Raw genomic sequence first — 44,389 nt, 5'->3', positions numbered from 1 at the left:
GAGAGGGAGCAAGTGGTCAGGCGAAGACGCTGTCTTGAATTTTAATAATCATGTTTCAAGGCCGAGCGGTAGCGCGACGGCGAGTTCCCGGTCCAGCGTTTGAAGGCTCGAGTAAAGTGCGCTTGATCGCTGTAACCCACCATGTAGGCAATTTCGGTCGCGGTGTATTTACCGCTGGCTATGAGTTGAAGTGCTGCGCTGCGCCGCGTCTCGTCGCGTAGATCTTCGAAGTCGATGCCGCAATACTTGAGACGGCGCTGCAGCGTTCGAGAAGACAGTCCGATGTTTCTTGAGATAGCGGTAAGTTTGGATTGATCCTGATCCGATATCCGCTCCATAAGTACGCCCGCTGCTTGCGCTGTCGACCTTAAGGCTTCGGTGACTTTCCAGGCGTCATCCCGAACAGGTTGCAGGGGTGTGTCGAGCAGCTCACGGTCGAATTCGATCATGTTGTACTGCGCGTTCATTTCGAGATTCGGCCCCAGGTATTCTTCAAGCGCCTCATCGCCTCTTTCCCTCGGGTTTTGCAGATGCACGCGTATGGCGCCAGGCTCACCGGACATGAGCGGCACTTTTCTCAGCAGCGCCAGAGTGCCGAGAATGACCTGCTTCGGATCAGCCCCGTGCTGCCCGGTAAATTGGTGGATCAGTTTCGTTGTACGGCCTTCGGTGACGATTTCTACCTCTCCTCCTTGATGCAGCAAGTCGGTATAGACCGCCGCCGTTGCGCAAGCCTGAGCGAGATTGGTCGAGCCCAATATCAACTCGCCCCAGGCACCGAGTGAGCGTACTTCGATCAGATGCCCCACACAGGCACCGCCGAAGGGGTCCTGTGCGATAGCCGCCATTTCGTTGGCTATATGAAAACAGGCCGCTCGCGGCACCCAGGCATCAGGGTTTTGAAAAACATGAGGGGAAATGCCGTAACGCCGAAAGAACTCCAGCGGCGACACCCCACGCATGCTCAGGTAGGGGGCTATTTGCCGAAGAGTGCTGAGTTTGATGGATGGCGTGGCATTCGTCATAAGCGTTCGCACCTGTTTTTAAAGGCAATGCACGGGAAAACCGTCTTGGCCCGCAGGGAAACACTAGCGTAAAACTTTTGCCAAAGTCGCGTTATTGACAGCACAGAACAGCTCGATTCAGCGACAGGATCATCGCTTTTGCAGAACCCCAAAACGAAAAAACCCGCCAGAAGGCGGGTTTTTCGGGGGTTCCAGAGATTTTGAAAGCCTTCTCTGCAACCTTGTATGGTGCCGGCACCAGACGAACGGTATGTTTCGGCGAGAGTAGGTTTTTCGGGCATCTGGAGTTCGCTGGAAAATTCGGCGTACCCCAACTAGTAACTATAAACAAATCAGCTAGTTATGGCGTTCTGTGGAATCGAACTCGGGATTTTTTAGATGTCAGCACGTTGTCGGTCTGCAAGTAATTCAGAGCCGCATACGGAATGGTAAACCTCCCGAATTCGAACATTGTTGATCATCCCCTCCGTCGAGAATAGGTAGGAATCCGCCAAAAGCTGCCGTGGCGACAGGCAGCAGACGGCCAGAAGCGGACAGTTACGCAGGGTTAGCAGCCCTTCCTTGAAGCTTGAAGACGTCTACAAAAGCAGGGGGGAGATTCAGGCTCAATTTTTTGCAGCATGTGATCGATCTGCCTCCAGAAGCCAGCACTGCTGGCATTGCGCCTATCTGAGCATTTGTGACAGCATCGCCCGATTAACCTCAAGAGCTTCCTACCGTCATGGGACAGTCAATCTCCCATAGGCGCGGGCGAAGGCTTGCCAGTGGCCCGGGGCTGAGATGAGGCTGTAGCGAGGCTACCATTACACAAGGATAGTTTTGGTCATGTCGTACATTAACTTGCCCAGTGATCAGCAAGCTGCGATCAGTGACGTCGATGAGACGTTGCTTCGGTCAGCAATACGCAAGTGCTTGGAGGAAGAGCGCGTAGGGCCGATTCACGGCCTTGGTCTGAGTGATTGTGGGCCTTATGTGGCTACCAAGCTCAACGGGTTCCAACAAGCGATCGCTGAGTACAGCAAGGCCAAGGCCCATACCAAGCGCGAACGCACTCGGCAGGATGCGCTACATGCCGGCAGTGACCTCATTCACGCTGTGCAGCAAATGAAAGGGCGGCTCGAAACAGAGCGCCAAGAGGGGGAGCTGTTCTTCATTGATGATCAGATCAGGCCACCTTTCCATCTCAGCAAGCGGCTATCGGTGCGAGTGCCGTTCCGCTGGCGGGCGTCCCAGGCTGCAGATTGGAAGCACGGGGAGCTGACTTTCGTCTACGATTTTTCCCCTCAGCCCAGCTATACCCTGCCGCTGCCCAAGCGTAAACCCAGCGCGGCCCAGGTAGCGAGGGATCTCGAAGATAGTCTGTTCCGAGAATGGGAGCGCTTGAAGGCTCAGGCGCTCTTCTCTATGAAGGAATTCTTCCGCGATGGTGGCGACGGTGATGCGGTGCCTGAGGTGTTCGCGGTGAGGCCAAGTCCCTACGGCGGAGGCCTAAATAACTTCAGCTGCAATTTTTGGCAGCCCGAGAGGCCGGCCCCATAAATTCGGCAAGCCATCAGCCTCGGTGCCTATGGCTGTTGTGAACGATCGTCCGCGCACCAAGTCTGCGCGGACGTCCCGCAGCATCGTGAACCGCAGACCATCACGATGACGTCGAGCCTTTGTTGACTAAGGCCAAGGCGTTGGTCGTAGCCGGGCGATGCAATTGATCATTTCAGGAGTGGATGATGGAAAAGGAACAATCGGCTACCAAGATCGCTGGCCCTAAGCCGCAAGACTTCCTGCGAGCGAGGCGTCCGGAGCAGTTCTCAGATTCTGTGAAGCTACAAGAATCAACCATCGACCGCTCCATGCTGGAGTATCACTTCGAGACTCTGAACAATCGAAGCCAAGAGCTTGAGTTCGAGACATTCGTACGGAAGATTTGCGAGCGAGAAATCTGCCCCAACCTGGTTCCCCAGACCGGGCCTACAGCAGGTGGCGACGGTAAAACTGACACCGAGACGTATCCTGTCTCCAGCCAAATTGCCTTTTTCTGGGGTCTAAATGAGGCCCCCGAGTCCGAACGATGGGCGTTTGGGGTCAGCACCCAAAAAGACTGGAAGACGAAATGCACGAAGGATGTCGAGAGTATCATGTCGACCGGGCGTGGGTACGTCCGGATCTTCTGTGTCTCCAGCCGCTTCATCAAGAACAGCTTGAGGGCGCAGCTTCAGGACGACCTTTCGAAAAAGCATGGCGTCAAAGTGACCATCTACGATCGAACCTGGTTGCTTGATAAAACGCTACAGCCTAAGAATCAGCACCTTGCCATCGATCACCTAGGTCTTACAGGCAGTATTGAAAGCAAGATTCAGATCGGCCCATTCGACGCTGACAAGCAAATTCAGCTCACAGAGATCGAACGTCAGATCGAACAGATTGAAGATCCGGGCCGTCTGACGCTCTCCCAGGTCGACCTCTACACCAAGCGGGCCATCATTTACAAAGAGCTGGAACGGGATGCCGTTGCTGTGGAGCATCAGTTCAATATCGCTGTGCGGACAGCGAAAAAGTTTGGTACCCACAGGCAGCATTTCGATGCCCTTTACCAGCTGACATGGGCCGCGTACTGGTGGCTGGAAAATGCCGAACTCTTTGAGGAAACCTTTGAGAAAGCGCTCGGCGTGGCCCAAGAGACCGACAACGTTGAGGTGTGGGAGAAAGTCGTAACGTTGTTCAATCTAGTGGTCACCACTCATCGAGACGGTAAGTGCACCCTTGATGTGGATTCCCTAGAAGCCACTATTCGAGAGAGATTGAACTCGATAGCCGACGACGCGGATATGATAAGCGGCGCATTACAAGCCAAGACCTCTTTGGCGCTTCTAGATCTGCTGGTTGCCGAAAATGAGGAGCAAGCCAATAACACCTTCCGGTCTTTGAGCGAAATCGCTGATAGTGCTCATAAGCTGATTGGCTACCCTATGGCTCGTCTCGTCAACTTGCTCGAAGCACTCGATGTGGCCTTTGGAGATCTCAAGGCCTACGAAGATCTCATGGATAAGCTCATTGATGATGCCGGTGCACGGGAAAATAGCCGGATTAAGGCAGATAAGTACCTGAGGCGAGGAGCGCTGAGCAGCGATAAAAAGGACTACTACAGGGCGATCAAGTGCTTCGGGTTATCCCTGTATGGGCTGTATAGCAGTGAAAGCAAGACGGAAGTCTTCGCTGCCCTTTATATGTTGTCCCATGCATACGATAAGCAGGGCCTGCTCTGGGCTGCGCGAGGAGCAGCGCTGATGGCAGCTTATGTGGTCACCGCTGACGCACTGAAGGAACAGCGAAGCAGTGCTAAGCAAGCTGCTATTTACCAACGACTCATGTGGATTGAAGGTCAACTAGGTCGCGTGGGTCAGTCTTTGACTTGGTATCACTTAGCTCAACTGATCTCTCAAACGGTGGATGAAAAGCCGTGGACAGAAAATCAGAAAATGAATTATGAGGTTCTGATTGGTAAGCTATTTCTCAATGCCAATTTTTCGGACGTTGAAAGAATAGCCTGGCTGCCGGACAAGCTGAATCAGTTGGATCTAGGGCTCAGTGCAGATGCGCTATTGGTATGCTTAGGCCATGAAGATAAAGCGGGGCCTGAGGGTGAGCCAATTGACCTTCACCTTATGAACATGTGGCGCAGTATTGATATGGGCGCTCCGGTGGCCCCGCTCGACCTCTATCTGGATCGCTGGACGACCATAAGCTCCTATATCCTGGGTTGTAAGGTGTCTGTGTCCTTCCCGGTGAAATCTCCATGCATTGAGTTAGCGCAGCAATTGCTGGCTGTACTGGAGAGCTTCTGCGCACCGATGATGGCAGATCATGCAGCGGCTACAGTGCCCGCCGTGAATATTGATATCTTATTGGACGATGAGGATGACTTCATACTGCAGCACAGCTTCGACACCGCTGCGCAGGTAACCTCTGCTGAGATCCTCTGCTCGCCGTTCAGCATTGCCAATTTGACCGATGAACAACGAGATACGATCAGGCAATTTTACAGTGAATTCTGCCTTCACTTTGTGTCCATTATTTGCCCTCAAATTGGCTGGTCGAAAATCGAAGAGATGCTTCGAGACGACAAAGCCCTGGAGCGAGCAGTTGTCTTCAACTGTAATATTGGATTGGACAGCTATTTCATGGGACGTGATGCTGTCCCAGGCATCGGGTCTCATCAGGATGCTACCTTCGAATTGCACAAGCCAACTCGGCGCGTAACTTGGTTTGAGCACCACAATATAGAGCCTATGGATTGGCGCCCTAAATCTAATGTGCCTGAGGAACGTCCAAAACATCCGTTTCAGTTTTCAACAATGAAGCATAGAGAGCTTAAAGTAGTTTCTCTCATCCAGGAGAACCTGTGGAATCAAGCCGGTTGGAGGGGTTTAGGCTTTCAAACATGCGAAGGCGAAACTCCAGTGCTGATGTTTGGCTTCGAGAATGCCGCTATTGGGCATAAGATATTCGAGAACATCGCAAAAACTATCGGAGACAAAGATCCCAATAATGTGTTGCGCATCGCATTGATACGAGGTATTAACAAGCAGAATCCTGCGCATTATCGCGTGGCTGTTACAAGTAATCTTGATCGATCTGATGATGGCTCTTCGAAAGTCCAAACGGCACTTTCTAGAATTCACACCATGACACCAAGCTCTTCTGTAAATATAGACAGATTTTTGAAAAATTACGAAGTGCACAAGAAGTGTCATGTTGCTACGGTGAATGCCGAAGGAAAGCTTGTTAACCATGTGTTAACTTCTGGGGTTGTTGTCATGCATGCCTGGGAGATTGATGAAAACGACCAGGAGATTTCGGCTATCCAGCCTGACGACGATGTCCTTATTCCGGTAAGCATGGAAAATCCTCCAATCAACCGTGCGTTGGCGAAAATTCGTTCATTTGAAGCCAGATAAGGGTTAGTCAACTGCCCCAGATGTCCCATCCACTGCGCCGTGGGGGCTTTCTTGCTTTGCGACGAACGACGCATGACGCATTCGGCTGAAGTCAGATTGGTTCGAGCATCCGCTCCTGGCCGAATGCTGCCTGCCACGAAGGGCCGCAGTCGGCCTTAGCGGTCGTTCGCGAACTGCTGCTTTGGAGTTCAATCTGAGTCGAACCCACCGACCAAGCAGACTACTATGATTTGTTGGATGCTGGAGTTTAGCCCTGTGACTTCGAGCATTGGCCAGAAATGCGAAGAAAAATAAATTCTTGCGACGCATTGCTTACGCCAAAAACCGGTAACCAAACCTTAACAGCTATCATCTGTTGCTAACCTGAGAAAACTGGACGTTCTTATTGGCGTGAGCTATTAGTGAATACAACTCACGGCAAGGATGCTAATTATGGTCAGGTGTATACCGCTAACGTTGGCCTTGGTAGCTCTCGCCGCATCCGCTGGTGATGTCGGCCAGTACAGCAATCAGCAAGAACTGAAGATCAAAGCCTTGAATGGGCTTCAATCGAAATCTCTCAGGGCACACGGGGAGAGCCAACTCTATGTCTATGGCAACGCTCTTCGCGAAGGCAGGGATATCACAGACAGAATAGTGACTGAGCGACTTGACCGTGACCCCGACATGGTTTTAAGAATTCGAGGATCGAATTATGGAGTAATGTCAGAGAGCGGAAACGCTGGTAGTCCATTCAGGGGGGGGAACGGGGTCACTGACCAGACCATTCGCGGTGAAACTGGGGCAGTGGAAGCCGAAAAGTTAGGAGTAGTTATCCCCCCAGAAATTAAGGAGGAAAGACTAAAACAGTCGGGTGAATGTAAAGGCGAGCTTAACGATGGATTGCAAAAACTTCTAATTGCCAAGTGCTTTACATCTCTATCCAACGCGGCCCTCAAAATAACACCATACGCAAGCATTGATAGAACATACACCAGGGGACTTTCCAGTCTCTCCTCACTCGTAACCACATTGGATATTCATCGCTGTGATGTATCTGTTGTACGAAGCGGTCTTTGGGTTACGGCAAAGCACTGCCTAGATGACGTTGACTGGAATCTAGATATATTGCGCATTGTCGTTGAAAACAAGAAAGTGAAAATCACTAAAGCTGTCGCTGCCAAATGCGAGCATGAACCCTGCGATATAGCGTATCTGTACGCCGAAACGCCGCCATCTGCTGAGTTTCCAACAATACTTCCTAAAGGGGTAGAAATCAAATGGGATAATCCAATTTTCATCCCGGGCATTCCATATGGCGCAAAGCTTGCCAGCATATTTGAACCAGAGTCGCCGTACTCGAACGAACCTGTTTCCGCGGATCACGCAAAGCTCAGATATAACGACCTGGTAATGTGGAGCCCATATAACCAAGGTTTCTGTATGAGTCTGGTGAAAGATAACGCCAACTGCATCATTCACACATGCAGTACTGTGAGGGGGTTCTCCGGGGCGCCGATATACAGATACGATCAAAAAAAAGACAAAATTGTTCTTATAGGAATTCACTCTGGAGCCAACGGCGAACCTAATAAGTGCGAAGTTACGAGTAAGAATGTCAATTACGCAAAGCTTATAACTGCCGAGGACTTGCCAAAATGAAAAAATGGATAATAGCAGTTACTGCTTTAATTTCTGGATGCTCTGGAGCACCGACCTCTGATGTTTTTTATACTGGGCCGGCAAATTACGACGAGATCGACAAAGACCCAGCAATGGCCAAAACAAAAGTATTCGTCAAGCGCGGGTACTCTTGTAACTACAAGGCAAAAACAGCTGAATCAGGAGCTTTAGTTGCTCTTCTCCTTCCTACGCTTGTCGAAAAAACCATTGATTACGGATTTGACAAGGTAAAAGAATACAATGCGTATCTCAAGGCTGATGTTACAGTGAAAGGTTCGGCACTTCTAGCCTACAATACTCTGCCTGCTGCATGGCCGCCCAAGGAAGATGGCGATTTGAAGGCCTTGAAAAAACAACAATTCGTTGATAGCGAGATCACAAAGCTAACGAGTTGGTACCTCAAGCAAGATCGCAAACATACAAATAAGGATGAAAGCCTAGAAAAACTGATAGATGACAAAAAAAAGAGATTTGGGGAGCAATTTGATAAGGAAAACATAGCAATTCTCCAAGCATCTGAGAATGATCTTTGTGTTCTTTTGATCTCCGGCAACTACAAAAATGATGCTGACACCAAGGCCCTTGACGACTTTGTGAGCGAGGTAGGCGCAAGTAGAGAAAACCTGCTTGCCTACCAGTCAAAAGTTCCAACAATTGAAAGTAAAGATAAGGATATGCCATTTAAAGGCCTTGTTGGCGCCCCATCTCTTGTATACGAGATGCACATAGTTGTGACTCCAGACTCTGAAGTAAACACTTTTGCTGCCGTGCCTCAAAATCTCTTCTACCCCAACTCCCTCCACAAATGGACAACCAATAAGCCAGAGAGAAAGCTAACTATTATTACAACACTTGGAAGTCATATACAGCCTATCGAAATCCAGCACATAAAAGCTGGAGGCTACTATGATATCAATAAACTCTATGACTACTGGGCAATGTTTACAGCACCTAAAGATGAAGCATTTCAGCAAATTAGCCTCTCTATCTCTGAAGGCCCTGACAAGATGATCACATCAGACTTGTTAGATGCTATAGAAACTCAAAGAGACCCGATCAAGAAAAAAGCTAAAGATTATGCAGACAAAAGGGTTGGCAACACAAAGGACGAGGACAAGTAACCTTTATCCTTTGAAGTACAGCCCTCCCCCGGAGGGCTCGTCTCGAGCTTCCGCAATGGGTCGATAACTGCCATTCATCGGGTAGACGTGACATTTAATTATGACGGCATCACGGGGTACTCGATGGCCTGACGGTCAAACCTAAAACCATCATAGGCTGACTCCTCGGATGTATGCCTGTGCGGATTAGCTGGCGTTTTTGGTCTGAGGGTTTTAAAGGGTTTCAGGGGGTAATCAGCCCCCTAAATCCCCCTGAAAAACGCTGGATTGGTACAAAAAGTGGTACGACAAGAGTGATGCGGGTGCAGCACAGTAGACTGAGGCGCCCAACCTGAATAACCTGCACCACCAATCTACTGCGACGGTGTAGGAAATGGCTTTTCCGGAAAATATCTTTGTACCCATTGGCGTTGTCTCAGCAGCCTTGATCGCAGGAGCTATTGCCTATGCTGGATTCATTTCAACAAAGGAATCAAAAGTTTCAGAGTTTAGACAAAATTGGATCAATAGCCTCAGAGATGAAATTTCAAAATATATTTCTTGCATAGACTCATTAATCGAACACATAACAAAAGACAACGCAGGGATGATGTATGCTCCGACAAAGTTCATGGAGAAAAAACTGGATCACAGTGAGCTTTATACCGAGATGCTCCAAGCCAGGATAAGCATCCTCCTTAGAATTAATAACAAGGAAAAAAAGCCAGAAGATTTTGAAAGAAACGAAAAATTCCTTACTCTCATCGAAAATATATATATCAAGTTTGAAAGCAGGAAATTTGCCGACGTTTATGAGGATATTAAGCTCTTGACTTCTGCCTCGAGAGATCTGCTTAAGCACGAGTGGAATCGCGCTCGCGATGGAGAGAAAAAATTTCAAGAAGCCAAAGCAGTCTCCGAATGGACAATGGGAGCAGCGGGGGCATTTTTAATGGCACTTTTTATGACCATTGGGTACGAAGCCCTTACTACCGCGCTTGCCAGTTCGTCAGCAAGCCCTGAAACTAAAGCAGTCACGACGCTCAAGGCCCCCTAGTTACAGCTCATTGCTGTACATCACAGGTACTCAGCGTTCATTACGGCTGGCATGGATTGATGTGGCCCGGCGACACCAGCACAATGACAGCATCGAGTTCCACAAGGAGACGGATTGATGTTCAACCTTTTGGTCAAATCATCCCCATGGTCTGCGAATCGCGACATTTTCTGGGCGAGTCGTGTGTTCGAATACACGGAACCTCAAATTCAACAACTATTTACCAGCAATCAGTCAGTCGATTTCGACAAGCTGCTACGACTACCTACATTGTTCGCAGAAGAAACCGATCGTACTGAGCTACAAATGGCAAGGGTGGGGCGAATAGTAGAGGTGCGAAAAATCGGAGGCGATGAAATATCCCTTGAGTATTTCTTCGATCCTGCAATTCCCCCCATCCCCCAAGCAGAGCTTATTCGGCTGGCGCCATCGCTTGGCGTTCAAGCAACACGTTACGGTCCACCGTCATTTTCTAGAACCCACTGGGCCGTAAAAGACATCGACCTATTCCACCTGCTGCTTACTCAACGTAACCAACAGACGCGCACACCCAGCGTTTTCAGCTTGGAGCAGTCGCAAACCGTTGATAACGACCTGCTCTCTGCAATGATGCCTTTCGCGGGTTTCGATGGCACCTGGAACACAATTCAACGTGTCGCTATAGCGAATGGGATGCGATCTGGTAGAGCAGATAATTTCTGGGAGCACCATGCAATTATTCAAGACATTGTGTCACTCATTGATCGATCTGCCATCGTCATTTGTGATTGTTCATCAAGAAACGCCAATGTTTTTTACGAGATGGGAATTGCACACAGCTTCGGAAAAGAAGTAATTCTAATTACCCAAAATCCTGCTGACATTCCCTTCGATATCGCTCATCACCGGTATATACGATATCTGAATAATGGAGAAGGCCATCTACAGCTAGAAAGGGAGCTTTCTGCTCGTGTAGCCACCTTGCAGGCTCAACGTGCTAACTCACGCACATAAGCTTGACAGCTTGAAAATGGGCACCAAGGTTCGGGGTTTATTGCCTCTTCCGTTGACGCTTGCTTCAAACGGTGCCTATCGGAGCCAGACCGCGAAAAGTCCCCACACATTTTCGGGCCATCTCCGGCGTCCTGCCGAACGATCACACCTTCTCTTACTGCTCCGTTTCTTCCTATCGACGGAGGAATGCCATGCCGCACTCTGACCTGCTCCCTTCCCTGCTCTACAAGATCAATGAACACCAGCTCGCCCTCGAGGCCGCCATCCTGGAATTATCAAATTAAGTTGAGCAGCGCGGCTCTGCCGAGATGGCCGACAACATCAGGGGTGCCCTGGTCGCAATCGACCGCAACGAGGAGTTCATCAAGATGACACTCGCAGTGATGATGACGCCTGAGTGACCGCTATCAACAAAAGCTGCCGTTCCCGGCGGGCAGCTCTCGGCCAAAGGCAGTCAGTAAGCACATTTTTTTGACTGACCGCTTTAGGCAGGCTTCAAACATTCGACACGAGCATTGCTAATGACAGGTGACTCGTGTCAGCCGTCTGCTTGACTGTCGATACGCGTCCGTTGCTATAGGCAACTGGTCTAATTTTGCTTAATGCCATCGCTATCTAATTTCATGCTCTCGACTGCCTCTGCGAAAGCGTTTGCCGATTGAGTGACCTGATTGCAAAGAGAAATGAACTCGTCGCCATAGTTTGCGTCACTAGAACTTGTAGTCAAAATTTTATGATCGGCATCTACACGGTGCTTGGCCACTGCTTTAATGGCAACTGAAAGCCTGATGGAAAGTTTTAGCTCCACCTCGGCAAGTTCGAGGAGCTGCAACGCACTAAGAGGTCTTGTACTGGCATGAATAAAATCTGGCTCGTGCTTTCCAAGCGCGGATTGCAACAAGGTTTTGATGGGGTTAGCCTTCAGTGAGTCAGGCCCGACAATTTTATATAGCTCACTGCAGCTATCAGCAAGTGCCTTATTGGTATTTTCAACAGGCATTCGCAAGTGCTCGTTATCAACACGCCCGAAAAGTTCATCAGGACTAAAAATAGTATTTAACCTAATAATAGCACCTTGAAGCTTTTGAATTGGCTTGGGGAACTCTACCCAGGCGCCATCATATGTCCGAGCTGCAAACAGTTTAAAATTTTCATCGCTGGGATCGAGTGTCGGGCGGGCAATTTCATGTGCGTGCCAGTGGCGCTGCTCGGCATCTGACAAGGCGTACAAGTCCTTGTAGATAGCTGTGACAAAGGTTTTTCCATCTTCTGATTTACCCTTTCCAAACCGTACGTCGATATATCTTTCATCGGGAGAACTCGATTTGGTCCATATGTGTCCTCCTGCCGACGAGTCATCAACTTCGTACCAGTCTAGATGGCTGAAGTATCGTCCAAGCACTTCTTCCGAAAAAAAGCACAACGCTAGTTGATGCTCTCCACACATGAGACGCTTTTTGTATTCGGAAGGATTAGAACGAGCGTGCTCACTACTGTAAAAATATTCCGTCAATTCTTTCCGGCTGGGAAAAAATATATGAGTTATGACAGGAGTAAATGTGAGCTCTCCACCAGAGTTTGGAGTCGGGAGGCTAACTAAGCTAAGCTCTACATTTGCATTCATGGTTCCTCTGCCAGCATCAACCCATGATTCGATCAACTGCATAACCATTTGGTGCGAGACACGCAACCGCTGGGCCAGATCTATTCCACTTACGCCACCGAACGTGGCATTCTAACTGCGGATAGCTTCAGCAAAAAGTTTTTCTTGAGTAACTTGTTTTAAAGCCACAGCCCACCCCTAATTTATTATCCGCCAGTAATGATTCGCTTGTTGCGTTTACCGATCCCCTTTCGGAGTAAGTCAGATATGGCAATGGCCGTGCTCATAATTGGAGCTAAAACGATGCCTAAGGTAGCCTATCTGCTCTTATACGCACGATGGTAGCAGCAGCTGTAGGAAAGTTGGCAAACGGCTGCTATGACCGAAATCCGCCATTCATGACTGCCCGCTTCTGGCCGACTGCTGCCTGTGAGTGAAGGCGAATTCGTAAAGTCGCCGAATGGCAGGCTTCATGGACCATGAGAAATGTCGCCTGGTACAGCTGCAACTCACGCCCTGCATTTAGTAATGGAGGTAGGAAGCGTTATCTAGCGCGTTGCCGCCTTGTCGGATTCAAGACGTTCTTTTTTGAGCTCTATCGCCAATTCAGTGAGCGCGATCATACGATCATATTGCACAAGCATCATTTGCACGTAGCCACACATGAAGAAGAAAAAGACGTTCGCCACTGCTACGGCAAATACCCAATCCATACGTGCGCTGATGCCTGCGCCGTCGAGAGTTTTAATGAGTGTCGAAATACCGATAAATAGGGCAAGGAAGCCAGGAAAAACCCCAACTTTTTCCAACGCACCGACTACCATGTAGGTGCGCTTTTCGAATCCGCTGCGCTCGCTTTTGAGTTCGAGCGCGCCAAGTTTGAGAGTCTCACGAGAAAGTGCTGCGAGTTCGGGCAAATACTGTGCGTCGATTTGCATTACCGTTTTAACGTTCCACTCCAAAAGGCTGGCAAACGGAGCAGAAATCACTTTTTTTAACGAATGGCGGTACAGCAACACACCCACAAAAGGATAGAGGAACAAGGCCAGATAAGACATGGCAATCAGCACCCAACTTACGTTGAACAGCCAGTGGGCGACGATGGATTTGCCAAGTATGGCCAGTAATACCGCCACAACTGACGGGCTTATCATAGCGAACCAAAAATATTGGGTTTCAAGACGGTAGTTTCTATTGGTCTTGCGTTGGTTGCGACTGATTCGCACGGTTTGCTTGTAGGCTTGCTCGATCTGAGCCTTGATTCGGATATATTTGTCGCTTTCGGTTGTCATGAGATTCCTTCGGAATACGATGATGCAAAGGCAAGGATCGCAGGAATAACCGGTCGATTGAAAGGGCTGTGCCCAGAGGGGATGAGCTGGTGAGCGTCCGCATTTGGCCGTTTTCTGACCTTCGTTTAGATGTTGAACTGCCAGGATTTTCCTAAGCGATGAGTGAGTAATTGCATGGTCAGCAAATAGTAATAGCGCGTCGATTGAGTGTGCTGGTTTAGATGGTGGTTCAAAAACCACGCAAGGTGTTTTCTCTGCCAAGTCCATGGATTGTCGCGTTGCCAGCGCTCAGCGATCGCTGTTTGGATGGCCTTCGCCTGGCGCAGGTGGCGTTGGCGCGTGGTATGAGACCCGGTCAGGACGCCCGTCAGGAACAGATCCATATCGAATACCGTGCTCATGCGAGACCACCAATGTAAGCGGCCACCACGACGATACGGTTGTGCCCCAGCTCATAGCTGATTTGTACTCGGGCTTCCTGATCGAGACGTCGGTCGAGTTGATAGCAATGGCCACCGTTGATGGGGGCAGGATGGTGGGTGATTTGCTCATAGCGTTCGCACGCATAGGCTGCCCGCAATTCGTGGAAGCCTTTGAGGTTGTACTGATGGAGGATGTCCCGTGCAGGACGGACGATTCCCCGTTGGAAATCGAGGTAGGTTTCGTTCGGTGCAAGTAGGTTGCGGCTACCATCGGGTGAGACCTGTTCGGCGAATCTCAGCGCCTCGCGAATATGATCATCCGCCCTGATCCAGCGAGGTGCCGAGGCACCTGAGCGGCCCCCCTTGGTGCCATCCTGGATGTTGATCTTGCCGTATTGTTCGGCCTCACGTTTTAAGCGCGGAAGGTCGGCCAAAATGGCCTCACGTAAGCGCATGCCGGTGGCTCGCGCTAACTGAGCGATGGCCGCGGCACGCGGCTGCTGGTGTGCGCAAAGCACCTCTACGACCCTCTTCACATGTTCGCGGTCTTGGCCTTGCGGCACCGAACGACGAACACTGGTGCGCCGCATTCCTAGCGCCTTGCTCGGACTCGGTACTTTCACATACTGATCACCGCGAAGCGCTGCAAGGGTCCGATTGACGCTGGACAATCGGTTTTGCGCAGTGGTGATGGCGAGATCGCTGCGCTCAACCAGGTGACGCAGATGCTCCGCGTAATCCAGCAGGGTCTGCCGATCAATCTGCCGTGCGTCATTAATTCCCGGGCCATCCTCCGACCGACACCAGCGTACAAACGCCAGCCAACGATCACTGTGTGCTTTGACCGTCCCGTAATGCCCGCCGCCAAACAGATCGCGTAGCGCCTGTGGCCCGGCATAACTCAGTTGCCGGCCATAGCCAAAATTGCGCCCGTCACGTTTACCTACCAGTGCCATGATCAAACTCCTGTCGAAGCCAAATCTTTGAAGCTTTCCCCACGTCATCCCGCCAAGAATGTTGAGTGTTATCAGGGATCAAGGCCCCTGCGACCTGTGAGGGTTGTCCACTAACGCGGGACTGGCGGCTCTTTACGACCGGGAGCTTGGGCATCTCATGATCTGGCCTCCTGAGCACTTCCGAGGAAGTGGGCGGGTGGAGGCTGCACTGGTTGACGAGACCAGCACCGCGAGATCCTGAGTCGGGTGAAGGCAGTGATGCGATGACCGGGGCATGCCTGACTGTCAGTCAGGTGCGGTCCATTCCGTGGGCTGCGGCACCATCATCTGCATCGCTGTTGCCGGTGACTTCGGTGTTTGTCACGCCGATTGTCACGAGGGGGAATGCCGCAAAGCCTTGTACGAGTTGGGCTGCAGCAGCGGTAGGAGCGCCCGTCTCTTTCCGGAAGAAAGAGACGGGCGCAGGTTGGCGCAATGAAATGGCCAAGCGGATAGGTTGCTGCAGGGCAGCTATAAAGGGGGATGAGTTGCCGCAGTGGCACTCTGGTAGAAGTAGGCATCCATCACATCGCTGTGACCGTGCGAGCCGCCAGACGCTAATCGCACTTTGGGAGAACCACCACGTGGCGTAGCCTTAAAGGTTCTGGCTACCTGGGTTGCTGTCAACGACAGCGCTTTGCCCGATCTTTTCTACGCCTGTGGATAATTTGGGTCAAGGCTCGAATTTTCGGGAACTCTGCGGCTGTGGATGAAATTATCCACCGGTGGAAATCTATGGTTTTCCACAGATAATTTGCGTGGGCTTTAGATTTTTTACATGAGGTCCATCCAAGCAGGGCGGCTTTGCAGCCCCGCTTGGATGGACCCGCGTGGAAGGCGGACTGCGGTGATCTTATTGGCTTACCCACGTTTGGATGCGCCACGGTTATTTTGTAGGGCGGTAATGTTGTCGCCGACCGGGTGAGCGAATTCGTGGGGCGTCACATGCCCATGGCGGTTGGCGTCGATGTAGTTACTCCACCACGCCATGATCAGCCTGCGCTGTTCGAGGAATTCGGCCTTGTGGATATACGCGGCGCGCACGCGGTTGCGTTCCTTGTGGCTCATTTGTCTTTCGATGGCTGCGTCGGTCCATAACCCGGACTCCAGTAGGGCGCTACAGGCCATGGTCCTGAAGCCGTGGCCGCACACGTCCTTGCTGGTGTCATAGCCGACGTTGCGGAGCATGGTGTTCACCGTGTTCTCGGACATGGGCTTCCAGTACTTGTGGTCGCCCGGTAGCACTAACTCTGAAAAGCGACTGAGGCTGCGCAGGCGCTCCAGTATTTCGATGACCTGCGGCGATAGCGGAACCATTTGAATGTCGCCGTTCATCTTGGTCCCGCGTGTGGAGTTGCGTACCCCTTCAATCGGTGCGCGCGTATCGGGGATTTCCCACATGGCGCGTTGGAAGTCGAACTCACTCCATCGAGCGAAGCGCAGTTCGCTGGAGCGGACGAATACATGTAGCGTGAGCAGGACGGCAAGGCGCGTCAGCTCGCGGCCGTTGTAGTTGTCGATACGGTGTAGCAGTTCGGGTAGGCGGTTGAGGGAAAGGGCCGGGCGATGGACTGTGCGCGGCGCGTGAATCGAGCCTGCCAGATCCAGTGCAGGATTCATGGTGATCTGCCGAGCCCTTTTGGCCCCGCGCATGATGGTGGATAAGTAGTTCTGTACCCTTAACGCCACATCCATGGTGCCGCGTTCCTTAATGCGCTGGGTGATCTCTAGCAGGTCGTGGGTATCGAGTTCAGCGATGGGTCGTTGGCCGATTAGCGGGAAGACGTGGGTGCGCAGTCGGCTCATTACGGTTTTCGCGTGGCCTTCGGTCCAGCGGCGGGACATATCAGCGTGCCACTCCAGGGCGACGGTTTCGAAAAGCAGTGCCGCCCGCTGGGCTACGATCTTGGCCTTCTTCTTTTCTTCCATTGGGTCGAGGTTGTCGAGCAGCAACGCCTTGGCTTCGTCTCGCTTACGTCGTGCGACGGAAAGGGTAACGATGGGGTAATTGCCGATGATGAGCGTCCCTTCCTTGCCGCTGGGTTTGGTGTACTTCAAGCGCCAGGTCTTCACGCCATTGGGTTTGACGAAAAGGTACATGCCGCCGCCGTCGAACAGTTTGTAGGCGCGTTCGCGGGTTTTGGCTGTGCGGCATTGCAGGTCGCTGAGGGGGATCGCTAGACGTGGCATAGGGGTACGCGCTCCTGACCGGAAAATCGCAGTACCCCTAACATACCCTCGGGGAAGGGGGATTTTGTTGGATCCCGACAGAGGGTCCTGGAACGAAAAAACCCGCCAAATGGCGGGTTTTCGGGGCTTCCAGAGCATTCGGTGGAATGCAATGGAGCCTAATGTGGTGCCGGCACCAGGAGTCGAACCCGGGACCTACTGATTACAAGTCAGTTGCTCTACCAACTGAGCTATACCGGCGTGTGGGCGACGATTATAGCGATTGGCGAGGTTCTGTAAACCCCTGAAATCTGACTATTTTTGCTTTGTGCCGGGCTCTAGCCGCGCACCAGCACTTTCTTGAGTTTTTCGAGGGCGCGCCACGAGCGGCTGTTGCGCAGGGCGTGGAGTGCAGCTTCGGCGCGGTCGGCGCGTTGGCGTTCGGCGATCAGGGCCTGTTCCAGGTCGGTGGCGGGGGCGACGAAGCGGTGGCCGGGGTTGAACTGGAATTCGTCGAGGTTGCACGGCGGGATGTCGAAGGCGCCCTTGAGGTTCAGGTGTTCTTCGGCCAGGTAGAAGGTGTTGATGCCGTCGAACACCACCGGGTGGTAGCCCGCGCCGGTAACCAGGGTTTCCCAGGCCTGGTCGCGGTTCCATGGGGTTTCGATCAGCAGGATCCACGGTCGCCAGCGGTTGAAGTCCATGCTGCGCAGCACGGTTTCTTCGTGGCCTTCGACGTCGATCTTGAGGAAATGGATGGGGCCGCCGACATGGGCCTCGCAGATGTCGCTCAGGGTGCGTGAGCTGACGATCTGGGTCTGCACCGGCATGCCGGCGTCCTTGTGTTGCTGGGCGATGGCGGGGTCGAGGGTGGACAGGCCGGTATCGGCGATGCCGTAGAAGGTCAGGGCCTCGGCATTGTCGCCGGCGGCGCATTGCAGGTTGGTGTCCCTGGGCCGCTCCTGGCACAGGGCGTGGTAATAGCTCGGCACCGGTTCGACGTTGATGCCGCGCCAGCCGCGATCGTAGAAGGCGCGGGTCACCGAGTCGGCAGTGGGGTGGTTGGCGCCGACGTCGATGTAGAAGCCGTTTTCAACGTGTTTGAGCGCGCGCCACAGGCGGATGTCTTCGAAATTTTGTGCATAAGAAATGAACGTCACTGTCTTTTCCCGTCAATCACAAAGGTTCTGGATCGGACGCGCCCGCGAGCGCCTGCGTCTGTATAACAAGCGTCGCCGACCGGCGCAATTTGCCGCGCCTGTGGTGCCGGTTTTCGGCTGTTATGTCCTTTGGCATTGACGCTTATGCACAATCGATGGCTGTCGCGCGGCTGTTTTCGCTGATTTTGTGGATCCGTTCTCAACTCGCCGCAACTGGCTGTTTTTTCGCTGATTTATTTTTATGAACAAAAAATGACCAGCTCTGTATTGAGGCTGTAGCAGGCGATTTCAGCGGCTTTGGCGGGATTTCATCAACAGAGTTATCCACAGGCTGGATAGGATGATGGATCCAACTTATCCACGTTCCGCCAGCAGCATCAGATTGCGTGGGGTGAGCGGTGCCGGGCAGAACAGGCCCAGTTGTACGCGGTAACCCTGTTCCTGCAAAAACAGCCCGCGATCGAGCACCAGCCACAGCTCCAAGGGCCGGCGAAACAGGCCGCGCAGCAGCTCCAGGTTGCGGACCTGGGCCAGGCGCTGCCAGCCGGCGGCTTCCAGCGCCGGCCAGTCCTGCGAACCGACTGTGGGTAAGTCCTTGAGGGCCGCCAGGTCGCGGCAGTAGTCGGCGAAGGGTTTGTCCAGCCAGCTAGCGGGCAGCGACGGGGTGGGCAGGTATTCGTCGACCCCGCGCAGCCGGCGTTGCAGCAGGTCGAAGGCCAGGCGGCGGGCCATGGAGCTGTCGCGTTGGCGGCGCACCCGGGCGCCGGCGGTGACGGTCTCGCTCAGGGGCAGGCCCAGGTCGTCGAGGGACAGTTGCAGCGCCGAGCCCTTGGCCGGGCCGGAGAGCGGCTGGTACTCGGCATGGCTGATGCGGTTGTAGCAGCAGGGCGCGATAGCCAGCTGGCGGCAGCCGCGTTCGCTGGCCAGTTGCATCAGGCGTACATGCAGGTCGCCACAGGCGTGCAGGGCCACCGGGGTGTGTTCGGCGCTCAGGCGGGCAGCAGCGTCGGCGGCGAGTACGTCCTGCTGCAGGTGGCTGGCCGGCAGCCGATGGTGTTCGCTCAATTGCCGGCCGCTGGCGACCAGCGCCGGGTCGTATTCCAGGCAGGTCAGCCGTTGCCCGGGTTGCAGCAGGCGGCGGCCGAGATGGCCCTTGCCCGAGCACCAGTCCAGCCAGTGGCCGGGCGCCCGGGTGAACCCCAGGCAGGCGGCGAAGGCTTCGATCTGCTGCCATTTGCGCCCGGGCACATCGACGTTGAGGCGCTGGCGGGCGGCTGGCACCTCATGCATCGGCAGCTCGGCCACGGCACCGAGCGCGGCGGCGGTCCGCGCCAGATCGGGGAAGGGCGCGGGAGCATCGAGCCGTTCTGGGTGGTTATGGCTGACCTCGGCATCGTCCAGGCTGCGCTGGCGCAGCCACTGGGCGAGTTCGCGGTGTCGGGCTTCCCAGGGCAGCTGCGGCTCGGTGAAGGGGCGTGGGCGCCAGAGCGGTTGATGGTCCAGCAGGAAGCGGTCCAGGGCCTGGAAGCGGCTGAGGAGTTCGGGGCCTTGGAGGGTGGAGGGCATGCTGGGCTCGGCGGTGTCTGGGGAGGGTGATCGCGAGCAAGGCTCGCTCCTACAGGTTAGCGGGGCGCCGGTAGGAGCGAACGGTTCAGCGGCCTTGGCACTGCTCGACGCGCAGCCAGCGTTCCAGCAGCTTGAAGCCTTGCACCAGCACATAGGACATCAGCAGGTAGAACACCCCGGCGGCGAAGAAAATCTCCACCGGCAGGTAGGTGCGGGCAATGATGGTGCGGGCCATGCCGGTCAGTTCCAGCAGGGTCACGGTGCTGGCCAGGGCGCTGGCCTTGAGCATCAGGATCACTTCGTTGCTGTAGGCCGGCAGGCCGATGCGCGCCGCCCGGGGCAGGATGATGTAGAACAGCGCCTTGGGCTTGGACATGCCCAGCGCCCGCGCCGCTTCGATCTCGCCCGGCGGGATGGCCTGGATCGCCCCGCGCAGGATCTCGGCGATATAGGCCGCGGTGTGCAGGGTCATGGTGGCGGTGGCGCACCAGAACGGATCGCGCAGGTACGGCCACATCGCGCTGTTACGCACTGCGTCGAACTGCGCCAGGCCGTAGTAGACCAGGAACAGCTGCACCAGCAGCGGCGTGCCGCGGAAGAAGAAAATGTAGGCATAGGGCAGGGCGCGCACGTACCACAGGCGCGACGAGCGGGCGATGCCCAGCGGAATGGCCAGCAGCAGGCCGGCGATGACCGCGATGGCCACCAGCTCCAGGGTCAGCGTGGCGCCCTGGGCCAGCTTGGGCAGCCACTTGATGATCACTTCCCAGTTCATTGGGCGCTCCTCGCGAAGCCGCGAGCGGCGCGTTTTTCCAGGAAGTGCATGCCGGTCATGGCCAGCACGGTCAGGCCCAGGTACATGAAGGCCGCCACCATATAGAAGGTGAAAGGTTGCTTGGACACGGTCACGGCGATCTGCGAGTGACGCATGATTTCTTCCAGGCCGATCACCGACACCAGCGCGGTGTCCTTCATCAGGATCATGAACAGGTTGCCCAGGCCCGGCAGGGCGATGCGCCACATCTGCGGCATGATCAGCCTGGTGAAGATCCGCCATTTCGACAGGCCCAGGGCCACGCCGGCCTCACGATGGCCCTTGGGAATGGCGAGGATCGCGCCACGGAACACTTCGGTGGCATAGGCGCCGAAGCACAGGCCGAGGGCGATGACCCCGGCGGCGAAGGCATTGAGTTCCAGCTCCGGGTTGCCGAAGAACTCACCCAGGGCGCGCATCAGGTTGACGGTGCCGAAGTAGATCAGCAGCACCCAGAGCAGTTCGGGAACGCCGCGCACCAGGGTCGAATAGGTGCCGCCAAGCCATTGCAGCGGCTTGTACGGGGAAGTCTTGGCCAAGGCGCCGAGCAGGCCGAGCACCAGCCCCAGGCACAGCGCCGAAAGAGCCAGCTTGACGGTCATCAGCGCGCCAGCGGCAAGCGCCGGGCCGAATCCGTAGAGATCGATATTCATGGATGGTTATTCAAGTCGCGGCAGGCTTTGCTAAGGACCGGCGCCCTCGGGGAAGGGCGCCGGGCAGGCCAGTCAGTATCAGTAGATGCTGAACGGGAAGTACTTGTCGTTGATCTTCTTGTAGGTGCCGTCGGCCACGATTTCCTTCAGGGCGGCGTTGAGCTTCTCGCGGATCGGATCGTTCTTGCGCACGGCGATGCCGATCTTGTCGCTTTCTTCAACCGGGTCGCCCTTGAACTCGTAAGGCTTGCCCGCTTCGCTTTTGAGCCACTCGTAGTTGACGTACTTGTCGGCCAGGATCGCGTCCAGGCGGCCGGACGTCAGGTCGAGGAAGGCGTTTTCCTGGGTGTCGTAGAGCTTGATGGTGATGTCGTCGCCCAGGTTGTCTTCCAGCCAGGTGCCGGCCAGGGTGGCGCGCTGCGCACCGATGATCTTGCCCTTGAGGGAAGCCTTGTCGGTCTTGAAGTCGGTCTTGTCTTTAGGCGCGATGAACTGCAGCTTGTTGGAGTAGTACGGGTCGGTGAAGTCCACCGCCTGCTTGCGCTCGTCGGTGATCGACATCGAGGAGATCAGGAAGTCGAACTTCTTGGCGTTCAGGGCCGGGATGATGCCGTCCCAGTCGGAGGTGACCACTTCGCACTCGACTTTCATCTTGGCGCACAGGGCATCGCCGACGTCTTTGTCGAAACCGACGACCTGGCCGCTGGCATCCTTGTTGTTGAACGGCGGGTAGGCCGCTTCGATGCCCATCTTCAGTTTGTCGGCGGCCATCGCATTGGCCGAGAACACCAGAGTGGCGGCAGCGGCCAGGAGGAATTTCTTATAGCTCTGCATGCGTGTTGCTCCGTTAGCGGTTGCTGGACATGAATTGTTTGCAGCGTGCCGAAAGCGGGTTCTCGAACACCTGCTGTGGCGATCCTTGCTCTTCCACCAGGCCCTGGTGCAGGAACACCACTTCACTGGAGACCTGACGGGCAAAGCCCATTTCGTGGGTGACCAGCAGCATGGTCCGGCCTTCTTCGGCCAGGGCGCGGATCACGTTGAGCACTTCCTGGACCATTTCCGGGTCCAGTGCCGAGGTCGGCTCGTCGAACAGGATGACTTTGGGCTGCATCGCCAGGGTGCGGGCGATGGCGGCGCGTTGCTGCTGGCCGCCGGAGAGCTGGGCCGGGTAGGCGTGGCGCTTGTCGGCGATGCCGACCTTGGCCAGCAGCGCTTCGGCCACTTCGATGGCTTCGGCCTTGCTCTGGCCGAGCACCCGGCGCGGCGCCTCGATGATGTTGTCGAGCACGCTCATGTGCGGCCAGAGGTTGAAGTTCTGGAACACGAAGCCGATTTCGCTGCGCAGGCGGTTGATCTGCTTGCCGTCGGCGGCAACCAGTTCGCCGTTCTTGGCGGCCTTGAGCTTGAGTTCTTCACCGGCTACCAGGATCTGGCCCTGGTGCGGGTTTTCCAGGAGGTTGATGCAACGCAGGAAGGTGGACTTGCCGGAACCGGAGGAACCCAGGATCGAGATCACATCGCCGTCGCGTGCGGTCAGCGAGACACCCTTGAGTACCTCCAGCGAGCCGTACCGTTTGTGCAAGTTGCGGATTTCAAGCGCGGGCGTGGCCTCAGCCATGTGCGGTCCTCATGAGTTCATTGCGCTCCTGCTGGTAGCGGCTTTTCTGGCGAGGCGCCAACCTAGCATAGCGTTCGAATGACAGCCAACAGCGCTTCAGGGTGTAAGCAGACGGCGTGTGACAGGTTGTCGCATCGGCACAGCAGACTGTCGCCCCGTCAACAACCGAACGCCCGTTTGAACCCTGTTCCCAGCGGGTGTCGCGTAAAAAAAGGCGCGATGGTGCCAGCTTTGGCCAGGTGTTGGAAGGGTAAAACGGCCAAAGGTTGCGTATCCGCCCTCTATTTGTGCGTCGCACACTTTTTGTGTGTGTTTCTGGTGCGCTGCTTCGTTCTGCAAATGGGTGGTGCGGTAACGTTCTGGCGCAAGGCCATTAATCTCAAGGACTTGCGCTCATCCGCCGGTCGCCTTCGCAGGCCGCGCCGGCTGGGAGCCTGTAACATTTTGGCGCAAATCTTGCGTAAGAAATAAAGAACGCCCTGTTGGATTCTTTTTACGAGAAAGAATATCCAGACCGGGTGGACGCTTTCGCTTTCTTCGCAAAGGTAGTTTCAATGAGCAGTACGCAGACCTCCAATGACCTCGAACAGGGGCTCAAACCGCGGCATGTCACCATGCTGTCGATCGCCGGGGTAATCGGCGCCGGGCTGTTCGTCGGTTCCGGCCACGCCATCGCCGAAGCCGGCCCTGCCGTGCTGCTGGCCTATGCGGCCGCGGGCACCCTGGTGGTGCTGGTGATGCGCATGCTGGCCGAAATGGCCGTCGCCTCGCCGGACACGGGTTCCTTCTCGACTTATGCCGACCGCGCCATCGGCCACTGGGCCGGTTTCACCATCGGCTGGCTGTACTGGTGGTTCTGGGTGCTGGTGATTCCGCTGGAGGCCAACGCCGCCGCGACCATCCTGCATGCCTGGTTCCCTGATATAGCGATCTGGGCCTTTACCCTGGTCATTACCTTGCTGCTGACCGCGACCAACCTGTTCAGCGTGAAGAACTACGGTGAGTTCGAGTTCTGGTTCGCCCTGATCAAGGTCGTGGCGATCATCGGTTTCGTGGTGCTCGGCCTGCTGGCGATCTTCGGCTTGCTGCCGACCAGCAATGTCAGCGGTGTCTCGCACCTGTTCGATACCCAGGGCTTTTTGCCCAACGGCATGGGCGCGGTACTCGCCGCCATGCTGACCACCATGTTCTCGTTCATGGGCACCGAGATCGTCACCATCGCCGCCGCCGAATCGAAGAACCCGGGCCAGCAGATCAGCAAGGCCACCAACTCGGTGATCTGGCGGATCGGCCTGTTCTACCTGGTGTCGATCTTTATCGTCGTGGCCCTGGTGCCATGGAATGACCCGAGCCTGGCCCAGGTCGGTTCCTACCAGACCGTGCTCGACCGCATGGGTATCCCCAACGCCAAGCTGATCGTCGATCTGGTGGTGCTGGTGGCGGTGACCAGTTGCCTGAACTCGGCGCTCTACACCGCCTCGCGCATGCTGTTCTCCCTGGGCAAGCGCGGCGACGCCCCGGCCGCGGCCAAGCGCACCAACACTAGCGGCACGCCTTACTGGGCGGTGATCCTGTCCACCGCAGCCGCCTTCCTCGCGGTATTCGCCAACTACGTGGCACCCGCCGCGGTGTTCAATTTCCTGTTGGCCAGTTCCGGCGCCATTGCCTTGCTGGTGTACCTGGTGATCGCGGTATCGCAGCTGCGCATGCGCCAGAAACGCACGGCGGCCGGCGAGAAGATCGCCTTCCGCATGTGGCTGTTCCCGGGCCTGACCTACGCGGTGATTGTGTTCATCGTCGGGGTGCTGACCATCATGCTGTTCCAGGAAGGGCACCGCATGGAGATCGTCGCCACCGGCCTGCTGAGCATCGTCGTGATCGCGGCGGGCCTGCTGGTTGCGCGTCGGCGCAAGCTGGAGAAGCAGGCGGCCGGTGTATTGAGCCGCGCCTGAGTTTTTCCCGGTAACGAAAAAGGCCGCTGTCAGTGCAGACAGCGGCCTTTTTTAGGGCCTGTACCGACGTTTTCGCGGGCAAGCCTCGCTCCTACAGAAGAAGGTGATCCTTGCTCGCGATGGCGATTGAATATTCAACACGGCAGTGAGGGCCATGCATGACGCGCTGTAGCCGCTGCCGAAGGCTGCGATCGGCCGGGCACCGGCCGCAACCCCGGCAAACGGGTAATGGCTGACCCACCGCAGACGGCCGCTTCGTCGGAGCGCCACCCAAGCTGATCGCAGGCTGCGCCAGCGGCTACAGATTGTGTTGAAGCTTATTTCTGCATCAGGGCTTCCGACGCGGCCAGGTAGGCGGCCTGGAACTCCGGGCTTTCGATCCAGGCCAGGGCGCCGGCCTCGTCGGTCTCGGTGGACCACTGGCGGTACTCGATCAGGGCGGCGAGGATGAAGTCCATGGCGCCTTCCTCGCCTTCCTGCTCGTAGACGATCTCCAGCAGCGGGTCTTCCAGGAACGCCGCGCACATCGCCTGCTGGCTGGTCTTCTCGGCGTCGATCATCTTCTTGAACAGCTCGGTCAGGTCCACCGATTCGAAGTCGATGCGGTCGTCGTTCGGGTCCAGCTCCACCGGCGCGGCGTTGCGCTGGGTGCGGTTCTGCTTGGCCTTGGTTTTCGCCCGCTGGGCTCTTTTGTGTTGCTTGTTCGCAGATGCCATGGGCGTCGTACCTTTTGCGCAAAGAGGGGGCCAGGGATGGATACAGTGTCCGGCCTGGCTTTCAGGCGGCAGAGGATGCCAGTAAATGCGCTGCCTGGCACGCTCAACGGCTACCGCTGATCAGGCGTCCCGGGGTGTCGCTGGGCAACGCGGCGTGTTGCAGCCAGGCCAGGGCGATCGGCCACAGGCGGTCCTGGTAATGGCTGCGGAAAAACGCGAAGTGCCCGACTTCCCGCTCGCCGATGTCCTCGGGTTCGATGCGCCAATGGCTGCGCTGGCTGGCGGTGAAGTAGCCCAGCAGGCGCTCGATGGCCGGCACGGTGCCGTAAGGGTCGTCGCTGATGCTGATGGCCAGCAGCTGCGCCTTGACCCGGGCGAAGGGCAGCGCCGGGTCCCGGCGCGCCAGGTGGCGCCCGCTGGGCCGCCGTTGATAGTGCGCGGTGGGCGTGGCCCAGTCGCGCACCACGCCGGCGGGGGTGTCCTCCAGCCAGCCCATGCGCTTGCCGGGGAAGTAGCCGTAAATCGCCGTCAGCAGCGGCATCACAACATGCCACTTGCCCAGCATGCGCCAACGGCTCGCCGGGGCGTAGTCGCGCCAGTAGGCGAACTGCGCGCCTACGGTCACCACGCGGCGGATCAACTGCCCGGATGCGCCCAGCCCCGCGGCGCAGCCGCCGAAGCTGTGTCCGACCACATCGATGGGCTGGCCGGGGCATTCCCGCTGCGCGCGTTGCAGCATGGCTTCGAAGTCCAGGCTGCCCCAGTCCGACCAGGACGCCTTCAGCTTGCGCATCGAGGCCGGCCGCGACTCGCCGATGCCGCGGTAGTCGTAGGTGATGATGTCGAAGCCATGGCTGAACAGGTAATCGGCGAACCGCGAATAGTGCCGGCAACGCACGGAGGTGGCGGCATTGATGATCACTACTGGGCGTGCGGGGTCCGGTTCGGCATGGCGCCAGGTGAAACCGCCGAGGATAAAGCCATCGGCGGCGGGTTCGCGGAAGGCCGTGCCGGGGCTGCTGGTCACGGTGCTGGCCGGGTGCAGGGGCGAGGGCGGGGATTGCACGGTCATCGGCGCGTATTCCTTTGCGGGCGAAAAGGCGTGTCGGCTCTTTTTAAGTGCAAGCATTAATAACCGCCTTGTCCGCGCCGTGGCAACCGTCGGGATTGGCGCCGCTGCTAGGTACTTTTGGTTAAAAGTCTCACACCGAATCGATCTAAACGGCCTGGCATCGGGGCGTACACTGAATATCAGGGCCTGGGGGCGATCACGGATGCATGACGCTCACGGGCTGTTCATTCGAGCATCGTTTGCCTGAGGCGTAGCTGGGCTATTCAAGATGAAAAGGGGAGACCCGGACGCCGCCGTTCTGGGGCTGGGCTCTTGGCGGTGGCGTTCCCATTCAGTGGTTCGAGACGAACCCGGGAGTGCTCATCATGAAGTCCTTTTACTTGTGTGTCGTAACAGGCGTTCTCGCGGCGTTCCTGTCACTCGCGCCGTTCAGCGTACAGTCCGCCACCCCCAGCAACGAACCCATCGACCCGGCGGGCGTGCAGCTGGAACCTCAACAGCAGAACGGCATTACCTATCTGTCCGGCGGTATCGGCCTGGACGAATCGCGGGCGCTCTTGCAGACCAAGGGGTACAACCTGCACATGACCTTTTCCGTCGGCCCGGAAAACAAATACACCTCGGATGTCGACCTGGCGATCCAGAACCCGCAAGGGCAGCCGGTCCTGACCCTGAATCAGGTGGGCCCCATCGTCTTTGTGCAACTGCCGGCCGGCAAGTACCAGGTTATCGCCACCCGTGGCGGACATACCGAGCGCAACACGGTGGATATGAAAGTGGCGGGCATTCGCGACCTCAACCTGCACTGGAATGACAGTTATTGAGTGAAGGTTGCGATGCTAAAGCAGGCACATCAAATCGCAGGCAATAAAAAACCCCTGAATCTTGCGATTCAGGGGTTTCGGTATTAGTGGTGCCCAGAGACGGAATCGAACCGCCGACACGGGGATTTTCAATCCCCTGCTCTACCGACTGAGCTATCTGGGCAACGGGGCGCATTAAACGGGTTTTTCGGGGGGGCGTCAAGCAAGTTTTGAAAAAAAGTTTAATTATTACCGCCGCTTACGTTCCCGCCCCGATTTGAGCGCAATTACTCGGACGGCGGCACGTAGCCGTCGGCCTTGGCGTATTCCTCGCCGGAGAAGAACTTGTCCATCTCGCCCTGCAAGTATTTGCGGTCTTCGGCGTTCATCATGTTCAGGCGTTTTTCGTTGATCAGCAGGGTCTGGTGTTTCTGCCAGTCGGCCCAGGCCTTGGCGGACACGTGCTCGAAAATCTCCTGGCCCTTGGCACCCGGGTACGGAGGACGCTCCAGGCCCGGCAATTGTTCTTTGTACTTGCGGCACATTACGGTGCGGGTCATTGCAACTCTCCTGCGTTCAATACGTCGGCCGCGCGTTTGAGCAGCTTTTTCACCGGGGCGGCAAGGCCCAGGCGCGGCGGGGTGGCGAGGTTATACCAGAGCCAGTCGGCCTCGGCCACGTGATGGGTGGATGCCTGGACCTGCACCAGCCAGGGCTCGATGGCCAGCTGGAAGTGACTGAAGGTGTGCACCAGCCCGGGCATTTCCTGTTGCTTGCCCAGCTCCAGCGAGTGCTGCGAAGCCAGGTGTTCCAGGTCCGCCAGGTCGTCCAGCTCCGGCAGGCTCCACAAACCGCCCCACAGGCCGCTGGAGGGCCGGCGGTACAGCAGGATGGCGCCTTCGTGGTTGGCCAGCATCGGCATCAGCGTGCGTTTCTGCGGGACCGTCTTGCGTGGCTTGGGAATCGGGTAGCGGGTTTCCAGGCCCAGCATGTGCGCTTCGCAGCCTCTTTCCAGGGGGCACAGCAGGCAGCTGGGTTTGCTCCGGGTACAGAGGGTGGCACCCAGGTCCATCATCGCCTGGGTGTAATGGTTCACCCGGGTCTGCGGGGTGAAGCGCTCGGCCGCGGCCCACAGCTGCTTGGCCACCTTGGGTTCGCCTGGGTAGCCCTCCTGCGCGGTAAAGCGCGCCAGCACCCGCTTGACGTTACCGTCGAGGATCGGCGCGCGCAGGCCCATGCTGATGCTGGCGATGGCGCCGGCGGTGGACAGGCCGATGCCCGGCAACTCGGTGAGTTTTTCCACGTCGCGGGGAAACTCGCCGCCATGCTCGGCGACCACGATCTTCGCGGTCTTTTGCAGGTTGCGTGCGCGGGTGTAGTAACCCAGGCCGGTCCACAGGTGCAGCACTTCGTCTTCCGGCGCGGCGGCCAGGGCCTGGACCGTCGGCAGCGAGGCCATGAACCGGTCGAAGTAGTTGAGCACGGTACTGACCTGGGTCTGCTGCAACATGATTTCCGAGACCCATACCCGATACGGGTTGATCTCTTGCTGCCAGGGCAGGTCATGGCGGCCATGGCGGTCGTACCAGTCCAGTACCGCCGGTGCGAACTGCTCGGCCCTCATCGTTTGAACAGCCCTTTGAGCGCGTTTTTCAGTTCCGGGCTGACCTTGTCGCCCAGCTTCTCATCGAGTTTTTCGCTGAGGCGATCGCCGGCCAGCTTGGCCGCGACCTGGCCCAGGCCGTCGCGGTCCAGGCGGCAGGCCTTGGCGCCCAGTTCCAGCGGGCCGCGGCAGCGCAGCGGCAGTTCGATGCCGACAAAACGCTCGCCGACCTGGCAGGCCGGGTCCGGCATGTCGCTCTTGTCGCCTTCGACGACGATGCCGACGCGGTAATCCATGCCCAGTACGCGCAGGTCGATGTCGCCATTGCCTTTGACGCTCATGCCCGGGATGCGCACTTTCAGGTCCGGGTTGCTGGCCACGCCGTTGCGCAGGGTCAGGTTGCCCTTGAGTTCCTGGAAGGGTGTGTCCTTGCCCCGCGGCTCGCTGCTCAAGGTCTTGCGGTTCAGCGTGGCGATGCCCTGGCACACTTGCTGTTCGAGGTTGGCATTGAGCAGCACGCCGTTGTTGACGACGAAGCTGGCGTTGCCGTTGAGGCCGTCGACCAGCGCCTTCTGGCTGTTGCCGCTGCTGGTCAGGTTGCTGTCGAGGGTCACCAGGCCCTTGACCGGCGGGTTCTGCCCCTGGCTTTCCAGGATGCGTTCCACCGGTACCCGGTTGATCCTGGTCTGCAGGCTCAACTGTGGCGTTGGCTGGCGCACGTCGAGGTTGCCGTTGGCTTCGAAGCTGCCGTTGTACAGCTCGCCGCGCAGGCCTTCGAGTTTCAGCAGGCCGCCCTGGCCGTTGGCCTTGAGCGTGGCGTTCTGGATCGGCAGCTTGTCCAGGGTCAACTGGCCGAAGCTCAGGTCGGCGTCCACATCCAGCTTGCTCAGGCGTTCCACCGGCAGCAGGCGCTCGGTGCTCCAGGCGCCCTTGGTCGGCGCGTCCGGCAGCGGCGAGTTGCCGGCCCCGGCGACGGCGCTGGCTTCGCTGCTCTGCACTTCGGCCTTGCGTGCCACCGCGGCGCTGTTGGCTTCGGCGGATTTCGGCGGCAGGTAGCGGTCGACGTCGAAGGTGTCGGCCTTGAGCTGGGCGCGCAGCGATTGCTTGGCCAGGTCTTCGACCGCCAGGCGGCCGCTGAAGCTGCTGTCGTCGAGTTTCAGGTTGATGTTTTCCAGGGCGATGCTGTTCGGCGTGGCGGACAGGCGGCTGACCAGCTCGACTTTGCTCAGGCTGCCTTCGGCCATGGCCGGCAGGGTCTGGCCGATGCTGTCGACGAACTTGGCCAGGTCGAACTGGGCGATGGAAATGCCGCCGTTGAGCTGCGGGGTCTTGTCCAGGTCGTTGACCTTGAGCTCGCCGATGGCGCGCAGCTGGTTGAGCGAGAGCTTCAGGCTGTTCCATTCGGCGACGTTGGCGGCCTTGTCCAGCAGCAGCTGGCCCTGGGCGGCGAAGGTCAGGGTCTTGCCTTGCAGCGGATCGCCGGCGGCTTCGCCGGACAGTTTCATGTCTTCGAACTGGTAGCGCTTGAGGGCGCGGTCGAAGCGCAGCTCGCCCTTCAACTCGGTGCGCACGCGCACGGCCGGCTGGGTGCTGGCGAGGAAGGCAGTGAGCTTGACCGGGGTATTGGTCGCTTCGTGGATCGGGCCGGTGCTCAGTTGGATGCTTTCGGCGGTGAACTGCTTGCCGCTCTGCTCGTCGTTGTATTCCACCCGGGCGTTGTTCACGGTCAGGCTGTCGATATCCAGGCGGATAGGCTGCGCCGGTTTTTCCGTGGTGGCCGGGGTCGTGGTCGTGGTTTCGCCGGTGCTGGTGGCCGGGGTTGCGGCCTGCTTGTCGGCGGGGGCGACCTTGCCGATGTCTTCCCAGTTGCCGTGGCCATCCTTGTTGCGAGTCAGGCGCAGGTTCAGGCCTTCGACACGCACATCGCTCATCTGCACTTCGCGGCGCAGCAGCGGCAGCACGCGGACCGACAAGCCGAGCATCTGCAAATCGGCGAACGGCTGGGTCGGGTTGGCCAGGGTGGCGACCCCGGCTTCATGCAGTTCGAGGCCGAGCCAGGGGAACAGGCTCCAGCCGATATCGCCATTGAGCGTCAGCTCGATGTGGGCCTTGTCGCGGGCTATCTGGCGAATTTCTTCTTTGTAGTCGTTGGGATCAAACAGGTGAGTCAGGGCGAAGCCGAGAGCCACGATGATCAGCAACAGCCCGAGAAGTACCAGACCCAGGATTTTGCCGAACGCTTTCATGGGCGAGTCCTTGTAGTGTCGAATTCGAATTTAGCCGGGGAGTATAACGCCCCGGACCTGGCCACTGGTCACTGATCGCTTTGCAGCACATCCAGCGGTATCTGCAGCTTGGCCGCCAGCGCCTGGGCTTCGAGGTGCCCGGCGGGGGCCAGCAGGCGCAAGGTGGCTCCGTGCCGGGCGGCCATTGTCCGGGCTTCGCTCACCAGTCGCTCGGCCACGCCGCGACGCCGGGTGATCTTGCGCACACACAATTGGGACAGGTGCCAGACGTCTTGGTGCCGTTGCAGGCGGGCGGCGCCCAGCAGGCGGTCGTTGAAGCGCCCGGCGATCAGGCTGCCGTCGCCCAGGGCGGCCTCGATCAGTTCCATATCGTCGCGCTGCGGGGCGAACAGCCAGGGCGGAGCGTCGCGGTAGATCTTCTGCAGGTCCTGCTGATCCTGATAGCTGATTTCTTTCAGCGACTCGACAACGATGGGCATGGGGAATCCTGTGCAGAGCGAAGGAATGGCTGGCCATTATCGACAGCAGCGCATGGGCTGGCGAGGGGCAGGCTTCTGTAGGAGCGAGGCTTGCCCGCGAAGCGTTCTGCCTGACACACCGCATAACACCCATCGCCGGCAAGCCTGGCTCCTACAGAAGCGTTATTGCCGTCTTGCGGAGCAGATGACGCTGAAAAGGTGATGGCAGTTTGCTTTTTCTGTCACGAGCAAATGGTAATCTCTCGCAGTTCATCTGCCCTTCCGCGACCAAAAGTCGCACTCTATGGAGCTTCACTCGATAAAACGGCCACGTCTGCGTGCAAAGGTCGTGAGTGGAGAGTGGCCGGCGAATAATTCCAATAATTGGGGGAAACACTCATGAGCACTAGCACCGAGGCGGGCGCGATTGCCGCCCAGCCGGCGTTCTTGTCCAAAGAACGCATCATCGCCAAGCCCGGTTTCAACCGTTGGCTGGTTCCACCGGCCGCCCTGGCCATCCACCTGTGCATCGGCATGGCCTACGGCTTCTCGGTGTTCTGGTTGCCGCTGTCCAAGGCCCTGGGCGTGACCGCCCCGGTGGCCTGCGCCCCGGACATGAGCTTTATCGCGCAGGTCTTTTCGTCCCAGTGCGACTGGCCGATCTCGATGCTCGGCTGGATCTACACCCTGTTCTTCATCTTCCTCGGCTGCTCCGCGGCGATCTGGGGCGGCTGGCTGGAACACGCCGGCCCGCGCAAGGCCGGTGTGGTATCGGCGCTGTGCTGGTGCGGCGGCCTGCTGATTTCGGCGCTGGGTATCTATACCCACCAGATCTGGCTGATGTGGCTCGGCTCCGGCGTGATCGGCGGTATCGGCCTGGGCCTGGGTTACATTTCGCCGGTGTCGACCCTGATCAAATGGTTCCCGGACAAGCGCGGCATGGCCACCGGCATGGCGATCATGGGCTTCGGCGGTGGTGCGATGGTCGGTGCGCCATTGGCGGCGGCACTGATGAGCCACTTCGCTTCGCCAACCGGCGTCGGCGTCTGGCAGAGCTTCCTGGTGATGGCGGCGATCTACTTCGTGTTCATGATCGGTGGCGCGCTGTCGTACCGCGTGCCGCCGACCGGCTGGAAGCCTGAGGGCTGGACCCCACCGGCGAAAAAAGCCGCGAACGCGATGATCACCCACCGTCACGTGCATGTGAACGTGGCCTGGAAAACCCCGCAGTTCCGCCTGGTATGGCTGGTGCTGTGCCTGAACGTTTCCGCGGGTATCGGCATCCTCGGCATGGCTTCGCCGCTGTTGCAGGAAGTCTTCGCCGGCAAGCTGCTGGGCAATGAACTGGCCTTCGGTCAGCTGGATGCCTCGCAACTGGCGTCGATCGCCGCGATCGCCGCCGGCTTCACCGGCCTGCTGAGCCTGTTCAACATCGGTGGCCGCTTCTTCTGGGCGTCGTTCTCCGACTACCTGGGGCGCAAGAACACCTACTTCGTGTTCTTCGCCCTGGGTTTTGCCCTGTATGCGCTGATCCCGAACCTCGGGCACCTGGGCAACGTCGCGCTGTTCGTGGCGGCGTTCTGCATCATCCTGTCGATGTACGGCGGCGGTTTCGCCACGGTTCCGGCCTACCTGGCGGACCTGTTCGGCACCCAGATGGTGGGCGCGATCCACGGTCGCCTGCTGACCGCCTGGGCGGCGGCGGGCGTGCTTGGCCCGGTACTGGTGAACTACCTGCGTGAATATCAGCTGAGCATCGGCGTCGAGCGCGCCGCGGCCTACGACATTACCTTGTACATCCTCGCCGGCCTGCTGGTGCTGGGCTTCCTGTGCAACCTGCTGGTGCGTCCGGTGGCCGACAAGTACTTCATGACCGACGCCGAGCTGGCCGCCGAACAGGCGCTGGGCCATGACAAGGGCGCAGACAGCACCACCGTGCTGGAGTGGAAGGCCTCGTCCGGCAGCGTGCCGCTGGCGGTCGCCGCCTGGCTGGTGGTGGGTATTCCGCTGGCGTGGGGCGTGTGGGTCACCCTGCAGAAGACCGCGGTGTTGTTCCACTAAGTGATTGCGCCTGGTATTGCTGCCAGGCGCATCGACTTTTTTCTGTAGGAGCGAGGCTTGCCCGCGAACAGGATCGCGCGGTGCATCAGGTATACCCCGCTATCGTTCGCTCATCGCGGGCAAGCCTCGCTCCTACAGAAGATTTGCGATCGGTCGTGGGCTTTCGGGAGGCTTCGGTAGCGGCCATCGATTTCATATTGCTTGTCATGACAGGTACAGCCCCGGCTTTATTGGCTTCAGCCCGTCAGGATCTTGTCCTGCGTGTTCCTGTTTAGCCGCCGTCCGGCCTATAATGTTCGCCTTTTTCGCCCAATGATTTTGCGGAGCTGGTGATGGCCGAACGTAAGGCGTCCGTCGAGCGCGACACTCTGGAAACCCAGATCAAAGCCTCGATCAACCTGGATGGCACCGGAAAGGCCCGATTCGATATCGGGGTTCCCTTCCTTGAGCACATGCTGGACCAGATCGCCCGTCACGGGCTGATCGACCTGGATATCGAAAGCAAAGGCGACTTGCATATCGACGACCACCACACCGTGGAGGATGTCGGTATCACCCTGGGCCAGGCCTTCACCAAAGCCATCGGCGACAAGAAGGGCATCCGTCGCTACGGCCACGCCTACGTGCCGCTCGATGAAGCGCTGTCGCGCGTGGTGATCGACTTCTCCGGCCGCCCTGGCCTGCAGATGCACGTGCCTTACACCCGCGCCACCGTGGGCGGCTTCGATGTCGACCTGTTCCAGGAATTCTTCCAGGGCTTCGTCAACCACGCCAACGTCACCCTGCACATCGACAACCTGCGTGGGCACAACACCCACCACCAGATCGAAACCGTGTTCAAGGCTTTCGGCCGCGCGCTGCGCATGGCCGTGGAGTTGGATGACCGCATGGCCGGGCAGATGCCTTCGACCAAGGGCGTGCTGTAATGCAGACGGTCGCGGTTATCGATTACGGCATGGGCAACCTGCACTCGGTGGCCAAGGCCCTCGAGCACGTTGGCGCCGGCAAGGTGCTGATCACCAGCGATGCCGATGTGATTCGCGAAGCCGACCGGGTGGTATTCCCCGGCGTCGGCGCGATTCGCGACTGCATGGCGGAGATCCGTCGCCTGGGCTTCGACACGCTGGTGCGTGAAGTCAGCCAGGACCGTCCGTTCCTCGGCATCTGCGTGGGCATGCAGGCCTTGCTCGACCGCAGCGAAGAGAACGACGGCGTCGACTGCATCGGCCTGTTCCCCGGCCAGGTGAAGTTCTTCGGCAAGGGCCTGTATGAGGACGGCGAGCACCTGAAAGTCCCGCACATGGGCTGGAACGAAGTGAAACAGGCGGTGAGCCATCCGCTGTGGCACAACATCCCGGACCTGGCGCGCTTCTACTTCGTGCACAGCTACTACATCGCCGCCGGCAACGCGCGGCAGGTGGTCGGTAGCGGCCACTACGGCGTCGATTTCGCCGCGGCACTGGCCGAGGGCTCGCGCTTCGCCGTGCAGTTCCACCCGGAGAAAAGCCATACCCATGGCCTGCAATTGCTGCAGAACTTCGCGGCGTGGGACGGTCGCTGGTAAATGGCGGTCAAGAAGAAGGCGCCGATCCTGACCCTCACGCCCGAGCAGGAGAGTGAGGCCAATCACAAGATCCAGCGCTTTATGGAAGATCGTTTCGAGCTCGACCTGGGTTCGTTCGAGGCGGCCGAGATTCTTGAACTGTTTACCCGCGAAATTGCTCCGCACTATTACAACAGGGCGATTTTCGATGTGCAGGCCCAGCTCAAAGAGCGGTTCGAAAGCATCGAAAGCGACCTGTGGGCGCTCGAAAAAAATTAGGAGCAGCTGCAAGCCGCAAGCTTCAAGCTGCAAGAATTGGTACACCGCATGCTTGCAGCTTGTCGCTTGCAGCTTGCCGCTCTTTTGACGAAGGAAAAAGCATGCTGATTATCCCCGCTATCGATCTCAAAGACGGTGCCTGTGTACGTCTGCGCCAGGGCCGCATGGAAGATTCCACGGTGTTCTCCGATGACCCGGTGAGCATGGCTGCCAAGTGGGTGGAGGGCGGCTGCCGCCGTCTGCATCTGGTCGACCTGAACGGCGCCTTCGAAGGCCAGCCGGTCAACGGCGAAGTGGTCACCGCCATCGCCAAGCGCTACCCGAACCTGCCGATCCAGATCGGTGGCGGCATCCGCTCGCTGGAAACCATCGAGCACTACGTCAAGGCTGGCGTGAGCTACGTGATCATCGGCACCAAGGCGGTGAAAGAGCCGGAATTCGTCGCCGAAGCTTGCCGCGCCTTCCCGGGCAAAGTGATCGTCGGCCTGGACGCCAAGGACGGCTTCGTCGCCACCGACGGCTGGGCCGAGGTCAGTAGCGTGCAGGTCATCGACCTGGCCAAGCGCTTCGAAGCCGACGGCGTGTCCGCCATCGTTTATACCGACATCGCCAAAGACGGCATGATGCAGGGCTGCAACGTACCCTTCACCGCCGCCCTGGCCGCTGCCACCAAGATCCCGGTGATCGCTTCCGGCGGTATCCACAACCTGGGCGACATCAAGGCCCTGCTGGATGCCAAGGCTCCGGGGATCATTGGCGCCATTACCGGCCGCGCGATCTACGAAGGCACCCTCGACGTCGCCGAGGCGCAAGCCTTCTGCGATTCGTACCAAGGCTGAGGACTCACCATGGCGCTGGCTAAACGCATCATCCCTTGCCTGGACGTGGACAACGGCCGGGTGGTCAAGGGCGTCAAGTTCGAGAACATCCGCGATGCCGGCGACCCGGTGGAAATCGCCCGTCGCTACGACGAGCAGGGCGCGGACGAGATTACCTTTCTCGACATCACCGCCAGCGTCGATGGCCGCGACACCACGCTGCATACCGTCGAGCGCATGGCCAGCCAGGTGTTCATCCCGCTGACCGTGGGCGGTGGCGTGCGCACCGTGCAGGACATCCGCAACCTGCTCAACGCCGGGGCGGACAAGGTCTCGATCAACACCGCGGCGGTGTTCAACCCCGAGTTCGTCGGCGAAGCGGCGCAGCATTTCGGCTCGCAGTGCATCGTCGTCGCCATCGATGCGAAGAAGGTGTCCGGGCCGGGCGAAACCCCGCGCTGGGAGATCTTCACCCACGGCGGGCGCAAACCCACCGGGCTGGACGCGGTGGAGTGGGCGAAGAAGATGGAAGGCCTGGGCGCCGGCGAAATCCTGCTGACCAGCATGGACCAGGACGGCATGAAGAACGGCTTCGACCTGGGTGTGACCCGCGCCATCAGCGATGCCCTGGGCATTCCGGTGATCGCCTCGGGCGGGGTCGGTAACCTGCAGCACCTGGCCGACGGCATCCTCGAAGGCCACGCCAGCGCGGTACTGGCGGCGAGCATCTTCCACTTCGGCGAGTACACGGTTCCGGAAGCCAAGGCTTATATGGCGCACCGCGGCATCGTCGTGCGGTAGCCACTGGACAGCATGGCGGGCTCGCGGCACTCTTGGGCACGCCATGGATTCCGGTAGCCCGTCATGTTCAAACGTCTTCTTCTTGTTCTTGCCAGCGCTTCGGTCCTCTTCGCCGCAGGCGCTCGCGCAGCACAAACGCCAGGCACCTCCCTGGTGCTGCTGACGGAAAACTTCCCCCCCTACAACATGGCCAAGAACGGCAAGAACTTCGCCCAGGGCGAGAATATCAACGGTATCGCCGTGGATATCGTCCGCGAAATGTTCAAGCGTGCCGGGATCAATTACAGCCTGACTCTGCGTTTTCCCTGGGAGCGCATCTACAAGCTCGCCCTGGAGCAGCCGGGGTATGGCGTGTTTGTCATGGCGCGGCTGCCGGACCGGGAGCCGCTGTTCAAATGGGTCGGCCCCATCGGCCCGGATGACTGGATCATGCTGGCCCGGGACGACAGCAAGATCGCCCTGCAATCCCTGGAGCAGGCGCGCAAATACCGGATTGGCGCCTACAAGGGCGACGCCATTGCCGAGACCCTGGCCAAGCAAGGACTCAAGCCGCTGGTGGTGCTGAGGGACCAGGACAATGCCAGGAAGCTGGTTGGCGGCCAGATCGACCTATGGGCCACTGGCGACCCCGCCGGGCGCTATCTGGCCAGGCAGGAAGGCGTGACCGGGCTCAAGACCGTGCTGCGCTTCCACAGCGCCCAGCTGTACCTGGCGCTGAACAAAGAAGTCTCGGACGAGACCGTCGCCCGGCTGCAGGCGGCACTGGATCAACTGCGCGAGGAAGGCGTGGTGGAAGAAATCATGGGGCGTTATCTGTAGAAGGGCAGCCGCAAGCTGCAAGCTTGGAGCTGCAAGTGACTTGAAGCTTGCAGCTTGAGGCTTGCAGCTGCTTCACCGATAGACCCCATCCTTGCCGTGCCCGACCATGGCCTTGTTACTGCGCACGCTGATCATCAACTTGATATCGATCCAGTCGATGCCCTGGGCCTTGAGCCTGGGCAGTTCGCGTTCGAGCACGGCCAGGGTCTGCGGGTAGGGATGGCCGATCACCACCGCCGAACCCTGCTTGCGCGCGAGGTTGATCGCGGTCTGCAACTGGGTGCCGATCGCCGCTTCGGTGCGTTCGTCGTCGAGGAACACATCGCGGGACACGCTGGCCAGGCCGATCTTCTGCGCCTCGGCGGCGGCCACGGTCTTGGCGCTGGTGCGGCTGTCGACAAAGAACTTGTGGCGGCGCTGCAACTCGCCCATCAGCCAGGCCATGGCCTGGGGCTGGGAGGTCATGCGGCTGCCCATGTGGTTGTTGATGCCGCTGGTGTAGGGCACGGCCTTGAAGGCGGCGTTGAGGCGCTTTTCCAGCTCTTCGATGGGCAGCTCGGGGTGCCAGGCGAAGGGCCCGGTGGCCGGGTCCATGGGCATGTGCAGGATGACGATCTTGCCGGCGCGATGGGCTTCGCGGGCGAACTCGGCGGCGTGGGGCGTGTCGGGCATGATCGCCGTGGTCACCGGGCCGGGCAGGGCGAGTACGCGGCGATCGCGGGGCAGGTTCTGCCCGAGGTCGTCGATGATCAGGCTCAGGTAGGCCTTGCGCGGGGCGGGCTCGGCGGCCTGGGTCGAGGTGAAGGCGAGGAGGCACAGAAGCCCGATCATGAGCCTCCACGGCAACCGTGGGAGGGGTTGGCGTTGGTTGATCATGGGGATTTGAAGCATAGGGTTCGGGTAAAGCCTTGGCGGGGTGTGGCGGTCATCAGGGCGCTATCGCGAGCAAGCTTCGCTCCTGCAGAGGAGGCGGCGGGCTTGCTCGCGATGGCTTCCATCACTTGCTGCGGGTGATGCTCAAGCCCTTGAGCAGGCTGAGGGCCTGGGCCAACTGGTAGTCGTCGTCCTGTGGCATCGGCTTGGGCTTGCTGCCGGAAGCGGTCGGCTTGTCGGCGCCGCCGTTGCCATTGCCCAGGTGACCTTGCAGGTCGGCTTCCTTGAAGTACTCGTTGTCCTGCGCTTCGCTGGTGATCTTGGCGCGGCGCACCTCGATGTCCGGCACGATGCCCTGGGCCTGGATCGAACGGCCGTTCGGCGTGAAGTACAGCGCGGTGGTGATCTTCAGCGCACGGTCGTTGTTCAGCGGCAGCACGGTTTGCACCGAGCCCTTGCCGAAGCTGGTGGTGCCCATCAGCACCGCGCGTTTCTGGTCCTGCAGGGCGCCGGCGACGATCTCCGAAGCCGAGGCGCTGCCACCGTTGATCAGTACCACCATCGGCACCGCTTCGCTTTCGTCCTTGCCGGTGGCGGAGAAGCGCAGCTCGGAGTTGGCGATGCGGCCCTTGGTGTAGACGATCAGGCCCTTGGTGATGAAGTGGTCGACCACTTCCACCGCCGATTGCAGCACGCCGCCCGGGTTGTTGCGCAAATCGAGGATGATGCCGTTGAGTTTCTTGCCATTGTCCTTGCGCAGCTTGGCCAGGGCCTTGGAGACTTCCTCGCCGGTCTTGACCTGGAACTGGGTGATGCGGATGTAGCCGTAGCCCGACTCCAGCAGCTGGCTCTTCACGCTCTTCACCTGGATGGTGGCGCGGGCCAGGGTCACGTCGAACGGCGCACCGCCGTCGCGTACCAGGGTCAGGGTGATCTTCTGGCCGATCTTGCCGCGCATCTTGTCCACGGCTTCGGTCATGCTCTGGCCGCGGGTCGGCTGGCCGTTGATCTTGACGATCAGGTCGCCGGCCTGGATGCCGGCCTTGGACGCCGGAGTGTCGTCGATCGGCGACACCACCTTGATGATGCCGTCCTCGGCGCCGACTTCGATGCCCAGGCCGCCGAACTCGCCGCTGGTGCTTTCCTGCAGCTCGGCGAAGTCTTCAGGGCCGAGGTAGGCCGAATGCGGGTCGAGGTTGCTGAGCATGCCCTTGATGGCGTTTTCCAGCAGGGTCTTGTCGTCGACGGGTTCGACATAGGCGGCCTTGATCCGGTCCATGACCTCGGCGAAGGTGCGCAGCTCTTCGAGCGGCAATGGCGCCTTGGTGGTCGTGGCGGCTGCCGACTGAGCGGTTTCGGCGGCGAACGCCAGGGGCGCACCGATCACCAGAGCGATCGTCAGGGCCAGCGAGGTGAGGCGGGACAAATGCAGCATGTCGAACGAACTCCTGAATGAGATGGCGCGCTTATCCTTGCGCGCGGCACCATTGTGCCGGGTCGCTTGGGCGACCCTGCTGGCGAATAGCGAAGTACAGTGCAGGCGCGCCCTGTCCGCCACTGCTACCGACAGTGGAGATGGACTCGCCGGCCTTGACGATATCGCCCGCTTCTTTAAGCAGCGTCTGGTTGTGTCCGTAGAGGCTCAAGTAGCCGTTGCCATGGTCGAGGATCACCAGCAGGCCGGCGCCGCGCAACCAGTCGGCGAACACTACACGGCCGCCATGGACGGCATGCACCTGGCTGCCGGCCGAGGCGCTGATCATCACCCCGTCCCACTTGGTCCGGGCATCGTCGCCGCGGCTTTCGCCGAAGCGCGCCAGCAGTCGACCATCAACCGGCCATGGAAGTTTTCCCCGGGATGAAGCAAAAGGGCCTCCATAGGAGGCGCCTGCGCTGGAAACCAAGGGGCCGGGCGTCGCTCGGGGCGGCTTGCTCGGGCTCTCGTCGGCACTGGCCTGGGCCTCACGCAAACGCTTTTTTTCGGCTTCCTGCTGGGCGATCAGCGCTTTCTGTCGCGCTTCCTCTGCCTCGCGGGCCTGGCGGGCCAGGGTTTCCTCGATGGTTTTCAGGACCTTGCCCAGATCGGCCTGGTCCTGTTCGCGGGCCTTGAGCTTGTCACCACGGGCCTTCACGTCGTCATTGAGCTTGGCCAGGGCCATCTGGCGTTCCTTGCGGACCTTGTCGAGTTCTTCGCGCTGGGTGTCGAGGCTGCTTTTCTGCACCAGCAGCTGGGCTTGCTGCAGGGAGATTTCCTTTTCGACATTGGCCAGCTGGCGCAGGGTCTCGTTGAAATTCTTCAGCTGCTCCAGGCGGGCCTGGCTCAGATAGTCGTAATAGGTGAGTGTGCGGGCGAATTTTTCCGGGTTCTGCTGGTTGAGCAGCAGCTTGAGGTACTCCTGACGGCCGTTCTGGTAGGCCGCGCGGGCCTGGATGGCGATCAGTCGTTGCTGTTCAACGCGCGCGCTCTGGAGTTTTTTTTTCTCCTCATCGAGTCGCTGCAGCTCGGATTCGCTTTTCTTCAGCTCTTTCTGCAGGGCATCGACCTGCTTTTCCAGCTTGCCCATCTCGGTTTCGGTGCCGCGCAGGTCTTTCTGCACGCCGGATTTTTCTTCCTGCAGCTTGCCCAGCAGCTTTTTCAGCTCGGCAATATCCTGACGCGTGGCGTCCAACTGCTGTTGGGTTTGCGCGCGCTCGTCGGCGAAGGCCGGTTGGAGCAGGCAGATCAGAGCAAGGGTAATCAGGGCGCGAAGCATAGAGGCGGGCGACACCAGGGAAAGGGACGGCCTAGTATGCCCGCCCCTCGCTGCAAAAAAAACGCCTCAAAGCCAACTGCTTTGAGGCGTTCGTCATAAAAAGCCGTTTGCGGCCCATTATTCGGTCTTTTTGATATCAGACCAGTATCGAAGTGCCAGTCATTTCCGCGGGCTGCGGCAGGCCCAGCAGTTTCAGCATGGTCGGCGCCACGTCGGCCAGGACTCCGCCTTCACGGACTTTCAGGTCACGCTTGCCCACATAGATGAAGGGTACCGGCTCGCTGGTGTGGGCGGTGTGGGCCTGGCCGGTGGAAGCGTCGGACATCTGCTCGACGTTGCCGTGGTCGGCGGTGATCAGGGCTTCGCCGCCGACCTTTTCCAGGGCATCGACGATGCGGCCGACGCACAGGTCCAGGCATTCGACGGCCTTGACTGCCGCGTCGAACACGCCGCTGTGGCCGACCATGTCGCCGTTGGCGTAGTTGACCACGATCACGTCGTAGCGCTGGTTTTCGATGGCGTCGACGATCCGGTCGGTGACTTCCGGCGCGCTCATCTCCGGCTGCAGGTCGTAGGTGGCGACTTTCGGCGACGGGATCAGGATGCGTTCTTCGCCCGGGAACGGCTCTTCGCGGCCGCCGGAGAAGAAGAAGGTCACGTGGGCGTATTTTTCGGTTTCGGCGATGCGCAGCTGGGTCTTGCCGTTTTTCGCCAGGTAATCGCCCAGCACGTTTTCCAGGCTGCCCGGGGCAAAGGCCGAAGGGGCCGGAATGCTTGCCGCGTACTGGGTCAGCATGACGAAACCGGCCAGTTTCGGCTGGCGGGCGCGCTCGAATTCCTTGAAACCGTCCTCGACGAATACCCGGCTCAGCTCGCGGGCGCGGTCGGCGCGGAAGTTCATGAACACCACGGCGTCGCCGTCTTCGACTTTCACCGGCTCGCCGAGGGTAGTGGCCTTGACGAATTCGTCGCTCTCGCCACGCTCGTAGGCGGCTTGCAGGCCTTCCTGGGCGGTGGCGGCGTTGAATTCGCCCTTGCCGTCGACGATCAGGTTGTAGGCCTGGGCCACGCGGTCCCAGCGGTTGTCGCGGTCCATGGCGAAGTAGCGGCCGACCAGGCTGGCGATGCGGCCCTTGCCCAGGGTCTTGAAGGTTTCATCCAGCAGTTCGATCGACGAAGTGGCGCTTTTCGGCGGGGTGTCGCGGCCGTCGAGGAAGGCGTGCAGGTAGATCTTCTCGGCGCCACGCTTGAAGGCCAGTTCGGCCATGGCCACCAGATGGTCCTGGTGGCTGTGCACGCCGCCATCGGATAGCAGGCCGAGGATATGCACGGCCTTGCCGGCGGCCACGGCTTTATCCACGGCGGCGCAAATGGTCGGATTCTCGAAGAACTCGCCATCGCGGATGGCTTTGGTGACACGGGTGAAATCCTGGTACACCACGCGGCCGGCGCCGAGGTTCATGTGGCCGACTTCGGAGTTGCCCATCTGGCCGTCCGGCAGGCCGACATCCATGCCCGAACCCGAGATCAGGCCGTTCGGCACGCTGGCGCACAGGCGGTCGAGGACCGGCTTCTTGGCTGCATAGATAGCGTTGGATTCGTGGCTCTCGCTGTGACCGAAGCCATCCAGAATCATCAGGACCAAAGGTTTAGGCGTGGTAGTCATAGATTCCACTCGTGGCTGGATTGGGAGAATGTTGGAAAAAGGGAGTGGCAGTTTAAAGCGAAGTTCCGGTGGCGTCACCGCCGGGCGGGGTTTGGCCGACCCGGAGGGCTGTGTATACTGGCCGACATTTTAACGCCCTGGAACCTCCTTGATGGTTGCTCACCTGATTCAATTCGCCACTGAACACTACTTGCTCGTCGGCGCCTTCGTCATCTTGCTGGCTCTGTTGATCGCTCACGAGTTGAGCCGCGGCGGCCGCAGCCTCAGCACCCGTGAACTGACCGCGCTGGTGAACAGCGAGCAGGGCGTGGTGATCGATATCCGTCCGACCAAGGACTTCGCCGCGGGCCATATCGTCGGCGCGTTGAACATCCCTCAAGACAAACTGGCCGCCCGCGTGGGCGAGTTGGAAAAGCACAAGGCCAAGACCATCATTCTGGTCGACGCCCTGGGTCAGCACGCCGGCACCCACGCTCGCGAGCTGATGAAGTCCGGCTTCACCGCCGCCAAGCTGTCCGGCGGCGTTGGCAGCTGGAAAGCCGACAACCTGCCGCTGGTGAAGTGATATGGCTGCCGTCGTCGTCTATTCCAGCGATTACTGCCCCTACTGCTCGCGGGCCAAGTACCTGCTCGAGAACAAAGGCGTAGCCTTCGAAGAGATCAAGGTCGACGGCAAGCCGCAGGTTCGCGCCGAAATGGCCCAGAAGGCCGGGCGCACGTCCGTGCCGCAGATCTGGATCGGCAGCACCCATGTGGGCGGTTGTGACGATCTGTTCGCCCTGGAGCGCGCCGGCAAGCTCGACGCGCTGCTCGCGGCCTGACTGACCACCCAAGTTCAGCAA

General features: G+C 58.6%; 39 protein-coding genes, 2 tRNA genes and 1 pseudogene. 18 read left to right on the top strand and 24 right to left on the bottom strand.

The window, feature by feature from the left end; translation table 11 throughout:
* Nucleotides 1–41: 41 nt before the first annotated feature.
* Nucleotides 42–1,025 carry a helix-turn-helix domain-containing protein gene (locus AC07Y9_RS07860; RefSeq protein WP_102680706.1) on the bottom strand — a complete coding sequence of 328 codons (984 nt, stop codon included), beginning with the start codon at nt 1,023–1,025 and terminating at the stop codon, nt 42–44.
* Between the two features lie 825 nt (nt 1,026–1,850).
* On the opposite strand from AC07Y9_RS07860, the gene AC07Y9_RS07855 reads away from it, so the two are divergent.
* The 7 genes and pseudogenes from AC07Y9_RS07855 to AC07Y9_RS07825 all read left to right on the top strand — a co-directional run bounded on the left by AC07Y9_RS07855 (nt 1,851) and on the right by AC07Y9_RS07825 (nt 11,190).
* Nucleotides 1,851–2,564, top strand: coding sequence for a hypothetical protein (locus tag AC07Y9_RS07855; RefSeq protein ID WP_102680704.1), 714 nt, complete (start codon nt 1,851–1,853; stop codon nt 2,562–2,564).
* Nucleotides 2,565–2,749: 185 nt separating this feature from the next.
* Nucleotides 2,750–5,977 (top strand): hypothetical protein, encoded by a 3,228-nt coding sequence (locus AC07Y9_RS07850; RefSeq protein WP_102680703.1) that lies wholly within the window; start codon nt 2,750–2,752, stop codon nt 5,975–5,977.
* 432 nt (nt 5,978–6,409) lie between these two features.
* Complete coding sequence (locus AC07Y9_RS07845) at nt 6,410–7,618, top strand: S1 family serine peptidase (protein ID WP_146021797.1); 1,209 nt, start codon at nt 6,410–6,412, stop codon at nt 7,616–7,618.
* The gene (locus AC07Y9_RS07840; protein ID WP_146021796.1) at nt 7,615–8,760 is read left to right on the top strand and encodes a hypothetical protein; all 1,146 of its coding nucleotides are present in this window, start codon (nt 7,615–7,617) and stop codon (nt 8,758–8,760) included. Before AC07Y9_RS07845 ends, AC07Y9_RS07840 begins: the two co-directional genes overlap by 4 nt.
* Nucleotides 8,761–9,133: 373 nt before the next feature.
* Nucleotides 9,134–9,796, top strand: a complete 663-nt coding sequence (locus AC07Y9_RS07835; RefSeq protein ID WP_146021867.1) for a hypothetical protein — start codon at nt 9,134–9,136, stop codon at nt 9,794–9,796.
* Nucleotides 9,797–9,913: 117 nt separating this feature from the next.
* Nucleotides 9,914–10,789, top strand: coding sequence for a hypothetical protein (locus AC07Y9_RS07830; RefSeq protein WP_178085542.1), 876 nt, complete (start codon nt 9,914–9,916; stop codon nt 10,787–10,789).
* A gap of 191 nt (nt 10,790–10,980) precedes the next feature.
* A pseudogene (locus AC07Y9_RS07825) lies at nt 10,981–11,190 on the top strand (hypothetical protein).
* 188 nt (nt 11,191–11,378) lie between these two features.
* Here AC07Y9_RS07825 and AC07Y9_RS07820 read toward each other — a convergent pair.
* The 12 genes from AC07Y9_RS07820 to AC07Y9_RS07765 all read right to left on the bottom strand — a co-directional run bounded on the left by AC07Y9_RS07820 (nt 11,379) and on the right by AC07Y9_RS07765 (nt 23,084).
* Nucleotides 11,379–12,413, bottom strand: coding sequence for a hypothetical protein (locus AC07Y9_RS07820; protein WP_146021794.1), 1,035 nt, complete (start codon nt 12,411–12,413; stop codon nt 11,379–11,381).
* Between the two features lie 527 nt (nt 12,414–12,940).
* The gene (locus AC07Y9_RS07815; protein WP_102680699.1) at nt 12,941–13,684 is read right to left on the bottom strand and encodes a hypothetical protein; all 744 of its coding nucleotides are present in this window, start codon (nt 13,682–13,684) and stop codon (nt 12,941–12,943) included.
* 125 nt (nt 13,685–13,809) lie between these two features.
* Complete coding sequence (locus AC07Y9_RS07810; protein ID WP_102680698.1) at nt 13,810–14,085, bottom strand: hypothetical protein; 276 nt, start codon at nt 14,083–14,085, stop codon at nt 13,810–13,812.
* The gene (locus AC07Y9_RS07805) at nt 14,082–15,062 is read right to left on the bottom strand and encodes an integrase domain-containing protein (RefSeq protein WP_102680697.1); all 981 of its coding nucleotides are present in this window, start codon (nt 15,060–15,062) and stop codon (nt 14,082–14,084) included. The genes AC07Y9_RS07810 and AC07Y9_RS07805 overlap by 4 nt, the downstream gene beginning before the upstream one ends.
* Nucleotides 15,063–15,962: 900 nt before the next feature.
* A complete protein-coding gene (locus AC07Y9_RS07800) occupies nt 15,963–17,291 on the bottom strand; it encodes a tyrosine-type recombinase/integrase (protein ID WP_102680696.1) in 1,329 nt (442 codons plus the stop codon).
* Nucleotides 17,292–17,455: 164 nt separating this feature from the next.
* Nucleotides 17,456–17,531, bottom strand: a tRNA-Thr gene (locus AC07Y9_RS07795).
* A gap of 77 nt (nt 17,532–17,608) precedes the next feature.
* Nucleotides 17,609–18,430: an FkbM family methyltransferase gene (locus AC07Y9_RS07790; RefSeq protein WP_097134197.1), complete on the bottom strand. Its 822-nt coding sequence runs from the start codon at nt 18,428–18,430 to the stop codon at nt 17,609–17,611.
* Between the two features lie 354 nt (nt 18,431–18,784).
* Nucleotides 18,785–19,996, bottom strand: a complete 1,212-nt coding sequence (locus AC07Y9_RS07785; RefSeq protein ID WP_102680695.1) for a methyltransferase — start codon at nt 19,994–19,996, stop codon at nt 18,785–18,787.
* Nucleotides 19,997–20,081: 85 nt separating this feature from the next.
* Nucleotides 20,082–20,771, bottom strand: coding sequence for an ABC transporter permease (locus AC07Y9_RS07780; RefSeq protein WP_007922607.1), 690 nt, complete (start codon nt 20,769–20,771; stop codon nt 20,082–20,084).
* The gene (locus AC07Y9_RS07775; protein ID WP_007922609.1) at nt 20,768–21,463 is read right to left on the bottom strand and encodes an ABC transporter permease; all 696 of its coding nucleotides are present in this window, start codon (nt 21,461–21,463) and stop codon (nt 20,768–20,770) included. The genes AC07Y9_RS07780 and AC07Y9_RS07775 overlap by 4 nt, the downstream gene beginning before the upstream one ends.
* Before the next feature lie 78 nt (nt 21,464–21,541).
* A complete protein-coding gene (locus AC07Y9_RS07770; RefSeq protein WP_087089668.1) occupies nt 21,542–22,297 on the bottom strand; it encodes an ABC transporter substrate-binding protein in 756 nt (251 codons plus the stop codon).
* 13 nt (nt 22,298–22,310) lie between these two features.
* Complete coding sequence (locus AC07Y9_RS07765; protein WP_007922616.1) at nt 22,311–23,084, bottom strand: ABC transporter ATP-binding protein; 774 nt, start codon at nt 23,082–23,084, stop codon at nt 22,311–22,313.
* A gap of 554 nt (nt 23,085–23,638) precedes the next feature.
* Here AC07Y9_RS07765 and gabP point away from each other — a divergent pair.
* Nucleotides 23,639–25,036: a GABA permease gene (gene gabP / locus AC07Y9_RS07760; protein ID WP_102680694.1), complete on the top strand. Its 1,398-nt coding sequence runs from the start codon at nt 23,639–23,641 to the stop codon at nt 25,034–25,036.
* 317 nt (nt 25,037–25,353) lie between these two features.
* On the opposite strand, the gene AC07Y9_RS07755 is transcribed toward gabP, so the two are convergent.
* Nucleotides 25,354–25,752, bottom strand: coding sequence for a hypothetical protein (locus AC07Y9_RS07755; RefSeq protein ID WP_009046516.1), 399 nt, complete (start codon nt 25,750–25,752; stop codon nt 25,354–25,356).
* A 103-nt stretch (nt 25,753–25,855) separates the two neighbouring features.
* Nucleotides 25,856–26,824 (bottom strand): alpha/beta hydrolase family protein, encoded by a 969-nt coding sequence (locus tag AC07Y9_RS07750; protein WP_102680693.1) that lies wholly within the window; start codon nt 26,822–26,824, stop codon nt 25,856–25,858.
* A 365-nt stretch (nt 26,825–27,189) separates the two neighbouring features.
* Here AC07Y9_RS07750 and AC07Y9_RS07745 point away from each other — a divergent pair, with 365 nt between their 5' ends.
* Nucleotides 27,190–27,648 (top strand): hypothetical protein, encoded by a 459-nt coding sequence (locus tag AC07Y9_RS07745; protein WP_009041751.1) that lies wholly within the window; start codon nt 27,190–27,192, stop codon nt 27,646–27,648.
* Nucleotides 27,649–27,735: 87 nt separating this feature from the next.
* On the opposite strand, the gene AC07Y9_RS07740 is transcribed toward AC07Y9_RS07745, so the two are convergent.
* The 5 genes from AC07Y9_RS07740 to AC07Y9_RS07720 form a co-directional block, all read right to left on the bottom strand.
* Nucleotides 27,736–27,811: transfer RNA gene (locus AC07Y9_RS07740), tRNA-Phe, on the bottom strand.
* Between the two features lie 103 nt (nt 27,812–27,914).
* On the bottom strand, nt 27,915–28,187 hold the full coding sequence (locus tag AC07Y9_RS07735; RefSeq protein WP_007921798.1) for an oxidative damage protection protein: 273 nt from the start codon (nt 28,185–28,187) through the stop codon (nt 27,915–27,917).
* Entirely contained in the window at nt 28,184–29,251 is a 1,068-nt protein-coding gene (gene mutY, locus AC07Y9_RS07730) for an A/G-specific adenine glycosylase (protein WP_087089678.1), read from the bottom strand. Before mutY ends, AC07Y9_RS07735 begins: the two co-directional genes overlap by 4 nt.
* Nucleotides 29,248–31,476 (bottom strand): AsmA family protein, encoded by a 2,229-nt coding sequence (locus AC07Y9_RS07725; RefSeq protein ID WP_087089680.1) that lies wholly within the window; start codon nt 31,474–31,476, stop codon nt 29,248–29,250. Before AC07Y9_RS07725 ends, mutY begins: the two co-directional genes overlap by 4 nt.
* A gap of 68 nt (nt 31,477–31,544) precedes the next feature.
* The gene (locus tag AC07Y9_RS07720) at nt 31,545–31,955 is read right to left on the bottom strand and encodes an acetyl-CoA sensor PanZ family protein (protein WP_102680692.1); all 411 of its coding nucleotides are present in this window, start codon (nt 31,953–31,955) and stop codon (nt 31,545–31,547) included.
* Nucleotides 31,956–32,333: 378 nt separating this feature from the next.
* On the opposite strand from AC07Y9_RS07720, the gene AC07Y9_RS07715 reads away from it, so the two are divergent.
* The 7 genes from AC07Y9_RS07715 to AC07Y9_RS07685 all read left to right on the top strand — a co-directional run bounded on the left by AC07Y9_RS07715 (nt 32,334) and on the right by AC07Y9_RS07685 (nt 38,255).
* Nucleotides 32,334–33,995, top strand: coding sequence for an OFA family MFS transporter (locus AC07Y9_RS07715; RefSeq protein WP_102677351.1), 1,662 nt, complete (start codon nt 32,334–32,336; stop codon nt 33,993–33,995).
* Between the two features lie 332 nt (nt 33,996–34,327).
* Nucleotides 34,328–34,921, top strand: a complete 594-nt coding sequence (gene hisB, locus AC07Y9_RS07710) for an imidazoleglycerol-phosphate dehydratase HisB (RefSeq protein ID WP_007921806.1) — start codon at nt 34,328–34,330, stop codon at nt 34,919–34,921.
* Nucleotides 34,921–35,559 (top strand): imidazole glycerol phosphate synthase subunit HisH, encoded by a 639-nt coding sequence (hisH, locus tag AC07Y9_RS07705; protein WP_102680691.1) that lies wholly within the window; start codon nt 34,921–34,923, stop codon nt 35,557–35,559. The genes hisB and hisH overlap by 1 nt, the downstream gene beginning before the upstream one ends.
* Entirely contained in the window at nt 35,560–35,817 is a 258-nt protein-coding gene (locus tag AC07Y9_RS07700) for a DUF2164 domain-containing protein (RefSeq protein ID WP_007921810.1), read from the top strand.
* 101 nt (nt 35,818–35,918) lie between these two features.
* The gene (gene hisA, locus AC07Y9_RS07695) at nt 35,919–36,656 is read left to right on the top strand and encodes a 1-(5-phosphoribosyl)-5-[(5-phosphoribosylamino)methylideneamino]imidazole-4-carboxamide isomerase (protein WP_007921811.1); all 738 of its coding nucleotides are present in this window, start codon (nt 35,919–35,921) and stop codon (nt 36,654–36,656) included.
* Nucleotides 36,657–36,665: 9 nt separating this feature from the next.
* Nucleotides 36,666–37,436: an imidazole glycerol phosphate synthase subunit HisF gene (hisF, locus tag AC07Y9_RS07690; RefSeq protein ID WP_007921812.1), complete on the top strand. Its 771-nt coding sequence runs from the start codon at nt 36,666–36,668 to the stop codon at nt 37,434–37,436.
* 63 nt (nt 37,437–37,499) lie between these two features.
* Nucleotides 37,500–38,255: a substrate-binding periplasmic protein gene (locus AC07Y9_RS07685; protein WP_102680690.1), complete on the top strand. Its 756-nt coding sequence runs from the start codon at nt 37,500–37,502 to the stop codon at nt 38,253–38,255.
* A 72-nt stretch (nt 38,256–38,327) separates the two neighbouring features.
* On the opposite strand, the gene AC07Y9_RS07680 is transcribed toward AC07Y9_RS07685, so the two are convergent.
* From AC07Y9_RS07680 to gpmI, 4 genes are all read right to left on the bottom strand, one after another.
* Entirely contained in the window at nt 38,328–39,086 is a 759-nt protein-coding gene (locus AC07Y9_RS07680; RefSeq protein ID WP_102680689.1) for a divergent polysaccharide deacetylase family protein, read from the bottom strand.
* Between the two features lie 166 nt (nt 39,087–39,252).
* A complete protein-coding gene (locus tag AC07Y9_RS07675) occupies nt 39,253–40,563 on the bottom strand; it encodes a S41 family peptidase (protein ID WP_009041761.1) in 1,311 nt (436 codons plus the stop codon).
* 31 nt (nt 40,564–40,594) lie between these two features.
* Entirely contained in the window at nt 40,595–41,881 is a 1,287-nt protein-coding gene (locus AC07Y9_RS07670; protein WP_102680688.1) for a murein hydrolase activator EnvC family protein, read from the bottom strand.
* Between the two features lie 136 nt (nt 41,882–42,017).
* A complete protein-coding gene (gene gpmI, locus AC07Y9_RS07665; protein ID WP_087089697.1) occupies nt 42,018–43,547 on the bottom strand; it encodes a 2,3-bisphosphoglycerate-independent phosphoglycerate mutase in 1,530 nt (509 codons plus the stop codon).
* A gap of 151 nt (nt 43,548–43,698) precedes the next feature.
* Here gpmI and AC07Y9_RS07660 point away from each other — a divergent pair, with 151 nt between their 5' ends.
* Entirely contained in the window at nt 43,699–44,112 is a 414-nt protein-coding gene (locus AC07Y9_RS07660; protein WP_007930821.1) for a rhodanese-like domain-containing protein, read from the top strand.
* Nucleotide 44,113: 1 nt separating this feature from the next.
* A complete protein-coding gene (gene grxC / locus AC07Y9_RS07655) occupies nt 44,114–44,368 on the top strand; it encodes a glutaredoxin 3 (protein WP_007930824.1) in 255 nt (84 codons plus the stop codon).
* Nucleotides 44,369–44,389: the final 21 nt, after the last annotated feature.

It is taken from the genome of Pseudomonas sp. GW456-L12, assembly GCF_059424045.1.
Note: the sequence above shows the minus strand (reverse complement) of the source record. Positions and strands in the feature narration are given on the sequence as shown.

Excerpts from the sequence above, each read along its gene's own strand:
- AC07Y9_RS07860 (WP_102680706.1), bottom strand. The coding sequence starts at position 1,025 with ATGACGAATGCCACGCCATCCATCAAACTCAGCACTCTTCGGCAAATA.
- AC07Y9_RS07855 (WP_102680704.1), top strand. The coding sequence starts at position 1,851 with ATGTCGTACATTAACTTGCCCAGTGATCAGCAAGCTGCGATCAGTGAC.
- AC07Y9_RS07850 (WP_102680703.1), top strand. The coding sequence starts at position 2,750 with ATGGAAAAGGAACAATCGGCTACCAAGATCGCTGGCCCTAAGCCGCAA.
- AC07Y9_RS07845 (WP_146021797.1), top strand. The coding sequence starts at position 6,410 with ATGGTCAGGTGTATACCGCTAACGTTGGCCTTGGTAGCTCTCGCCGCA.
- AC07Y9_RS07840 (WP_146021796.1), top strand. The coding sequence starts at position 7,615 with ATGAAAAAATGGATAATAGCAGTTACTGCTTTAATTTCTGGATGCTCT.
- AC07Y9_RS07835 (WP_146021867.1), top strand. The coding sequence starts at position 9,134 with ATGGCTTTTCCGGAAAATATCTTTGTACCCATTGGCGTTGTCTCAGCA.
- AC07Y9_RS07830 (WP_178085542.1), top strand. The coding sequence starts at position 9,914 with ATGTTCAACCTTTTGGTCAAATCATCCCCATGGTCTGCGAATCGCGAC.
- AC07Y9_RS07820 (WP_146021794.1), bottom strand. The coding sequence starts at position 12,413 with ATGAATGCAAATGTAGAGCTTAGCTTAGTTAGCCTCCCGACTCCAAAC.
- AC07Y9_RS07815 (WP_102680699.1), bottom strand. The coding sequence starts at position 13,684 with ATGACAACCGAAAGCGACAAATATATCCGAATCAAGGCTCAGATCGAG.
- AC07Y9_RS07810 (WP_102680698.1), bottom strand. The coding sequence starts at position 14,085 with ATGAGCACGGTATTCGATATGGATCTGTTCCTGACGGGCGTCCTGACC.
- AC07Y9_RS07805 (WP_102680697.1), bottom strand. The coding sequence starts at position 15,062 with ATGGCACTGGTAGGTAAACGTGACGGGCGCAATTTTGGCTATGGCCGG.
- AC07Y9_RS07800 (WP_102680696.1), bottom strand. The coding sequence starts at position 17,291 with ATGCCACGTCTAGCGATCCCCCTCAGCGACCTGCAATGCCGCACAGCC.
- AC07Y9_RS07785 (WP_102680695.1), bottom strand. The coding sequence starts at position 19,996 with ATGCCCTCCACCCTCCAAGGCCCCGAACTCCTCAGCCGCTTCCAGGCC.
- AC07Y9_RS07780 (WP_007922607.1), bottom strand. The coding sequence starts at position 20,771 with ATGAACTGGGAAGTGATCATCAAGTGGCTGCCCAAGCTGGCCCAGGGC.
- AC07Y9_RS07775 (WP_007922609.1), bottom strand. The coding sequence starts at position 21,463 with ATGAATATCGATCTCTACGGATTCGGCCCGGCGCTTGCCGCTGGCGCG.
- AC07Y9_RS07770 (WP_087089668.1), bottom strand. The coding sequence starts at position 22,297 with ATGCAGAGCTATAAGAAATTCCTCCTGGCCGCTGCCGCCACTCTGGTG.
- AC07Y9_RS07765 (WP_007922616.1), bottom strand. The coding sequence starts at position 23,084 with ATGGCTGAGGCCACGCCCGCGCTTGAAATCCGCAACTTGCACAAACGG.
- gabP (WP_102680694.1), top strand. The coding sequence starts at position 23,639 with ATGAGCAGTACGCAGACCTCCAATGACCTCGAACAGGGGCTCAAACCG.
- AC07Y9_RS07755 (WP_009046516.1), bottom strand. The coding sequence starts at position 25,752 with ATGGCATCTGCGAACAAGCAACACAAAAGAGCCCAGCGGGCGAAAACC.
- AC07Y9_RS07750 (WP_102680693.1), bottom strand. The coding sequence starts at position 26,824 with ATGACCGTGCAATCCCCGCCCTCGCCCCTGCACCCGGCCAGCACCGTG.
- AC07Y9_RS07745 (WP_009041751.1), top strand. The coding sequence starts at position 27,190 with ATGAAGTCCTTTTACTTGTGTGTCGTAACAGGCGTTCTCGCGGCGTTC.
- AC07Y9_RS07735 (WP_007921798.1), bottom strand. The coding sequence starts at position 28,187 with ATGACCCGCACCGTAATGTGCCGCAAGTACAAAGAACAATTGCCGGGC.
- mutY (WP_087089678.1), bottom strand. The coding sequence starts at position 29,251 with ATGAGGGCCGAGCAGTTCGCACCGGCGGTACTGGACTGGTACGACCGC.
- AC07Y9_RS07725 (WP_087089680.1), bottom strand. The coding sequence starts at position 31,476 with ATGAAAGCGTTCGGCAAAATCCTGGGTCTGGTACTTCTCGGGCTGTTG.
- AC07Y9_RS07720 (WP_102680692.1), bottom strand. The coding sequence starts at position 31,955 with ATGCCCATCGTTGTCGAGTCGCTGAAAGAAATCAGCTATCAGGATCAG.
- AC07Y9_RS07715 (WP_102677351.1), top strand. The coding sequence starts at position 32,334 with ATGAGCACTAGCACCGAGGCGGGCGCGATTGCCGCCCAGCCGGCGTTC.
- hisB (WP_007921806.1), top strand. The coding sequence starts at position 34,328 with ATGGCCGAACGTAAGGCGTCCGTCGAGCGCGACACTCTGGAAACCCAG.
- hisH (WP_102680691.1), top strand. The coding sequence starts at position 34,921 with ATGCAGACGGTCGCGGTTATCGATTACGGCATGGGCAACCTGCACTCG.
- AC07Y9_RS07700 (WP_007921810.1), top strand. The coding sequence starts at position 35,560 with ATGGCGGTCAAGAAGAAGGCGCCGATCCTGACCCTCACGCCCGAGCAG.
- hisA (WP_007921811.1), top strand. The coding sequence starts at position 35,919 with ATGCTGATTATCCCCGCTATCGATCTCAAAGACGGTGCCTGTGTACGT.
- hisF (WP_007921812.1), top strand. The coding sequence starts at position 36,666 with ATGGCGCTGGCTAAACGCATCATCCCTTGCCTGGACGTGGACAACGGC.
- AC07Y9_RS07685 (WP_102680690.1), top strand. The coding sequence starts at position 37,500 with ATGTTCAAACGTCTTCTTCTTGTTCTTGCCAGCGCTTCGGTCCTCTTC.
- AC07Y9_RS07680 (WP_102680689.1), bottom strand. The coding sequence starts at position 39,086 with ATGATCGGGCTTCTGTGCCTCCTCGCCTTCACCTCGACCCAGGCCGCC.
- AC07Y9_RS07675 (WP_009041761.1), bottom strand. The coding sequence starts at position 40,563 with ATGCTGCATTTGTCCCGCCTCACCTCGCTGGCCCTGACGATCGCTCTG.
- AC07Y9_RS07670 (WP_102680688.1), bottom strand. The coding sequence starts at position 41,881 with ATGCTTCGCGCCCTGATTACCCTTGCTCTGATCTGCCTGCTCCAACCG.
- gpmI (WP_087089697.1), bottom strand. The coding sequence starts at position 43,547 with ATGACTACCACGCCTAAACCTTTGGTCCTGATGATTCTGGATGGCTTC.
- AC07Y9_RS07660 (WP_007930821.1), top strand. The coding sequence starts at position 43,699 with ATGGTTGCTCACCTGATTCAATTCGCCACTGAACACTACTTGCTCGTC.
- grxC (WP_007930824.1), top strand. The coding sequence starts at position 44,114 with ATGGCTGCCGTCGTCGTCTATTCCAGCGATTACTGCCCCTACTGCTCG.